This window comes from Orientia chuto str. Dubai, from assembly GCF_000964595.1.
Lineage (GTDB): Bacteria > Pseudomonadota > Alphaproteobacteria > Rickettsiales > Rickettsiaceae > Orientia > Orientia mediorientalis.
The window spans coordinates 1-57671 of record NZ_LANP01000002.1; the positions used below are offsets into that span (position 1 = coordinate 1).

Consider the following 57671-nt stretch of genomic DNA (forward strand, 5'->3'; position numbering starts at 1 on the left):
TAATAATACTGCTAGATGATCATACTTACACGGAACAAAGTACCAACCACTACGTCTTAACATTGAACAAAAAGCAGATGCAGACTGTTTAGCCTTTTTATTCCACATAATGACATTGAGATGACACCATTCTATTACCACCATGTAAAGCAGCTACAGCACTTGATAGATCTTCTGCTTCCTGTAGTAAATCAGGAAAAAACTTACCCATTCCAGCACTAATATTTCTTTCTAATGCCTCTCTTTTCGTGACAGCAGCAGTTCTAGCCTGATTTGGTAAAATCTGCGAGCTAAAAAAGGTATTTTGTGTTTTTTTCCGGCAGAGTATTTTCATTTATGTAATGAATACATTTATTTTTGCTACAGTCATAAATATTTTTCAACGACACTTAATTAAAAGTTGATCAAGAATAAAGTTGGAATATATATTACTCATTCAATGTGTAAATATTGTTCTAGAAAGTGTATTTAATGTTTCAAAACTAAAACTGTATAGAAAGTTTAAAATATGTATCATAGACCTAACCCGCAATATAATATTCAGGCAATGGGCAGTATTAAACTATGTCAACTGCTTAGTAGAGAAGGACATAGCTTATCAAAAGCTGTCATAGATGAGATTCACAATAGAGCTCTGTTTTTACTACAAACCGAAGACCTAAGATACAGGCATCTAAAGTTTGATGCTAGAGGTTTAGCAACAGTTTTGTATCAATTTGCAAAATTAAGATATGGTATAAGTACCGAATTTATTAATGCTTGGACAAATAAATCTATAGATCTAATTGATGAGTTTAACTCTCAAGAGTTATCTAATGCGCTATGGGCATTAGGACGGTTAGAGATACATCCATCAGATGATTTTATTCATGCTTGGATAAATCATGCTACTTCAACTATAGATCAATTTAACTCTCAAAGTTTATCTAATGCGCTATGGGCATTAGGACGGTTAGAGATACATCCATCAGATGATTTTATTCATGCTTGGATAAATCATGCTACTGCAACTATAAATCACTTTAACCCTTAAGGTTTAGCTAATTCGCTATGGGCATTAGGAAGGTTAGAGATACATCCACCAGATGATTTTGTAAAAGCTTGGATAAATCATGCTACTGCAAGTATAGGTTACTTTAACCCTCAAGAGTTATCTAATTCGCTATTGGCATTAGGAAGGTTAGAGATACATCCACCAGATGATTTTATTAATGCTTGGATAAAGCATGCTACTGCAAGTATAGGTTACTTTAACTCTCAAAATTTAGCTAATTCGATATTGGCATTAGGACGGTTAGAGATACATCCACCAGATGATTTTGTAAAAGCTTGGGTAAAGCATGCTACTGCAAGTATAGGTTACTTTAACTCTCAAAATTTAGCTAATTCGCTATCTGCATTAGGACGGTTAGAGATACATCCACCAGATGATTTTATTAATGCTTGGATAAAGCATGCTACTGCAACTATAAAGCAATTTAACCATCAAGATTTATCTAATTCTATTTATGGTATATTTATACTAAATGTTCTATGTAATTCTAAAATTAAAGTACTACAGCAATTTATCAATTCTGTTAATAGCAATACTACACTGTTTGATAATAAGGATATTAGTCAAATTTTAAAAGCACATTATTATTTTAGTAAAACAGGCACAGGTATATTGACTTCACAAAACCGTCAATTACTTGAAAGAAAGTATAAATCTACTTTAGAACCTTGTCGTACTTCAAATTTACAACTGGATGTGCTTAAGATAGTAAAAAAAGTATTAGCCCCGCAAGATATCAAAAGCGAGTTTTATATTAAACAAACTACTTCCAATGTTGATATCTTTATTAAAGGACAAAATATAGTAATACAAGTAGATGGGCCATCTCATTTTGACGATAACAATGCTCCTAATTTCTCAACAAGGCTTAATAGTACATTATTATCTTTGTATCAATATAAAGTACTTAGAATTTCATACTGGAATTGGGATAAGTGCAAAACAATGGCTAGCAAAGAAAGCTATATAAGTGAATTGCTATCTAAGATGAACCTGTTTCTGAAGAAGCACAAGCATATGAGGAGATATTTTATGATGCACCAGAAGAAATATTTTATGATGCAATTGATGATCTATCAGTTATAGCAACGCATGAAGTTTCATCTGATTCAGAAATGCAAGCATTAGGAGATTATGATGCACGTGGGCTTTAATTTCTAATATATTTTTCTATATTGCTTCCAAAAATCAACTAAGAAATTGAAGTTCTCTTTTTGGGGTTGCTTCATGCTGATTTAATGTTGGTAGTAATACTCTTCTAAAGGTAACAAATATTATTATGCCTGAACCGTTGCTCCTACTAGCTGCCAAGCAAGTAAGCCTATTGAACGACAATTAAAGAACAATTGAGTCTTTTCATCATACGATTCATAGACATTTTGATAATCTTTCTCGATCAAAATCCCTATGTATACTCACTTTATTTTGATTTCCTTGATTCTATGTTATCAGAATCAAAAAATCCTTGAGCAACCATTTCCTTTATTTCTGATAAAGACTTACATTTTACACCTTTAGGAATTTTACAATCAAAATCATCACTTCTAAAGAAGCTGATTAGGCTCACACAGATCAATAACAAAATTAGAGTAACTAATATTGTTGCACCTGCTAGACAAATTACTAGCTTATTTTGAATAATTACTTTATAAATGAATTGCTTTAAATCTTTCACTTCTAAAATTAATAAAAGCCTTAATATTCTCATATCTCATTCTCTTTAACACCAGTTAGCAACAAAAGGTAACTTCTCTTATAAGTTAAAAGATAAGTCTTATTCACGACAATATGCTTATTATCACTAAACCAATAACGAAATGTACCACTCACTAATACTATTTCTACCTCAATCTTCTTTGGAAAAAAGACTGAAGACACATTTGAACCTTTAACAAATTGTACATGATTCTGAAAAAACTTGTTTAGCACTTCAGTATCACTAGATACAACTTTCATATCTGCTATCTGCCTTTCTACCTCACCTGGAGAAATAATCCCTTCATTACAGCCCCATTCCTTTAAATAAGCCTCGTGATAGCTATTTGATGATACTACCATTTTACGATTAGGCTCTATCAATCAATAACCATTTTTCTTCTTTTATAATTGCAGTCATTATTGCAATTATATTAGATATTGAATATAGTAACTACCAGCAAGACCTTATTATATCTTACTAACTCTTGTACAGCATTTTGCTTAAAGAAATGATTCACTATTTACCAACTTTTTTATTTAGCAAGCCTAAATAACTTATTGGCAATAGACCTTTGGCTACTAAAAAACTCTTTAACAAAATCTGAAACCTTTTTAAATTTCTTAAAGCTATAACATAATATAACACCTGTAACTATAGACAATAAGCCTAGTTTAGCATGACTGCTATTTAATAATACTATTGATTACTCCAGCTAGCACTACACTCCATTCATCAATGCTTAAACCCATATATTTCAATGGCCTCGACAATGACCAGTATAACTTCTGCATAATCACCTATAGCTATAATTGTAGCATGAGAAAACTCATACTACTAATATAATGTTTAAATTAGCTGAATATCTTCAAACGCAGATAGCACCTGTGATAATTAAGTTACATTAACGTGCATTACTCGTACACTATTAGTTAATCTATGATACAGAACTTCCAGTACATTCATTCATCATTTGTGTAACTTTAGCCATAATCCGCCGCACTAATCCTAAATTAGCTCTAGCATAAATACTCGTTGAATGTATACTACCATGATTCAATACTACACGCATTGCATAAGGACTTACATCCTCATCTACTATCCAAGTTGCAAATGTCCTTCTTAGGTCGTGTATTCTTTCTATGCCTGCCTTTGCACAAATCTTACGCCATGTTTTATCTGGAGACTCTAAGTGTCCGCTTTTGCTAGTATCACTTGGTAGTACCCATTTTGATGTTACTTTCATCCCCTGTAATATCTCCATTGCATCGTCTGTTAATGGTACATCTTGTGGCTTTCCATTCTTAGTTTTTTGTATATGCCATATTTTTTTAGCAAAATCTCCTCCATTTCATGGTTAACACATTCCTTTTTCTAGCTTCAGTATATAACGCTAGCAGTATGAAACATTTGACTATCTCGCTCTTTTCTTGCTTTACTACTTGTAAAAATTTCGGCATTTCATCGTAAGTTAGACGACGTTCTCTTGCTTGCATTCTATGTTTCTCTTTTCTAGTGCAGGATTTTGTTCTACTAATCCCCATTTTATTGCCTTATTAAATATACTTTTTATACCTTTCAGAACTTGATTTGCTCCTGCATATTGCTTCTTTTTAGTTATGTTGTTAAATACTTTTTCAATATCTCAATCTTGTTAATCTTTTTAGAATATAATGATTGATTTGCATGATTATATATTCTTGCAGCGTATTGTTTCCAGTGTTCAGTATATATTTTGCTATACTCTTAATAATTCTAAAATTCTTAATTCAAAACTGAATGTTTAGAGAAAGATGTTTTACTATACAGACACTAGTAAAATAATACTATTGAATCCTCTAATAAAGTATATGTTGCAGTTGCTGAGGTATTTTTTCAAAAAGATTTTTTTAGAATAATGCAAAAAAAATAATAGTAGTAGAGTACTTCTTCTCTTAATGACTTTAAGTAAATCTACCTGAGAAACAAGAGATAAAAATATTCCAAAACAAATATCTGAACAATATCACAGATTTATTAAAAACGAATTAAAATAATATTTGGTTTTAAGAGTTTTCATATTAAATATTACCAGTATAGAAAATATTTGCATGATAAAAACAGGATAAATAGTTGAAGCTAATGACTATATCTACTTTTAAGAATTTTTAAACGTTAATAGCAACATAATATCTAAAATCTCAAATTTATATAAATTAATAAATATGCCACACAGATGTGAAATAACTATATTTTCAGTTATTATTTAAAATAAGAATTTTATAAAAATTTTAACTATTACAAAAAATTTTGTAATAACTACTAAACAGCACCTAACCTTGCCGTGCCTTGAATTTTTTATTTTTTTTATTAATAATAAAAATCTTACCACGCCGCTTTACCACCTGGCAGTTTTTATCTCTATTTTTTAAAGATTTTAGCGAACTAACTACTTTCATATTATTTTTCATATACTATCAAAAATATAGCATACAATATATGTTCTTTTATTAAATCAGTCAATGCAGTTATTAATTATATAGATTTGTACTTTTGGGCTAGCTCAATATAGTGTGAACTTGAATTTTGAATCATTTCAATTTCAGAAGTAGTAATATCTCTAATATATTTAGCAGGTATGCCTGCCCATAATTGGTAAGATCCAACTATCTTTCCTGGAGCAATTAAAGCTCCAGCAGCTACAAAACCAAATTCCCTAACTATAGCTTTATCCATAATAACTGAGTTCATGCCAATAAAAGCATAATCCTTAAGAATAACAGCATGTATAGTGGCATTGTGACCTACTGTAACATTACTACCAATAATAGTTGGTCCATTATAACGAGATGCATGTATTACTGTACCATCTTGAATATTTGTTGCCTGACCAATATTAACCTTAGACACATCTGCACGTATTACTACATTAAACCATATGCTACTGTTTTGCTCTATTATTGCATCACCTATTATTCGAGCACCTTGAGCAATATAAACAGACTTGTGAATGTTAGGTAAAATGTTGTTATATGGTATAATACTGTACTGCATGATGTTAAAGTCTACTTAATTATACTTTATATTCAACGCTTAAATTTAGATTAAAGCATATACTGCATACTAAAAAACGCAATACTGAAAGTCAAGATTTAAAATAGCATATTTCACAGAAAATATGTTCTGTCGCATCTGTTATGGTATATTTATTAATTATAAATTTGAGCTTTTAGAAGCTATGCTGCCATTGCACTATAAAAATTCTTAACCAAGAATTCGTTTTTTTTATATATAATCTTGTTCTATAATATTGTTTAGATATTTATTTTAGAATATTTTTATCTCTTGTTTCTCAGGTAATTTTATTTAAAGTTATTAAGAGCAGAAATATTACTACATCTGAGTTCAATGACAACTCAGCTTTGCCACTAAAGAACTTACCATGTTGTCCATCTTTAGTAAAAGGAAATATTGCCAAGCTCCTGAGCATATGATTCTTTTCTAGCTAGTAACCAGTCGGCAATATCAGTTATTTCAGCCTTAGAGCCCTTATTCTGCCACACTGATATCAGAGCTTTTTGTAACATAGGCTGCTGCAAATCACTTGTTCCATATTGAGGAGCGCCATGTTGCTAAAATAGAGGAAACTTGATAAAAAGTCTGATCTAGCTTCATAGCTTTTCAGTATCTTTTCTGGTACTTCTGAAAATGGATTAATGACATTGGTTTTTCATATCAAATTCTATGTAGCTTCCCCTAGAATCAAGCATGTACGCTTAAATGATCTTCCATAATCAAGGACAAAAACCTTACCCCCAATGCCTAGAACTGATAGCATCATTTCTTGCATAAAAACAGATTTTCCAGATCCAGGAACTCCGCTATACAGAGGTTGAAGTTCTCATTTGGAGCTGTTGCATGATTTAATGCTGGTAATAATGCTCCACCAAAAGGGACCAATACATTATCTGACCTCGTCTGCCAGTTAATAGCATCCTGGAGAGCTTAAATCTCCTTTCCATTCACCAATTATTGGTAATAATACTTTACTTTCGATGAAACGTTTTATACCTCTACCTAAGCTGAAAGGCTGTTCCAGTCCTATAACCTTTGCCAATATATTTGCCTTGTTCAACTAATTGCATTGGTAATGAAGCTAGTAGAACAGCTAAATGATCATACTTACAGGACAAAGTACCAACCACTACGTCTTAACATGAACAAAAGCGATGCAGACTGTTTAGCCTTTTTATCCCCATAATACATTGAGATGAACCATTCTATCACCACCCTGTAAAGCGCTACGCCTTGATAATCTCGCTTCTGAGAAATCAGGAAAAAACTTACCCATTCCAGCACTAATATTTCTTTCAATGCCTCTCTTTTGTACAGCAGCAGTTCTAGCCTGATTTGGTAAAATTGCAAGCCAAAATGAACAAAAAGTTAGACTTTATATCTCTCCACGACGCATTTCATTGCCTAAAAAAAGTCCATAGCTGACAATCTCCACTCTGTAGGCCTTTTACCAGCTTCTAAGCTAATATTACTTGCTCTTATTTAATTTTAATCTTCTCTTCTAATAGCGAAAAATCTCCTCGTAAATTTGTTCCGACAATATTTCATAGGGGTTAATGTCTGCATGTCTTCTTCAGGCCAATTAAATATTATTCTGATGAATTTAGCAATTGTTTGCATCAACATTTTCAGTATTTAATCCAAATACTGATTTTATCTGCCTTACAAGACCAGTTTTACCTATAGAGAATGACTCTAACTATACTAAATTAGTAGAAATATTGAAAACGAGAAAATTAGAATCTAAAAGTAAATTGGTACTACAAATGGATAGTAACAAAGGCTAACACTTAGAGCATCAACATAGAGTATTGTATAAAATTTGCCAAAAGGGAAGGCAAGTATCAAAAATTTAAGAATACACAATTTAAGAAAAAATTGAATTCTAAATTCCTAATCTAAAACTGAGATTAGCATCCTTAATAAACAATAATTTGCAGAGTTCATTTTTATTGATAATTTTTTTAACTTTTCAAATTAAAGAAGTATGGTTGTAATTAATAATCAATTTTAGATTGAATGATTACTTATTTAATGTATAATAGTTCTTAAAAATATAAGTACACCTTATAAGGTAAAACCAGGCATGATTATGGTTTTTATTAGCATACTATGAGGTTGTATAAATTTTTATAAACAAAGTTTAATATATGGGACTATAAAAATGGGCAACACTGTTTTACATGAAGCTTCTAAAGTGGGTGATATAGAAAAATTAATACAGCTTTTATCAGAACAAAGTAATATTGATATTAATGCTCAAGATGAATTAGGTAATGCTGCTTTACATTATGCTGCACAAGAAGGCCATATAGAAGTTATAAAGCTTCTGTTAAGTCATGGAGCTGATATAAATTTACAAGTGCAAGGGCAGTATACTAATGCTGCTTTGCATTTTGCTGTTAAAAAAGGGCATACAGAAGTTGTAGAACTACTACTAAATTGTGGGGCTGATATAAATTTACAAGGCAATGTAAAGCAAACACCTTTAATGATGGCTGTGAGAGCAGGATATATAGATGTTATAAAACATTTATATATCTATAAAGCTGATCTAGGCATACCAGATGCTTTTGGTATTCCTCCTTTAAATGCAGCTGTTCAAAAAAATAATGTGGAAGTTGTAAAAGTACTATTAAGTTACATAACTGATCCTATGTTGCTTGATTCTGCTCTGCATACCGCTGTGCAAAGATCTAATACAATATTGGCAGATATTTTGTTAGCTAATGGAGCTAATGTTAATTCTCAAGATTTTTTTGGTAATACTCCTTTATCCCGGGCTATTACAAATCAAGCAAAAGAATGTGTAAAGCTTCTACTATCTTATAAAGCCGACATCAATTTACAAAACAATAATGGTGAAACTCCTTTAGTTTGCAATAGGTTTAATATTGGTATAAATCATGCAGCAATGGATACATTATTAATTGCTCATATTGTTAAGCTAGAATATTGCGGAGTAGGTGTTAATACAGCAGGATTTCGACAAAATAAAGCTTTAATAAGTCAATCTCCACTTTTAACAGAATTAGAACAGAAATGCCAGCAAGAAGTACAGAAAATGAATAGTATGAAGATTGGCAAAAGTACTTTTTTTGACATATTTGTGTTGACAAAGGATATGAATATATTAGCAAGATGTGCTAATAGTTCTGATATTGTTCAATGTTCCAAGGTAAATTTTCCTATATATGATCCTTTCATTAATGAGTCTATTGAAAAAGGTAAGCAAAGAAATGCTGCATTAAATAATGCAGTTACATCAATGAATAAAATATTGGCTCCACAGTCGGATGAGATGCTACTAAGTGAAACATCTTGGTCCAGCTTGCCTAATGAAATACAATACATGATATTAGAGCACTTAAGTGATGAAGAGTTAATAAAAATTCAATCTCCTGGTGAGGAAGATAGTAATGTTCAAGTTACAGGAGCGCATGCTATATATGATGATTAATCTTTTTTAAGTGCATGAGTATATTAAAAAATAGAATAAATACTTCAGTTTTGCATCAGGAATAATTAGATACAGGAGTTAGAGTATAAATTGCAAGTTTAAGAAAATGGTTTGCAAAGGATGAGAGAAATTTCATATAAGAATTAAAAAAATATCAAAAGAATATCGCATGAAAAAAGATATAACAGCACTATATTGCTTTGTCGATTATTTTGTTAAAAGAGTAATCAATGGATGAATAAAATTCATACTTATCTGTCAACACTAAGAAGCTAGCTAAAACCTCTGCATTTAAAACTTATGTTAATCGTAAATTGAGGTTACATGGTTTTTATTTTGATATTGAACATGCAATACACCGCTTAGCATAGAATGCTTTTGCCTATATCTTTCTTAGTTGTTTATTGTTTTTTTTAATTAAGATTACTAAACCTTATATTTAATTTCTAATCTAAAACCGATATATATAATATTTGCATATACTAGAGTATAGATATTGTGTTTGAAGGTGTGTTTATATTATTCTCTTGGCATAAAACTTAGAAAATATAGTACAAATATAACTTAATATTCTATATTAAGTTATATCTATTAATCTCTTCTTAAGAGTAGAATATCTCAAATCTGCAGCATTCTTTTTAATAGCAATATTTAGTGCCTTTTTTTGTCCAATAATAATAACTAACTTTTTAGCTCTAGTAATAGCAGTATAGATTAACTTACGTTGGAGCATAGGATAATGCTGCATCATGAGAGGAATAATTACAGTATGATATTCCCCACCTTGGGATTTATGAATAGTGATAGCATAAGCAAGTACTATTTCATCAAGTTCATCGAAGTCATAGCTTGTTTTCTTACCATCAAAATCTATTACTAAATTTTGGTTATCATGGTCAATTGTACTAATAATTCCTATATCACCATTATATACATCTTTATCGTAGTTATTAACTATTTGCATAACTTTATCACCAATTTTAAAAATATTTCCCCAAACAAGTATTTCATTATTTGCTGAATTATTTGGTAATAGTGTTTTTTGCAGTACTGTATTGAGATTTTTAGTTCCTAAGGTTCCTCTAGTTATTGGAGACAATATCTGTATATCAGTAAATGGAGAGATAGAAAATTTTTTTGGAAGACGTACCTGAACTAATTCAATTATTTTAGCAATTGCATCTTCTGGTGTATTACTATTAATAAAATAAAAATCATTGTTTTGGTTAGATTGAAAAATTGGAAACAGTCCATTATTAATTCTATGAGCATTGCTAACAATATTACTTTGATTAGTTTGCCGAAAGATTTCTGTTAGTGTTACTATAGGCAATTTTTGAGATTTAATTAAATCATTAAAAATTTGGCCTGGTCCTACTGATGGTAGTTGATCAATATCTCCAACTAAAAAAAGAGCAGCAGTACTAGGCAGAGCACTAACTGCTGCATACATTGTTGTTACATCAACCATTGACATTTCATCTAATATTAGTAATTGGCATTTAAGTTTTGTAATTGTTCTGGCATTTTGTCCAGGAGTGCTATGTACTAAACGGTGAATAGTATAAGCAGAGTGTTGTGTTGCTTCACTTAGTCTTTTTGCTGCTCTGCCAGTTGGAGCTGCAAGTAATATGGTAACTCCTATATTTTCTAGAATATTAATTATAGAATTAATTAAAGTAGTTTTTCCAACTCCAGGTCCTCCAGTGATAATAATTACTTTAGACTTTAAAGCCTTGGTAAGTGCTTTTTGCTGACTAGAAGATAATTTAATGTTTGCTTTATTTATATATTCTGTTATCTGATTGCTGCTGATTGAAGGCCATGCCAGTTTACCTTTACTAAGATGAACTATTAATTCAGCTATTTTAAGCTCAGCATAAGCTAATCCCTTAAGAAATATACATTCTTCGCCATTAATATTTTCAACTGCAACATTGCGTTCATTTATTTCAAAAGATAATGCATCAATTATAAGATTAACATCAATATTAAGTAGTTCATGACAAAGGCTAATTAGCTTATCAGTTGGCATTCCGCAGCTACCATTACCCATAGCTGTTACCAAAGCATAATTTATTCCAGCTTTTGCTCTTATTATTGAGTTTTCTGGAATACCTATAGCTTTTGCGATGTTATCTGCACTTTTAAAACCTATGCCTTTAATATCTGATACTAATTTATATGGGTTAGATTTGATAATATTTATTGCTTCTGCTCCATAAGCCTTATATATTTTAACAGCTTTACTAGCGCCAATATTATAGTTGTGAATGAACAGCATTATATCTCTTATAACTTTTTGACTATTCCAACTTTCCCAGATTTTTTGAGCACGTACAGGACCTATTCCTGGTACTTTTTTTAGTGCAGCATCTTGGTTTTCAATAACTGTAAGAATATCTATGCCAAATGTTTGAACTAATTTTTTAGCATATATTGGACCAATACCTTTAATAATTCCAGATGCTAAATATTTTTCTATGCCCTCTATATTTGTTGGTAGCGAAACCTTTAATGTATTAGCTTTAAACTGCAGACCATATTCTTTATCATTAACCCATATGCCGCTAGCTTCAATATGCTGACCTACTGTAATAGCAGAACTGTAACCAATTACTGTTATTAAGTCTTTTTTATGACTAACCTTAGCTTTAATGATACAAAACCCATTTTCTGGGTTATGAAAAGTTATTCTTTCTACCAAGCCTAGAATCTGATTATTACTAGGTAGAGATTTAACATTCATGTTAGCATTATTAAGTATAATAATATTTATTTGTTATCTTTTGATTTTGAAAAAATTTTTTCTCTAATTTTAGCCTTTCTACCTTGCAAGTTTCTTAAATAATACAGCTTAGCTCGTCTTACTACTCCTTGCTTAACTAGCTCTATACTACTAATTAATGGAGAGTAAAGCATAAATTTTCTTTCTACTCCCTGGCCATGACTAATTTTTCTAACTGTAAATGATGATGATATTGAACGATTAGTACGAGCAATAACAACTCCCTGATAAACTTGAATTCTTTCATTATCTCCTTCAATAATTCTTAAGTTAACTTTTACAGTATCTCCAGATCTAAAATTAGGAATTTTTTTTCCTTGAGTTAGCTTCTCAATTTGCTCTTGTTCAAATTGCTTAATTAAATTCATTTTGTACTCCTTAGATTTTTAGTTTCATTTGTTAATAAAATGAGGGCGTCTTTGTTTTGTAATTTTGATAGATTGATTTAATCTCCATTCCTTTATCTGCTTATGATTGCCAGAAAGCAAAACATCAGGTACCTTAAGATTACACCATTCCGATGGTCTAGTATATAGTGGATATTCAAGCAAGGTCATATTATCTTCAATTGTATTAAATGACTCTTCTAATAATGTACTTTGATTTGCTATAACACCAGGAAGTAATCTTATGCAACTATCTAGCAAGGCAAGGGCAGCTATTTCTCCTCCAGATAAAATAAAATTTCCTAAACTAGCTTCCAATATATTATACTTTTCTATTACCCTTTCGTCAATTCCTTCAAATCTTCCACAGATAATAATTATATTTTTTTGCTTAATAATTTTCTTAATAAAATTTTGATTTATGATTTCCCCTCTAGGAGACATATAATAAAGATATGGCTGAATATTTAAGTCAGTATAAGTATTTAATACATAATCAATCGCTTTGGCAAGAACATCAGCTCTCATAACTAGACCGCAACCTCCTCCATAAGGTTCATCATCAACTTTTTTATGCTTTGTAATACCAAAATCTTTAATGTTGATAACTTTGTATGACCATATATTTTTCTTTAACGCTTTTCCAGCTAATGAATATTGTAATGGTCCAGGAAACATTTCTGGAAATAAAGAAAGTATGTTAATATGAAACAAGCTATTATTAGGCATGAATATTAAATAATAATTAACTTTATTTGCAATCTATCTTTAAAATAATAAGATATATCATTATTTGTTATTAACGCATTTAGATATATATGATTCTTGTACTTTTTTTTCTTTTGTACGATGATACTGAATTATATTATTAACTGCTTGTCGCTTACTTGCTTCTTTTCTATAATTTATCTCTTTTTCAATTAACTTAATATATTTCCAATCCTCAAGTAGCTTTAGCTTGGCTTTATCAGTAAGTTCTCCTAACTCAATATCATCATTTTCTGCAGTTAATATTATTAATTCGCGATCAATAAACATGCTTAACTCAACATTATCTCTAGTTTTGTTATTAATTTTATCTTTAATAGCTAGATTTATTGGATCAGTTTGTATATCGATAGAGTCATTTGTACTATCATTAGTATATACTTGCTCTAAATTGCTGGTATTAGCTTGGCTTGATACTAAGGTTTGGGCTGGTGCTGGTTCGATAATTTCATTTTTAGTATTACTGCTATCTTGCTGCTCGATTGTAGGCAATGCATTACTACTATGATTATCTTTAGTATGTTCATCTACTTTACTCTCCAAATTGTTATCTTCATTAATATCTAAAATATTTAAGTTAATGGCATTAGTATCATCTTTTGATATTGTAGAAGAGAAATAATCGTTATTAGTAGTACTAAATTTGTTGTTATTTAGTAGTCGTTGAATAATATTATTGTTAATGCTAGAATAAGCTGTAATAGCATTATCAGTATAATTACTGTTGTCACTTTGTGATTGAACATAATTATCAATAAGCGGAATGAAACTTTTATTAAGAGTTAAACTATTATCACCTGAATTAATCTTGGTATCTTTAGAGTTGTCATTCACATGTACTTGAGCTAATAATGAAGCATTATTTTCATTTATCGCTAGTAGTGGTTGAGTTTCTAAAGTTTGACTATTGTTAGCTTTTTGTTGATTACTTGTAGGTGCTAAAGAAATATTTTTTTCTTGAAGTTTTTTTGAATTGCTATCTTGCGTTTGAGCTACTAACTTATTATTAGTATTATCTGGTTGATTAGAATTGTTAATAACTTCAGAATTTTTGAAAAAATTTTGAGTATATGTATTATGCTGTTCACTTAATAATGTAATAGGTTCAGGTAGTGTTATGTATGGATCATTAATATTGTTATGTTCTTTAATAGTTTGATTAATTTGGGTTGAGTTATAATCTGCCTTACTGTTATCTTGAGAGTATGGATTTTGATTGGGAGTTGAATACAACTTGCCATTGTTAGTGTTATGTATTTCCATGGCTTTAAGTATATCTGGTAATTCTATATCATTATCCTCTAGTGTATCATGCGATACTGCATTTAAAGTCTTATTTTTTAATTTCTTTTGACTTGGAGAATCATTATTAGAGCTATTTTGTATTTGAGTAGCTTCGAGTTTATCCTGTATATTTTCAACATGAAAACCAAAAAAAGATTTTATCTTACTCAACCAGCTGTTATTGGTATCACTTAAATTTTGATTATTTATTCCATCAGGCAATGGAAGAGAAGAAAGGGCAGGAGAGTTATTAATAATTACATTAGTAGTAGTGCTACTTGTAACCATTAAACTTATAGTAATTAAACATATTAATTTACTTTTAGCGAACATTTTATAAATTTTTACTTTTTGATTGATCAATTTTAGATAATTGCTGCTTTATTTCCTGCACAATAATAGGATTAATAACAGACTTTACTAAATTAGATAAATTATTATCAAGCCATTCAGATAGTTTTGGCTTAAGTAATTCTATCACTATATCTTCTATAGTTTTATTTTTACTAATTGAAATATCTTGAGTTTGACTGCTAATATTTTTTTTAACTTTTGATTCAATTTTAGTAGATTCTGAATTATGTCTGTCTGTGGTAATATTAAACAAATTATTTTTAATTGTATTTGTATTGATATTGTTAATTTGATTAGGACTACTAATTACTTCAGTTAATATTAAAATATCATTACTATCTTCAGTATCATATGTTGCATTATTTAAAGAATTAACTGTATTGCAGTTAATTACATTTTTAATAGAGTTTAAAATTTCTTCAATTGGTTGGTTAGCAGGCTCATTATAATCTTCCTTTTCTTTTTGGAGTTTAGTCATACATACTATCCTAATTTTTAGAATTTTATTATGTTATAGTTTAATTTTTAAATTTTATCTTTTGTTCTGGAATGAAATAATCTACCTGCAAATTTAATGCTTTAGCAGTTAATTGATTAGTTAACTGTTTTATTTTATACATATGCTTTAAAAGTTCAACATTAACTTTAATATCTTCAATTTGAGCATCATAAAAGCTGTTTTGAACTTTTAATAAATCTGTAATACGTATATTACCTAATTCATACTCATGTTGAGTTGCTGTTAGAGCAATAGAAATAAACTTGACATAGTCTTTGGAGTATTCGACCTGCTGTTTTATAGAGTTGTATTGTTTTAATTCCGATACTATAGACACCTTAATTTCTTCTAATATATCTTTATACTGACTTATTAGCATATTAAGAGCTCTTGTTTCAGATCTAGCTTCTAAAAATGCCGTATTATAATTAAATATAGGTATTGTTATTGCAACAACAAAATCAGCAGTAGTAAGATATTCTTGTGGTTTTAGCAGAGGTAATGGGCTGCGTATTGAAAAACGTGCATTTATTTTAGGTAAAACAGCTGCTCTTTGAAATTTGACTTTTAATTGCTGTTCTAATATCTGGTTTTTATAACTATTAAGCACAAAACTATTATTTAGTCCTAAGTTAACTAATTCAGCTTCATTGCTGGCAAAATCATTAGATATTGTTGGCAATTCTATATTGCTAGGTAATATAGAAAAAAAATTATAGAATTTTTTTTCTATATTTTGTTGTGCAGTAATACTCGCCATGTGCTCAAACATAGCTTTTGTTAAACCAACTTGTGCATTAGCAACATTTACACTGTTACTTTCTCCTAGGCTTTGTTTTTGATTTTCTATCTCAAGCATTTTTTGAAAATAATATACTTTTGCTTTATAAAGTTTAGATGTTTCAATAGAAGAATAATAGTCCAAGTAGATTTCAATACCTTTATATATTAATCCTTGTTCTTCATGATAAAATTTTTCTTTAGCTGTTAAGCTTCTTGCTTATTAATTTTTAGCCTTATTAAATCTTGACCACCATTAAATAAGTTTTGCGAAATTGATAACTCAACATTTGATAAATTATTTGTAGCATGCTTATTGGGAAGCCAATTACCACTTGAAGACCAATTATTGTTGCCATTATGGTGATATCTTTTGCCTGATGATATTGATGTGTGTGCTTCAGGTAAGAAATTTGCATAAATTTTTAAGTGCTGATTTGCTTGTTGGAAAAACTTATCTTGCAATAATTTAAATTTAATGGAACTTTGATAAGCATTACTTAGTGCTGTATTAATATCTATAGCACAACATGAAAAACTATAAGTTAGTAATATTAGATAATATATTGCTAGAATAGTTTTTTTAAATGAAATTAACATTTGTTATTAGAAGTTTTTTTATAATAGATTAATTTTTATTAATGGAATTTTATGATAAATACAATAACTACTAAACTTATTTATAAAATTTTATAGATAATAAGATATATTATATCGTTTTTTTATCATAAAATCTATTGAGAAAAATATTGTTTTTATTGCTAATATTCGTTATAAATGTTTTTAAAGAATTTATGGCTAGGTAGCAAAGTGGTTAATGCCGTGGACTGCAAATCCTCTATCGCCGGTTCAATTCCGGCCCTGGCCTCATCCATCAGTTGCTTGCAGCAAAAGCTATTTTGAACAATATTATATGCTAAGTTAAGTACAGTAATTATGGACTTCTTGGAACAGTTTTTTGAAACTATGGTAGCTGAAAAAAATGTTTCAGCTAATTCGTTATTGGCATACAAGCGCGATTTGCAAGATTTTAATGATTTTCTTAAGTATAAGCAACTAAAGAATGCGCTAGTTGTTACTGCAAAGGATGTTGATTCATTTATTTATTATCTCCTTGATAAAGATCTTAGTTTTCGATCTATTGCACGTAAGATATCTACCTTAAAGCAGTACTATTTATTTTTACTAACAGAAAGTATAATTCAGACTGAATTTATAACTAGCATTGAAGTGCCACGTTATAAATCTGGATTGCCACAAATATTATCAATTAAGGAAATTAAAACTTTAATTGATAGTTGTTTAAAAGATACTACAGCTGAAGGTATAAGAATATTAGCGATGATTTGCTTGCTGTATTCTACTGGTCTTAGAGTATCAGAATTAGTTAGTATAAAAATTACTGATTTAAAGTTTGATTATAGTTCTGGGAAAATAAAAAATCACTTTACCATTTTAGGAAAAGGGAATAAGGAGCGGCTAGTAGTTATGAATAATTTCACTAGTGAGATTGTATTTAGATATTTACCTTATCGAGATTTTTTTTCTCCATTTAAGAATGCTAAGAATAGTGTCTATCTTTTTCTATCTAAGGCTAAGCAAGGATATATGACTCGGCAAAATTTTGCTATATTACTAAAACAAGCAGCTGTTAATGCTGGACTTTCACCTGATAGCGTTTCTCCACATATATTACGACATAGCTTTGCAAGTCACTTGCTTGAAGGAGGGGCGGATTTAAAAGTTATTCAAGAACTGCTAGGGCATGTTGATATTAGCTCTACTCAAATTTATACTCATGTGCAACCAAAGAGGCTGAAACATGTAATAGAAAAATATCATCCAGCTGGTTTAAACAAACATTAGTACCATTAAATCTGAATTTTTAAAATTAATAGAATGTTTAATATATATTATACTATCTACAAACTTTCTTATGCATGTTCTTCCAATTGACATAACCTAGAAGCAGAATCATCGTGCTTTTTTTATTTCTAAAATATCTACATTACTGCGTATATTAATGCCTTATTATCTGCTAAATATTTTTAATTTATACCTTAATATAAATTAAAATAATTAGGTTTTTTTTAAACTTTTTACTAAGTCAATAATTTTTTTTCTAATTTGAAGATCTTTGACTTCATTGAAAGCCTTAATAAGATTTATTAATTCTTTTTCTGGAACAGTATCACCTAACTGAAAGATTTCTTGATCCTCAGCAAATATAGATGTATTAATATTATCCCTTGGCTCAGTATAGCTGCTTATTTTTTCAAAAAAATAGTTTACTGGCACCTGTAATAAATTAGCAAAACTGTATAACTTACCACTGGATATACGGTTTGTTGATTTTTCATATTTCTGAATCTGCTGTATACTTACATCCACTGCCTCAGCTAAATTTTTTTGACTAAGACCAAGCATTATGCGTCGCATTTTAAGGCGTTTGCTAACGTATAAATCAACTGAGTCAGCTTTGACTTTAATACTAGTAGCCATAATTATTTCACTTTATAGTTCACCTTCACTTATTTAATTTATAATTAGATTTAATAAAAATCAAGTAATAATTCTGTTTACAATTAATTTATTTTTAACTTGTGTTATAGATAAATAAAAACTATTAATCCATTTATAGCTTAACAAAATGGTTCATAAAATATAATAGAATACCCTATGGAAGAGAAAAAAAAGATATAACAACTATATATTTTAATGGTTTTGTTAAAAGTAGTAATCAATGAATTAATAGTACATATTTATCTAATAATATTATTAGATAACCTACTAGAACACTTGGAATAAGCTATTCAGAGATTAATAAGTATTATTTATACCATAAGTCTCGTTTGTAAAAACTTTAAATATTTTTATATGAGCTGTTATTAATATATAAATCTGATCTTAAATTTGCCTTCATACTAATAAAATATCTTCTAGAAATAAAGTATTTGGCGATATTACTACTCATTATAAGAAGAAGCTTAATAAAAAAGCGCATACAGCTGTGTGAGGAGTGATATAATCAATTAGAAATTATTATTACATAAGGTTTTAGAAACGCTTGTATAAAGCTTGTGAGTTAACTATTTAAAATTAAGATATTTAGGCACATTATTTAGTAAAAAGCCTAAAACAAATATCATAGTAGAATCTCTCAAAAAGTAAACATAATTTCTGCAATACCATCAAAAAAGGAACAGAAAAACTCAAAAAACATACACCTTTTTCCATTAAAACCATTTCTGGAACAGTATCACCTTTTAAAGAAAATTGAACCTAAAGAGGCAGCTTAAGCATTATAATATGGAAGAAAGTGGTAATAATACATCCTTCTATGCTTATAAGAGATTGATATAAAATAAAGCTATAACCCTTCCTCAGTTATTATTTCTCCAGCTTTTAGATAAGAAAAATCTATAATCCTAATTTCACTACCAAATTCTTTAGTAGCATTACTTAACACTTCAGAAATTTTACTTTTCCCATCGATAACAAAAGTTTGCTCTAAAAGTACAGTTTCTTCTAGAAACTTACTTACTCTACCTTCGATCATTTTTTCAATTACCTTTTCTGGCTTTCCAGTAGCACGAGCTTGAGCAGTAAAAATTTCCTTTTTCTGCATAATTATATCTTCTGGTACTTCATTGGAACTTAAAAACTTAGGATTAGTAGCAGCAATATGCATTGCTATATTTTTTCCGAAAGTTTTCAATTTATCTGATTCAATATTTCCCTCTAATGCTACTAATACAGCAATTTGGCCTAAATTAGGAGCTACACTATTATGCACATACGATGCTATAACACCACTATTACTTAGCTTAATCTGTCTAATTCGATTTAATTGTATATTTTCACCTATAATAGCAATATCATGACTTATTCGAGATTCAAGAGTTTCACCTGATTCTAATTTAGCTTTTTTTAAATCAAGTAAGTTACTATATGATAAAGCTAGTTGAGCAGCTTCAATAGCTAATTTTTGCAATCTTTCATTTCTTGCTACAAAATCTGTTTCAAATTTAATTTCTATAATTGCTCCTTTATTACCATTTATAGCTAATGCAACTATTCCTTCATTAGCGCTACGTTGTGATTTTATAGACATTTGGGCTAAGCTGGCCTTACGCAAAACCTTAATTGCCTCTTCAATATTACCTTTAGCCTCTTGCAAGGCTTGCTTACAGCTAGACATAGCAGACCCAGTAGCATCTCGTAATTCTTTAATTAAACTAGCACTTATAACTATATCTTTTGTGTTAGCTGTTAAATTTTTTTCTTTCATAAAGTTTTATTATCTTTTTTATTTTGTATAACATTTATTTTTGATATCTTTTGACTAGTATTCATTCTAGTAATTTTTTTAGCAGCTTTAAGCTTTTCACTAGCATCATCACCCTTAATTGCTCCCAAATCAACTCCAGAAGCAGCAAGCATATCTTCAATGGCAAGCAATACTGCATCAGAAAAAATTTTACAATATAAACGTATAGACCTTATAGCATCATCATTACCAGGTATTGGATAATCAACCAAATCTGGATCAGAATTAGTATCTACTATTGCAATAACAGGGATTTTTTCCCTTCGAGCTTCTTTAACTGCTATGTGATCTTTATTGATGTCCATTACTATTAATAAAGTAGGTTTTCCTCCCATGTTTCTAACACCACTAAATGAGCGCTCTAAATTATTACGAATGCGCTGCATAGACAATATCTCTCTCTTAGTATAGCATGCTAATTTTTCTTGATCTGCTAATTTCTTTTCTAATTTATCAAGTTTATTTATTGCTTTTGACACAGTGACCCAATTAGTTAGCATTCCTCCTAACCATCTATGAGTAACATAATATTGACCACAATTTTCAGCATATGGAGCTACAATATCACGATGTCGTTTAGTATCAACAAATAGTATCCTGCCTTTTTTTTCTTTTATTTCATTATAAATAACCTTTTTAACAACAGCAATTTGTGATACAGTATAATCAAGGTTAATAATATGAACATCATCTCTTTTTCCGAAAATATAAGGAGCCATTTTAGGATTCCAACGTGAAGCCTTGTGGCCATAGTGAACACCAGCATCTAATAATTCACTTATTGTTATAGAGGATATATTATCATTTGACATTTTTTTTTCCATAATTTTAGTTTATACCTCCACAATGCTTTTAAAACACTATTTAGTGACAACTAATTAAGCAATGTGTGCGAATATAGTTAAAAAATATAGCAACTGCTTATTATGGCTCTAAAATATTATGAATAAAAATTCAGCTATTAAAGTATTTGCTAGCAATTTTATTATTAGCTAATATATTTTTATAACTACTCAAATACATATAATTATTACATTTTAATTTTTTATCAACAAATTTCTTTATTATTAGGATTTCTGATTTAAAACACTTACTGTTTTATTTTTGCTGCAACAATGATTTTATTAATATCAATACTGTCAAGAAAATCCCTTAGTTCTTGTCTAGCAGCTACTTGAGCAATATTCAAATTTCTACTTAATTCAGCCTTGGTCAAATCAAGCAAAGTTAGACCTTCTAAAAACAACTCTTTAAAAATTACTCTTTCACTAAAACCAGAAGCGTTTTTAAAGCAAACACGTTTAGCTAATTGCTCCAAAACATAATTTATATTTCTTTTATTAACAGCATCCAGATTACTCAATCTATTTCGTACAACTACCCATTCAATTGATAAACCGCAGCGTTGAGTCTTGCGCATTTTTTGCTCCCAAACCATCTGACTATAAATAGATGGAGTAATGATTTTAAGGCTTTTAGCATCAATTTTAGCTAACACATCAATGTCTAAAAAGCTATCATTAACAGGGGTAATAATAGTATCAGCATAGGAATGAGCCAAACAAGAAATAGCAGAATAACTGCCAGGAGTATCAATAACTATAACATCAGATTTTTTCCGTAATTCATTAATAGCATTCTCAAATTGTTGACATTCACTTGCATTTGTAGAATCATTGTTATCTACAGTTATTAAAAAATGTAATGGAACAGGAATTTGAGCATTTACATGCTTTGCATTATAAGCATTACGATTTTGTATATAAGTAGTAAGAGAGTGCTGACGAGAATCAGTATCAATACTTCCAACTTTCAACTTTTTATCAAGTAAAGCAGCAATTAAATGCATAGCAAAAGTAGTCTTTCCTGCACCACCTTTTTCATTTCCAATAACAAAAATATAAGGTAATATTATCTCTTTGTTAGCTTTGTTCATAATTATCTTTTACAAACTGGTTAATTAATCTCACTCCAAATCCTGCTGCTCCTGGAGGGCAAATATTTCCTCCTTTTTTATTCCAAGCAACCGAAGCAATGTCTAAATGAATCCATGGAATAGGATTTTTGCTACCATTATTGTTATTTCTAAATTGAATGAATTTTTGCAAAAAACTAGCAGCAGTAGAACTACCAGCAGCACCACGAGCATTACCAATATTAGCTATGTCAGCAATACTAGACTTGAGCATATCGTCATAATCTTTATGTAATGGCATTCGCCATAAATTCTCATTAACCTTTTCACCAGAATTAATCAATTTCTGAGCTAACTCGTCATTATTAGAAAAACATCCAGCATAACTATACCCCACTGCTATAATTATTGCTCCAGTTAAAGTTGCTAAATCTATAATAGCCTCAGGCTTAAATGCTTCTTGTGCATACCATAATGCATCAGCAAGTATTAATCGTCCTTCTGCGTCAGTATTAAGCACTTCTACTGTTTTGCCTGACATTGTTGTTACGACATCGCTAGGTCTTTGAGCATTACCACCAGGCATGTTTTCAACTAACGCTACTATTCCTACTACATTGATTTGTGCTTTTCTACAAGCTAAAGCTTTTATAGCTCCTATTACTGCTGCTGATCCAGCCATATCATATTTCATATCTTCCATACCTGCAGAAGGCTTTAAACTAATTCCCCCAGTATCAAAAGTTACTCCCTTACCCACTAAAGCTAAAGGTGGTTGATCTTTATTTATCGCACCTAGGTAAGATATTGATACTAACTTTGATTCTTTTCGTGAGCCTTGCCCAACTCCAAGCAATGCTCCCATACTTAACTCCTGCATCTCTTGCACACCTAGAATTTCAACCTTTAATTCGATTCCAAGCCTATCTCTTAAAGTTTTAAATTCCTCTTCAATCTTTTCAGCATAAATAGCAGGATATAATTTGTTTGGTGGCTCTGAAATTAAATCCCTTGCTAATATAACTCCCTCATTAATTGGTCGTAGAACATTATTAAAATAGGCTTGAGCTTGTTCAACATCTTTAACATCTTCAAGACCTATAAATAAATTTATTGGGCTAGTTTTCTGCGATTCGTTATCATCATTATTTTTTGTTAAATACTTTTTAAATTTATAACTAGCTAATTCGGCTCCTGATGCAATTAATGATGCAATTTTGAATCTGTCATAATTATTAATATCACAATCCGCTAAAACTAGCATGCTAATTATTGAGTTAGTAGAAATCGACTTTTGTATAACTCCACCTAGTTCCTGAACTTGAAATTCCTTTAATTGATTACTTTTACCAGTGCCTAATAAAACTATATTCTTAACTTCATCATCTTTAACAACAGTTAAGAGTTTAACTTCTCCAAACTTTCCACTAAACATGCATTTTTGTTCTGAATCTTTTTTATTCTGCTGTAAAAATTTTGATATAATTCCACCACACTGTTGATCAAGTTGTAGTATACTAGTTGTTAGCTCTAAATTTGAATCAATCAATAAACATATTGATTGACTACTAGATACAACTGTATGATCTGCTTTATTTATTCCTTCTAAGCAATTAAAAAAATTTTTACTATTAGTTTTTATAAAGTTAACAATCATTTTACCTACTAAATTTATAATAATTCACCATTTATACTAAAGTTTATAGGGTAGATTTGCAAGTTTTACATTAAATTGATACAGCTATTTGTACCATTAATAACTTAAATTCTATACAATAAATAAGCTAAATCATAACAAAATAAGCATTGTAAATTTTAAATTAATATTAAATAAACGACAATAAATTTTTATACTGCAAATGTTGTTTACTAAATTTACGAATAAAGGAACTTTTCTAATCCCAGTTTTGGATTAAGGATTCATAGAAGGTTTAGTATACTTAATACAATACAAAATTAAGGAGGATAATAATTGAACGTTTACATAGAAAAATTTTTCAACTAAAGGGTTTAATTTTTATTTCTTCAGTTATAAAATCCTTAATTGTAAAAAAAAAATCAGAAAAAAATTCTTATTTTAAATAGCCTTTATTTTCAAATAAAAAACCAGTAATATGTTTGGTTAATTCAGATAGGTGTGCTATCACTCGCATTTTATGCTATTATAAGGGTTTAAGATGTAAAATTGTACATAAAATTAGTATACTCAATCATATGTTCATAAAAAATATGAAATTTTTTTAATAAATTTTAAAATAGTTTTTTAAAAAACTTTTGCTATAGCTGGAATCTAGGAGATATTTTATGCAATCTATATAAGAATATTTGCAATAAATAGTTGCAGAATTAAAAAAAACTATGGTAATTATAGTGGAAATAATGCCATAATTTTGCTGGAATTTTTTCTCTAACAGAAAGAAGATGGATAACTGATGTAGATGAAAAAGCTTTAGAAAACTGAAAAGCAGTTGCTAGCATTTATAGTTCATTACTACAAGTATGTAATAATGGAAATATAGCAGAATTATAGGAAAAACTGCGCTTTTTTGCAGAATTATTAGTGTTAGTCAACCTAGAATTAAGTAGTGTTTAGAAAAAAGCAAGTTTAATTGAATACGAAAATAGAATTAAAAGTGGTTGTAAGTTTCATCACACTTCATTTATAAAACTTGTCAGAAATTTTCAATATATTAGTAACTTTACAAAAGAAAAAGATCTAAGATGGCTGCAACTCTTAGTACAACAGTAACGTTAGCATAGTAATTTGTAGAACTATTGAGGTTTAAAACTCTGATTCAGAAGATAATAATGATGAAATTATAGGGCCAGAAGATCGTATGCACTTTAGGGAAATATCACACGGTGATAATGATATAAAATATTCAAAAGAAACAGGATTTAGGTAATATAATATTTTAAAGGAAGGCATATTGATAAAATCTGGTTTCAGCTTTTAAGTTTTCATTGTTGAAATAATTAATATAGAAAAACTAAAAGTAGAATAGATTCAGTTGCAAAGAATTAATTTATAGCTGTTTTTTTTGAAATAAACTACTATGACATATCCTCTATAAATTTTATTCAAAAATCTTGTAAAATTCTTGCCTTAATATTGCCTTATAGTAATCTAAATCTACCTTTTGATTAAGTAATTCTCTTATTGAAGTTATGCTAGCATTGTAATCTCCACATGGAATTATTCCTTTAAATTTCTTTAAATCTGAACATACATTAATAGCCACTCCGTGGTAAGTAACCCACCTATGTATTCGTACTCCTATTGAGGCTATTTTTTGTATGCCAAACTTACCATTTACCCAAACCCCAATAGCATCTTTAACAGTTATACCTGTAATATTAAAGAACTTTAGAGAATTAATAACAAGCAACGAAAGATTATTGACATAATTTCTAATATCTTTTAATCTTCCATTAGCAGATAGATTAATAATAGGATATATTATAACTTGCCCAGGGCCGTGGTAAGTAAATTTTCCCCCCCGATCAGTATAATATACTGGAATATCCGAATTATTTAATAATTCATCTGGCTTAAAACTAATACCAGCAGTATAAACATCCTGATGCTCAAGAACAAACACAGCCTCTGAAGCAGAACCATTTAATATTGCTGTTAATCTTGCTTTCATCATTTTATATGCTTCGCTATATTCGATAGGGTGTTCAATTTCTATCCATTCTATCATTAAGAAAACCTTTCTTCAGCAATAAAAGCATTGTAAGATATGCAGAATAAAAAAGCAATTAATTTTGTTTAGAAAGAACATGATTAGACTGTATTCTCAAAGGAATAAAAAAATAGGAGTGTTTGGATTATCACGTACAGGTTTAGCAGTTTGCAAATCATTAGCCGGACTTGCTGATTTAATTATTTATGATGATTCACATAGTATTCGTGATTCTTTTTATCAACAGAATATTAATTTACAAGATTATAAGATGATTAGTGTTGATCAACTAGAATGGAGAACATGTGACTTTATTGTATTAAGTCCTGGTATACCATATTATACTGCTTCACACTATATTGTGAAGCATGCACAAAAGTATAAGATACCAATCAAGTCAGATATAGATCTTTTATATAATGAATATCCTAATCGTAAATATATTGGAGTTACTGGAACTAATGGTAAAAGTACAACTTCTGCCCTCATTCATCATATCTTAACATTAACTAATGGTCAATTTGATCTTGGAGGCAATATAGGTAAGGCTGTATTATCTTTAAGAGATGATGTAGAAGGTTATATTTTAGAGCTGTCATCGTTTCAACTCGATTTAATAACAGATCTAAAGCTAGATATTGCTGTATTATTAAATATTACTACTGATCATATGGATCGCTATCATTCATTTAATCAATATGTATTATCAAAAAAAAAAATAATTTCTCTTGTTACTAAAAATGGTTATGCATTAATTAATAACGAATGCTCTATTATTTTTAGTGCTAATTATAATACTTTTAATAAGAACGGCTTCAGAAATTATAGTCCAAAATTAGAAAAGCAAGTTATACATACTAATATGGATTTGCAATATCATCCTAAAACTGGTTTGCAGAAAGAAAAAATATTAGTTAAATTTCCATCATGTTTACCTCAGAAATTTACTTCTTTATTATTAGGTAAACATAATAATCAAAATATCGCTGCTGCTTTTTATACATGTAATATTTTAGGTAGAAATGAGTATGATATAATTAATGCTATAAAATCATTTCAGCCTTTACCGCATCGTATGCAGTATATAGGAAAAAAAAATAACATATATATTTACAATGATAGTAAAGCAACTAATATAGATGCTGCTAGTAAATCATTATCAAGTTTATCCAATATTTATTGGATAGCAGGTGGGGTAGCAAAAAAGGGAGGAAATATTTTTTTAAATGAGGCAATTTTGCATGCAGTTAAAAAAGCATATTTGTATGGACAATCTAGATATTATCTTGCTGAAATATTAAAAGGACAAATTATTTTTTCAATTAGTAACACAATGGAAGAAGCCTTTAACCAAGCGATAATAGATGCTGAATCAGATAAAAGTGGTCCAAATCGAAAAAATATATTACTTGCTCCTGCATGTGCTTCATTTGATCAGTTTAAAAACTATGAAGATAGAGGTAATCAATTTATAAAAATATCTCAAGCATTTTTAACAAATTAAAAATATATGAACTTAACTACATTATTTAGAGTATTATGGTGTTGGTGGAAAAGTATAGATCGATGTATAGTGTTTCTATTATGTATTTTATCTGCTTTAAGCTTAATGTTAGTAACAACATCTGGTTCTGCTGTGGCAAATAGAATAGGAGTACCGCAGTCTTATTTTGCCAGTAAACATATATTCTATGTTATACTCGCAGTAGCTACAACATTTGTTGTGTCGTTTTTTAGTAAAACTACAATAAGGCGCTTAGCTATCTTAGGGTTTGTTTTAAATATTATACTATTAATATTTATTAAGTTTTATGGTAATCCTATTAAAGGAGCAAAAAGATGGATTAATATTGGAGGAATATCACTGCAGCCATCTGAATTTATAAAGCCATTTTTTTTAGTAATTACTGGCTGGCTTCTTGCAGATATTCAGGGCGATAAAATTCGTTTTATAGTTACTATTATCTTATATTTAACAGTGGCAATATTATTAATTGCTCAACCTGATTTTGGTATGTTAATAACAATTTCAGTTGCATTTGGAACACAGCTATTTATAGCTGGAATACCATTGCTATTACTTTTTATTTTAGTAGGTATATCAATACTTGGAACAGTAGGGGCATATTTTTTATTACCACATGTTGCAAAAAGAATTAATATTTTTTTAGATTCAACTAATCGTGAAAATTATCAGGTAATGAAATCTTTACAAGCATTTAAGAGTGGAGGTCTATATGGTAAAGGGCCAGGGGAAGGAATAGTTAAGCATATGCTACCAGATTCTCACACTGACTTTATTTTTGCTGTCGCAGGTGAAGAGTTAGGAGCTATAGTTTGCTTAATAATTTTACTAATTTTTTCTTTTATTGTTATATATGGATTTATTAAATTACTATTTGAGGAAGACAATTGTACAATCTTTATATCAGCAGGTATACTTGCCCAGTTTGGGTTTCAAGCTATAGTAAATATAGGAGTTAGTACTAACTTGCTTCCAACTAAAGGTATGACATTGCCATTTATTAGCTATGGTGGTTCTTCTAGTGTAGCAATGGCAATAGGAATAGGGATATTGCTTGCTCTTACAAAGCATAAAACTGATCTTAGTAAATACAAACTTAAGATATGAAAACAATATTTTTAGTTGGTGGTGGAACAGGTGGGCACTTATTTCCAGCAATTGCCTTAGGAGAAGAATTGCAGGAGCGTGGTTATAATGTACACTTAATTACAGATACTAGGTGCGCAAAATACCTCTTAAATTCCAATTACAATTTTAAAATTCATATTATGAATATAATGTCTATTTCTAATATTGGAATTAAAAAATTTTTTTTCTATATAAAAATATTAGCTGCTTGCATAAGTGGGTTAAAATTAGTTTGGTTAAATTCTCCAAGCTTAATAGTAGCTTTTGGAGGATATACTATTATTCCGATTATTATAAATGGAATCTTATTTAACATTCCATTTATTTTGCATGAGCAAAATAGTGTTCTAGGTAGAGCTAATAGTTTTTTTTTAAGATATGCTAAGGCTTTAGCCATTACATTTGCTAATACACTTAATTTAAATAACAGATATAAAGATAAGGTAATATTTACAGGTACTCCCGTAAGAAAAGCTTTAAGATTGGTGCTAAAACGTAATTTTAACTCACAAACGTTTCAGCTATTGGTAATTGGAGGTAGCCAAGGTGCAGAAATATTTTCTACTCTTATACCTAATGCAATTAGGTTATTAGTGAACTATAACCATGATTATAAAATTACTATTGTTCATCAAGCTCCTGCAAAGGATATTAGTTCTGTTAAAGCAATTTATACTGAACTAAATATAGTGCATGAAGTTAGTGATTTTTTTTATAATATTGCTGATAAGTACAAAAATTCTCATTTAGCAATTTCTAGAGCTGGGGCATCTTCTATATCAGAAATAATATCTTTATATCAGCCTGCTATATTAGTTCCATATCCTTTTGCTTCACAAAATCATCAGCTTTTTAATGCTAAAGCTCTTGCAAACAATAATGCTGGTTGGTGTATAGAACAAAGCTCTATTACACCTCAGATTTTATTTGAGAAAATATTAACATTCATGCAATCACCAACATTATTAGCTTCTACTGAATTAAAACTTCAAGAAATGAAAATTGAATCTGAAAAACTATTAGCTAATGCAGTAGAAAAATTTATATCTATATAATATGCATGCAGCAAAGTAACATATTAAAAATACTATTATTGCTTTTAATAATTAAGTATTAAATGCAAGAGTTTATTCTTCATATTTTTTTATACCAAATCAAGTATAAAGCCATTTAAATATAATGTTATTATATTTAGGTAGAGATATCTATAAGGAAATATAAATGCTATCTTAAAGTTGCTGTTAATAAGGTTGTAGTTACTACCTTATAGTAGTAACTTGTTTTGATGTTTTTTAGAAGCATTTTTTTTGCCTGTAGAATGGTGGCTTATTTTAATATATTCATCTACTGTATTAGATAGATCATTTAACTTGCCTCGAAAAAAATGATCAGCACCACTTAATAATTTATATTCAATATTAATATTCTTTTGCCTAGATAACCTGTTAACTAACTCTAATACCGATTCTTCTGGTACTATACTATCTTGTTCTCCTTGAATTATTAGACCTGGTATTGGGCAAGGAGATAAAAATGAAAAATCAAATTTGTTAGTAGGAGGTGATATTGCAATGAAATTATTTATTTCTGGTCTTCGCATAATCAATTGCATACATATCCAAGCTCCAAATGAGAAGCCAACAGCTAAGTATTCTAGACTTGAAGGGTTATGTAACTGCAACCAATCTAAAGCAGTAGCTGCGTCCATTAACTCTCCAACTCCATTATCGAAAGTACCTTGAGATTTTCCTATGCCTCTAAAGTTAATCTTTAATGCTGAAAACCCATTTTTTATTAAAATGGAGTATAGACAGTTTATAACTTCATGATTCATATTACCTTCAAAAAAGTCTGATGGTAAATGTGGATGCAATATTAGTGCTACTGGAGCTCTTGGATTATCTGATTGAATATATTTTCCTTCAATTCGACCTGCTGGACCATTAAAAAATACTTCAGACATAATTATTTACATAAAATATAATTAGTTGACTAAAATAGTAATGTATTAGATAATACAATAAACTAACCTAAAGCTACACTAAAGCATATGGAATAATATTTCAATAGTTTAATTATAATTATATTTTATATATGTTTTCATTAAAGTGATTTTATAAACCAAATTTTAGGAATCTTATATTGATATTAACAACAAAAAGCAAATATGCTGTTATGGGAGTACTAGATATTGCAAGCAGAGAATCAAATAAACCAATCAAATTATTTGAAATTGCTAAACGGCAGAATATAGCTCTTAACTACCTAGAGCAACTATTCAATAAGCTTAAGAATAAAGGAATAGTGAAATCTATTAAGGGGCCAAATGGTGGTTATTTATTAAACTGCGATATAAAAACAACTACTATTAATGATATTGTTTTTGCTGTCGAAGAAAAAATCAAGGTTACTAGATGCAATAACAACAATGGGTGTTTAGCGCTAAATGCTAGATGTACTGCTCACTATTTGTGGGAAGGATTAGAGCAAAAAATTAAAAACTATTTTAGTGAAATATCTTTGGATGATATAATTTCTGGAAAAATAACGGCACAAATAAAGTCATTTAGAGCAAATAAATAGAATAGAAGTAAGTAAAATGTATAACTTTGATGCTATAGCAGCTATAAAAAAAACAGTTAAGCTTAGCAATATTATTACTAATCGTAATAATTTAGTACATAGTTCTAACCAAGTTAATACAATGCAAAAAAATAAAAAGATATATTTTGATTACAATGCAACAACTCCCATACATTCAGAATCATTGGAAGTTATGCTAGAAGTGTTAAATATACCTGCTAATCCATCATCTATACATTATTTTGGGCAAGTAGCTAGAGGATTTATAGAAAAAGCTAGGTTGCAAATTGCTAACAAATTGGACATATCGTTAAATAACAATAAATTTAATTGCATATTTGTTTCTTCAGGTACCGAAGCAAATAATTTGCTGCTTACTAGCTTTAAAAAAGTTTATAAAAATGGAGTAATTGTTACTTGCACAACAGAGCATCCATCAATATTAAATTGTGCTCAAAGTTATAATGATACACAAATTATAGATGTAGATGAAAGAGGTATCGTTGATCTTATAAAATTGCAAAACACACTATTTTGTTATCAAAATTTACCTTTACTAGTTACAATTATGCTAGTTAATAACGAAACAGGTGTTATTCAACCACTTGAAGAAATAATTAATCTTGCTAAAAAATATCAAGCTTGGGTTCATAGTGATTGTAGTCAAGCATTTGGGAAAATTTCAGTGAATTTTACTCAATTATGCCTTGATTTTGCTACAATTTCTAGTCATAAAATTGGTGGGCCAGTAGGAGCAGCATCTCTCATAGCCAGGGTTCCAAATTTTATTACCCCGCAAATAATTGGCGGAGGACAAGAAGATGGAATTAGATCTGGAACTGAAAATGTTGCTGCAATTGCTGGGTTTGGTAAAGCTGTTGAACTATTACCAAGAATTTTGGAAAAAAGCAATTTTACAAAAGAGTTAAAACAATATCTTGAGGCTAAAATTAGCAGTATAGATAACAGAATAAAAATTTTTGGTCAAAATACTCTTAGAGTAGGCAATACAAGCATGATAATGATGCCAGGAGTGACATCTCAGCAACAAATCCTCTATTTTGACATAAATGGTTTTGCTATTAGTGCCGGTTCAGCATGCTCTTCAGGGCAGTTAAAAGAATCTTATGTTTTGAAAGCTATGAAGATTCCAATTTATGAGGCTGAATGCGCAATTAGAATATCCCTTGGATGGTGTAATACTGAAGAAGAAATAAAGAAGTTTTGTGAGCTATGGCAAAAACAATATTTATACCATATTGAAGTTAACAATATAAAGAAACAGGCTTAAATTAAATTTAATATTATAATGGTAGTAAAAACAGCTGAATTAAAAGCAAAATTAAAAAACAAAAATGTTAAGTTTCCCATTTATATGGATTATCAAGCAACTACTCCTGTCGATAGGCGAGTAGTTGATGTAATGTTACCTTACTTAACTGATAAATTTGGTAACCCACATTCACGTAGTCATAATTTTGGATGGGAATCTGAAAAAGCAGTAGAAGTTGCTCGTCAACATATTGCAGCTTTAATTAAAGCTGCCCCAGGAGAAATTATTTTTACTTCTGGAGCAACAGAAGCTAATAATTTAGCTATTAAGGGAATAGTAGATTTTTATAGTAACGATAAGAAAAATCATATAATTACTGTTACAACTGAGCATAAATGTGTTATTAATACTTGTAGATATCTAGAGCAAAATGGTATTAAGGTTACTTATTTACCAGTGAATAGTAATGGGCTAATTGAATTAAATAGTCTCAATGATGCGATCAATGATAGCACCATTATGGTATCAATTTCAGCAGTTAACAATGAAATTGGAGTTATTCAGCCAATTGAAGCTATAGGAGAAATTTGTCGCGAGAAAAAAATCTTTTTTCATACTGATATTGCTCAAGCTTTTGGTAAAATATCCATTGATGTTAATAAATATAATATTGATCTTGCTAGTATTTCTGCTCATAAAATTTATGGTCCAAAAGGTATAGGTGCTTTATATATTAGAAAAAGACCAAGAATACGTATTACTCCAATTATTCATGGTGGAGGGCAGGAGAGGGGAATGCGATCAGGTACTGTGCCTACTCATTTAGTAGTAGGATTTGGAGAAGCAGCAAGAATAGCTAATATTGAGATGTTTGAAGAATATAATCGTATTCAAAAAATGTTTAATAAATTTGTTCACTATATATTGAATCATATACCACAAACTTATTTAAATGGAGATGCCAAAAGTCGATATCCAGGCAATGTTAACATTAGCTTTGCATGTGTTGAGGGGGAATCTTTAATATTAGCATTAAAGGATCTTGCAATTTCTTCCGGATCTGCTTGTACTTCAGCTTCACTAGAACCATCATACGTTTTGAAAGCAATGGGAGTTGATGAAGACCTAGCTCATACTTCCTTACGATTTGGATTTGGGCGATTTACTACAGAAGAAGAAGTAAATTATGCAATATCTTTAATTACTGAAAAAGTAGATCAACTTCGTGCTATTAGTCCGCTTTGGGAAATGATCCAAAAAGGAATAGATATAAAAAAAATTAATTGGTCAGTGCATTAAATAGTTAAATAAAATCAATAATGAGGAAAAATATTATGAGTAATGAAAAAACAATAGTTACTGGTACTCGTACAGCTGGTTATAGTTCAGAGGTTATAAAATATTATGAAGATAGATCTAATGTTGGGTCATTTGATGAAACAGATAAATCAGTTGGTACTGGATTAGTTGGGGCTCCTGCTTGTGGAGATGTTATGAAGCTTCAAATTAAAGTTAATGAACAAGGAGTAATTGAAGATGCAAAATTCAAAACTTTTGGTTGTGGGTCAGCAATAGCATCCAGTGCTTTAGTTACTGAATGGATAAAGTCTCAATCTTTAAATACTGCAGAACAAATTAAAAATAGCCAAATTGCTGAACATTTAGCATTATTACCTATTAAAATGCATTGTTCAATGTTAGCTGAAGATGCTATTAAAGCAGCCATAATTGATTATAAATCAAAGCAAAATAAAACATAGATTTATATTATGAGTAGTTCGTCACAACTTCAAGTTAATAAAGCATCTAAGAATGTTATTACCATTTCAGATTTGGCAGCTAAGAAGATAAAAGAATTGCTTATTACAAGAGGAAAACCATCCTTAGGTATTAAAGTAGGCATTAAACCAGGAGGTTGCTCTGGTCATTCTTATTATATAGAATATGCTGATTCTAAAGGAGTTTTTGATGAAGTTATTATGGATAAAGGAGTAACGATTTTGATCGACCAAAAAGCGGTACTTTATCTATTGGGTACTACAATGGATTATATTGAAGGTAAATTTAGCTCAGGTTTTGAGTTTAATAATCCCAATGAAAAAAGTCGCTGTGGTTGCGGTAAATCTGCACAGTTTTAAAGATTTATTTAATATTAATTATGATAAATTATTTTCAATTATTAAACTTGCCAGAAAGTTTTAGCTTAGAGCTAAAAGATATTGAAGATAATTATTTTCAGTTACAAAGAAAATATCATCCTGATCAAGCTAAGAATGAAGATAAAAGTAAATATTTACAGATATCAACTAATTTAAATAAAGCATATAAAACATTAAGATGTCTTTGTACTCGAGCTGAGCATATACTTAATTTACAAGGAATAGATGTTACTGCTTCAAATTTTAGATCCATAATAAGTACAGATTTTTTAAAAAATATTTTTTTATTACAAAATAAACTGCATAATATTAGCACAGCTGCTGAATTAAGAAAACTAAAAGAGGTTTTAAATACCTCCTTTAATAATTCTATTAAAGATTTAGAATTTGCGTTCAATAGTAAAGACTATGAAACAGCAATAATAAAAACTATTGAGTTAAAATACTGGGATAATTTAATCAATTTTTCTAGGTTATACAATGCATCTAATTAATATTGAAGAGCCACAAAATGACCAATTACATAAAGATGTTGTTATTGGCATTGATTTTGGTACTACTAATTCTTTAGTTGCGCATTCTATCAATAGCAAGCCATATATTATTGCTAATTCTCAAGGTTCAAAAATTCTTCCTTCGATTGTTAGCTTTGATCATGAAGGTAATATTATTTTAGTAGGAAATAAAGAAAAAAATTCTATTACAATTGCATCAGTAAAAAGATTGCTTGGTAAAAGTACTATAGAGTTATTAAATTCTAATGCTATAGGGCAGGAAATAAAAGAATTATTAGTTAAAGATAGCAATATTGCAAATGTTAAAATAGCTAATAAAACTATTAGCCCAATAGAAATATCTGCTAAGATTATTAATCAGCTAAAGCTACAAGCAGAGCAGTATTTTAATCAAAAAATAAAAAAGGCAGTTATTTCAGTGCCAGCTCACTTTGATGAGGCTGCTCGTAATAGTATAAAGCAAGCAGCTAGAATTGCTGATCTTGAAGTATTGAGGCTAATTAGTGAGCCTACAGCTGCAGCATATTCATATGGTCTTGATAAAAGTTCAAATGGTGTTTATCTAGTTTATGATTTTGGAGGCGGAACTTTTGACGTTTCAATTCTAAAAATTAAGAATGAAATTTTTCAAGTTATTGCTACTGGAGGTGATAATCAACTTGGAGGAAATGATATCGATTATTTAATTTTAGATTATCTGTGTAATAAGCTTTCTCTTAATCCAAATCATCTTTCAACTGAATTTTTAGTATTAATTACTGAGTGTTGCAAAACAGCTAAAGAGCATTTAACTACCAATGATATTTTTAATCAAATAATAAAATATAATGGTAAAAATCTCGAGTTTTGCATCACTAGAGTAGAATTTGAACAAGTTATAAAAAATTTTATTAATAAAACAATTGATATTACTAATCAAGTTATTGAAGATAGTGGAGTAAGAGAGCAGTTAAAAGGTATAATATTAGTTGGAGGTATTAGTAATATTCCATTGATAAAAAAACTATTGAAGCATACTTTTAAAGTACAGGTATTGTCTGATTTAAATCCTGAAACAATAGTAGCAACTGGAGCAGCTCTGCAAGCTGAAAATTTAACTTCATCAAATAAACACTTACTAATAGATGTGGTACCACTATCATTAGGATTAGAAGTTATGGGAGGTATGGTAGAAATTCTAATTCCGAGAAATTCTCCAATACCAATTTCTATTACTAAACAATTTACTACTTATGCAAATAATCAAACAGCAATAAATTTTCATATAGTGCAAGGAGAAAGAGAAATGGCTATTGATTGCAGGTCTTTGGCAAAGTTTGTATTAAATAATTTACCATTAGGTCCTGCTGGTAGTGTTAGTGTTGAAGTTACATTTGCTATTGATGCAGATGGTTTATTATTTATTAGCACTAATGAGCAAAAAATGGGAGCATCTGAATTTATTGCTATAAAATCTGCTTTAGATATAAGTGCAGAAGAAGTAAATAATATTTTAGAAAATGCTTATCAGAATAATATTTTAGATTATAATAAGAAACAGCTTAATGAAGCAATTACTAAAGCTAATTTTATAATTAGTAATGTTAATCAATTAATAGCTAAAAACTTAATACCTCAAGAAAATATGAATTTAGTTGAAAATATTATTCAGAATTTACAGAAATTTATCAAATTAAGTGATATAACTTTAATCCAAGAAGGAATCAAGCAAATTGAGGAGCTTCAATGCTCTTTGTTACAAAGAACTTTAAAGTTTGTATTGCAAGGTAAGAATATTAAAAAATTACTTAATGATAAATAAAAATTATTTATTAACTATTATGGCTCAACAAACAGTAAAAGTAATTTTTATAATTAATGATACAGAAGAAAAAATTATTGATGCTCCAATTGGACTATCATTGTTGGAAGTTGCGCATCAAAATAAGATAGATTTAGAAGGAGCTTGTGAGGGCTCTTTAGCATGTTCTACTTGTCATGTGATAGTTGATTCGAATTGGTATCAAAAACTTCCTCTACCTGTTGAAGAAGAAGAAGATATGTTGGATTTAGCTTTTGGGTTAACTAGCACATCTAGGCTGGGATGTCAAGTTATTATTACTAAAGATCTTCATGGATTAAGAGTTAGGCTACCAGCAGCAACTAGAAATGTTAGTTTGTTATAAATAATTGCAAATGCGATACTGAAAATTAATTTCAATAATTTTATTAAGATAAATTTATAATTATTTAGATTATTATAGCGCCTTGTTAATATATTTTATAATTTTATAGCAATTTTTATGATTTAAAATGTAATTCTTTATTTTTTTATAAAAAATATCTTGCTTTTGTGATAAGTTCATGAGATCATACGACAATTAATTGTTATAATTGTGTTATAATAGCACTTATGAGGCAAAATAAATGCGTGTACTATTAATTGAAGATGATCCAGCGCAGGCATCATCCATTGAGTTATCTTTAGCAAATGAAGGTATAATTGCTGATAAAGCTCATTTAGGTAAAGATGGGATTGAGATCTCAAAACTATATGAATACTCTCTTATTATATTAGATTTAATGCTACCAGATATAAATGGGTATGAAGTTTTGTTAAGCTTAAGATCACAAAAAATACAAACTCCTGTTTTGATTCTATCTGGTCTATCAGCTATTGATAATAAAATTAAAGGTTTATCATTTGGAGCTGATGATTATATAACAAAGCCTTTTGATTCTGATGAATTAGCTGCTAGGGTGAAAGCTATTATACGTAGATCAAAAGGGCACTCAGAAGCAGTAATTAGAGTAGGGCCATTATCAATAAATTTAGATACAAGATCTGTGTCTGTTTTTAATAAAGAGAAACAAAAAAATATTCCTATACATTTAACTAATAAAGAATACAAGATACTTGAGCTTTTAGCAATTAAAAGGGGTACTGTTTTAACTAAAGAGGTATTTTTGAGCCATCTTTATAGTGGTATAGATGAACCGGAAATTAAAATTATTGATGTTTTCATATGTAAGTTGCGTCGTAAGCTTGAAAAAGCATCTAATGGTATTAATTTCATTGAGACAGTATGGGGAAGGGGATATATATTTGCAGAGTTAAAAACTGATGATAATTATGCTTTAAATTAGCATCAATATAATTATAATAAATTCTATTTAGTTTATTGTATAGCACACTTCTTAAGTATTGCTATATAATATAAGTATTTATTCTCAATTTAAAATTAATAATAAATTTTATTAATTAATTTTAAAAAGCTATATACTGTCTAATTGTTCGTTTAATAAACTTAAATTCTATAATGTCAAATAATTTAGATCAAAGCAAACATGAATCGATGAATTCATTAATTCCGGTAGATAAATTAGTATTTATTCCAGTTGGTGGATGTAATGAAATAGGAATGAATGTGAACATTTATCATTATCAAGGAGAATTTATAATGATAGATTGCGGAGCAGGATTTCCAAGTGATTTTACCCCTGGTGCTAACATGCTAATAACAGATCTTAGCTTCATTAAAGCTAGTGGTAAAAAATTATCTGGATTGATACTAACCCATGCTCATGAAGACCATTTAGGGGGAGTTCAATATCTTCTTCAGGACTTAGATTGTCCTATTTATGCTACTAATTTTACAGCTAATTTTTTAACTCTTAGATTGAAAGAATATGATCCAAACTGTAAGTTTGTTATTAATACAATTACCCCTGGTCATAAGTTTAATATTGGACCATTTTCAATTGAGATGTTAACTCTAACTCATTCAGCTCCAGAAATGCAAGCATTAATGATTAGAACTGATGCTGGTACTATTTTGCATACCGGAGATTGGAAATTTGATGATGATCCTATTATAGGAAAAAAAACTGATAAAACTTTGTTGCAGAAATATGGAGATGAAGGAATAACTGCTCTAGTATGTGACTCCACTAATGTGTTTTATAGTGGGTTTTCAGGTTCTGAAGGTGATTTGCAAAAAAGCTTAATTGACATTATTTATAATGCTTCTGGATTAATAATTACTACAACATTTGCTTCTAATTTAGCTAGATTGCAGTCATTGATTGTAGCTGCCAAACATTCTGGCCGTAAAGTTATTCTTGCTGGAAAAAGTTTAGTACGCATGATGCATGCTGCACGAGATAGTGGCTATTTAAATGATGTTAATGAACAATTGTTAGACATCAAAGAATTTAATAAATATCCACGTGAAAAGTTAATGATTATTTCAACAGGTTGCCAGGGGGAGCCTTTAGCAGCAGTTAATAAGATAGTGACAGGAAATCATCAATATATTAAGTTACAACCTAAAGATACTGTTATTTTTTCGTCTAAGATTATTCCAGGTAATGAAAAAAGAATATATAAGCTATTTAATCATCTTACTAGAGCACAAGTTACAGTTATTACTGAAAAAGATAATTTTGTACATGTATCTGGGCATCCAGCAATTGAAGAGCTAAAGACTATGTATAAACTATCTCAGCCAAAGATGTGTATACCAGTGCATGGTGAGCCAATGCATATACATGCACATGCTAATCTAGCCAAAAGTTGTGGAATTAAGCATGTTGTTGAATTAGAAAATGGTTCTGTTCTACAAATTGGCTTAGATGCACCTAAAATTTTAGGTACAATAAAAGTGCAATATTTGGCAATAGATGGCAATTATATACTTCCAACAACTTCAGATATTTTTTATAAGCGTAGAAGAATGCAAGAAAATGGCATTGTTATTGCTACTTTAATTTTCAATCATAGAAATGTCTTAGCTATGGAGCCAATATTGTCATTTCCTGGTCTTTTAGATCCTAATCCTAAAGATGAGCATGATTCTGACTACTCTATTGTAATATTAATTAAGCAAGAACTTCACCAAATATTATCTATTAATAATAGTTCTAAAAAAAGATCAATTAAACTAGATAAAATTCAAGAAGTTACAAAAAACTGTATAAGGCGCATTATAAAACAAGAAGTTAATAAGAATCCAATAATCATTGTTAATATTAAAAAATTACAAAGAAGTTAATGCAATTAATTTATAATTGCTAAGCTCTAACATTGACTTAGCAATATTATTCAGTTATATTTACCGCTATTCTATATTAATTAGTATAATTCAATGATGATTTCAACAAATGAAGTGCAGTTAATTGCTAGCTATTGTAAGTTAAGATTTAATGAGCAAGAACTAAGTCATATGGTTAAGCAACTGTCTAATATAGTAGATATGATGGGGGAATTAGAAAAAATTGACTGTACAGCAGTTGCCCCTATGTGGTGCTTTGAGAAAAGTAATAGAATGCGTCCGGATCAAGTTAAGCAATATATTACAACAGATCAGTTATTGTCTAATGTACCGCAGTCATCAGCGAATATAGCTAAAGATACAAAATATTTTGTTGTACCTAAAATAATAGAATAATGACTAATCTAGTAAAGTTAACAATTTCTCAAGCAATTAATGGACTGAAAACTAAGGAATTTTCTGCTACTGAATTAGTACTAGCACATATCAATCAAATGGATAAATATAGGTATATTAACGCTTATATTACTGAAACTCCAGAGCTTGCTCTACAATCAGCCAAAAAAGCTGATACTTTAATTCAAAGTAATCAGGCCCGTCCAATTGAAGGTATTCCACTTTCTATTAAAGATCTCTTTTGCACTAATGGAATATTAACTACTGCTGCATCAAGAATGCTACATAATTTTATACCTTTTTATGATTCTACAGTGTACAGCAAAATCATAAATGCTGGAGGTATTATGTTAGGAAAAGGTAATATGGATGAGTTTGCTATGGGTTCAGCAAATATTAGCAGCTATTTTGGTAAAGTAATTAATCCATGGAAGGCTGAAAATGATGATGCAGATTTAACCCCTGGTGGATCTTCAGGAGGCTCATCAGCTGCTGTTTCAGCATTTATGGCAATGGCAGCCTTAGGTAGTGATACTGGAGGATCAGTAAGGCAACCTGCATCTTATACTGGAACTGTTGGTATGAAACCAAGTTATGGGAGATGTTCAAGATGGGGGATGATTGCATTTTCATGCTCGTTGGATCAAGCTGGAATAATAACTCGTACAGTTGAAGATGCAGCAATTATGCTAGAGACTATGATGGGTTATGATGAAAAGGATTCAACAAGTTTAAACAGCGAAGTTCCTAACTTGCAATCAGCTATTAACCAGCATATTAAAGGCATGAAAATTGGTATACCTTATGTTTGATGGAAAATAGTAACTTAAATAGTGAAGTTACTGCAATGTGGCAGAACACTATAGATTTATTAAAGGATCATGGTGCTGAAATTACATCTATAAGCTTACCTCATATTAATTATGCATTACCAGTATATTATGTTCTTTCTTCTGCTGAAGCATCATCAAATTTAGCAAGATATGATGGGGTCAGATATGGTTTAAGAGTTGAAGAAAATAACTCAAATATTAATGAAATCTATGAACTTTCTAGATCAGAAGGGTTTGGAGCTGAGGTAAAAAGAAGAATTATGATGGGAACTTATGCTCTTGCATCAACAAATATAAATTCATATTATATTAAAGCTCAGCAAGTAAGACGGTTAATAGTTAATGATTTTACAAATAGTTTTAGTAAGGTAGACTGTATATTAATTCCATCTGTACCTACTGCAGCATTTCCACTAGACTATAACCAAGATGATCCAGTTACTATGTATTTAAATGATATATTAACAATACCAGCTAGTTTAGCTGGGCTACCATGTATTTCAATACCAGCTGGTTTTTCAGCTAATAAATTACCATTGGGGATGCAAGTTATTGGCTCTCGCTTAGATGAGTACAATGTTATTAAAGTATCATCAGCTATTGAAAAGGCATTAAATCTAAAATTTATTCCAAAAGGTTTTTAAACATGAGTTTTATAGAAGGCAAAACAACTGGAAAGTGGGAGTATGTTATAGGACTTGAAATTCATGCTCAAATAAAATCTAGTTCCAAGCTATTTTCTAGCGCTTCAACTGAGTTTGGCAATTTGCCGAATTCACAAGTAGAATTGCTAGATGCTGCTATGCCAGGAGCCTTACCAGTATTGAATAAATTCTGTGTACTTCAAGCTATAAAAACTGCTCTAGGAATTAATGCTAAAATAAATAAGTTATCTAGTTTTGACCGCAAAAACTATTTTTATGCTGATTTACCAGCAGGTTATCAAATTTCGCAATTTTTTCATCCAATTGCTCAAGGTGGTTGGGTAGAAATATTTGATGAAAACAATAATATTAAGCGTATCAAAATTAATAGGTTGCATCTTGAACAAGATACAGGAAAAAGCACTCATGATCAATCAGATACTTATAGCTATATAGATCTTAATCGCAGTGGTATAGGATTGATGGAAATAGTATCTGAACATGATATTTCTTCGCCTGCCCAAGCAGCAGAGTATATAAAAAAACTTAGAGCAATATTAAGATATCTGGATAGTTGTAGCGGGGATATGGAAAAAGGATCGTTAAGATGTGATGCTAATATATCAGTACGGAAGCCAAATGGAGAATTAGGAATTAAATGTGAAATAAAAAATCTTAATTCAATTAAGTCAATTGTTAGAGCTCTAGAATTTGAAGGCCAAAGGCAAGTTAAGATATTAGAATCTGGAGGAGTAATTAAGCAGGAAAGTCTTCTATTTGATGCTACTCTAGGCAAAACATGCCCAATGAGGTCTAAAGAGAATGCTACTGATTATAGGTATTTTCCTGATCCAGACCTGCCACCAATAATATTAGACCAATCTTTAGTTGATGAGATTGCTAGTAGTTTGCCTGAATTGCCAGATGCTAAAATTACAAGGTATATTAATGAAATTAAGCTTAATGATTACGCTGCTAGAGTTTTAGCAGCTGATAAGGATATTGCTTACTTTTTCGAAGAGGTTATTAAAACTGCCAATCCTATATTAACTGCAAACTGGATATTAAGTGAATTGTTTGGACTAATGAATAAGGATAGAATTACTATTTCCGAATGTAAAATTACTGCTCATCACTTTTCAGAGTTAATGCAATTAATTAGCTCTGAATCAATATCAAGCAAAATTGCAAAAACTATTTTAAAGGAAATGTTTGATACTGGACATAGTCCAAAAATAATTATACAAAAAAAAAATATACAGCAAATTTCAGATTATAATCAAATTGCAGATATTATTGATAATATACTGAAAGATAATTATCAATCAGTTATATCTTATAAAAGTGGTAAAGATAGGCTATTTGGCTTCTTTGTTGGACAGGTTATGAAAGCAACAGCTGGCAATGCTAATCCTATACTTGTAAACAAAATATTGCATAATAAATTAAATAATCAATAAAAAAGGAGATAAATGCATCATATAAAATGATCCTTTTCCTGTGGAATTTTTTTATATATTTCTTCCTTTATTATTACACCTGTTATTAATAGATCTATTATGAGATTTCATTGCCTGTAATTTATTATTATAATAATTAATATCTGTTTTATTACCTCCACCATATTTAAGTGCATATTTTGCACCACCGACTATTAAATTATGAATAAAATTACTTAGATTAGTTTCTCCAGCAATTCGCCGTGGGTTAAGCAATTTATAAACTTCATATATTGCAAATCTTTTTAAATTTTTCTTCAATTCTGCTCTAGATGAGTTAGTAATATATTCCAGATTGTCTTTTTCTTGCACTAAATCTTGATTTTCTTCTGCTAAGTTTCTTGTGCGTTTATATATTAATTCTTTACTTATTTTAGCAATTTGCTTAGTGATTTGCTGTTCTATTTCTTGAGTTACTTCTATAGAAGAAGAGCCTGAAGAATTACTAAGCAATAGTTTTTTAATTAATAATATAATTTTTGTTTGCAGCTTAGATACATCTTGATCAGTTTCAAAACTGCTAATTAATGCATCAAGTTCAGCTTCAAACTCAGCATTATTTTTTAATTTCTGATAAAATTCATTGACTAATATATCAGAACTAGAAACTGCTTTTTTTTCTGAATTCTTAGTATCTTCATTCTTAGTATCTTCATCATCATTTGTTTTAGCATTTTCATCAGTTGTAGTATTTTCATCAGTTGTAGTATTTTCATCAGTAATGTCTCTGTTGATCATATTATATAATTAAATAAAATTGGTATTTTATTATATCATAATTATTTAATTAAGTTTGTGTATTTAATTAGTTTTCTAGCAAAAATAACGTAAAAAGGGCATTAATATTAAAGTTCTATAATTAATATTATGGAAAATGAGCTAAAGAAAGAAGGAAGTTAGATTTTTGTAATTCTGTATAATAAGAAAGAAAATGTACAAATACATACTACTGTTATATAAATTGCTGGAGCAATAAGATTATTATCAAAGTATTTCCATAGTGCTAAGCATATTGGAACACAGCTACGACCCCAGAATTCACAGCCAATAGTATATCCAGTTCCTATAAATAAATATTTATTATCTTTAACTTGCTGTACTAGCAATACATTTAATAATGTGGAAAAAATTACTCCCCAAAATATTATCCAACATTTTATTAAAAAAATTACTGGTAAAGCTAAATCAGGCAAATAAATAAAGCATGGTATCATTGTTACTGATAATATTATTACAGATAATAGCATCCATATTTTATAATTATGAATTTTAATTATATAACCTATAACTACTATCATAGCAGTATCAAAATACATAAGTATATTGCTATATGTAAGCATTTTTACACGAGAAATATTACTTATTAAAGGTATAATATTATCTAACAGGACAAATGGAACAGCATAAGTAATATAACTTAAACCATGTAAACAAGAAACTTGCAGTAACAAGAAAAATTTATTAAATCTAGTGAAGGAAATCATTTCTTTAGTATCAGAAATATATAAATTATTTAAAGATATTATTCTTAGCCTAAAATATAATCCAATAATTCCTATCAGTGATCCTAAAGCAAAAGCGTACCGCCAATTATTAAATATAGTAGCAACAGTAGAAGCTAGTATTATACCTATCATAGTTGAACACTGGTAATAACTATTTGCTTTAATAAATTCTTTCTCTTTAACTGTATTAAATATAAGTACTGATGATATACTGACTTCTCCAGCAGCGCAAAACCCTTGTAATATCTTAGCTAGAGTTAGAAGAATTGTAGCTACTATTCCAATAGATTCATAACTTGGAATAGTAGCTACAATACAGGTTGAAAACCCAACTCCTCCCAACGTAATTAGTAGCACTTGTCTGGAATCGATAATATTAGCTAACCATCCAAAAAAATACGCACCTGCCGGCCTAGTAATAATATTACAGAATGAGAATAAGCTATAAATTACAATTAAAGCAATAACTTCATTCTTAAAGTCAAAAAAATTACTCACTAAATATGGAGCAAAGAAAATATATAAAGCTGTACTATAATGATCTAAAGCATTACCAAATAAGATCAATAATTTCACGCAATAACCTTATAAAACTTTATATTTTTATAATTTTGAATATAATATCTTTTTTAACTAGTATAAATAATGATTAAGAGCATAAGTTTTTATTGTACTTTAACTGAATTGTTGAACCAAACTATTTGTAAGTTACTGGAAAAGTGTTATTCAAATTCTTTGAAAACTATAGCATTATTAGATGATAAAAATATGGAAGAAGTAATAAATAATGCTTTATGGTCTTTTAGTTCTATATCATTTATTCCTCACGGTTGTAGCACAGACCCTGAACCAGATAGCCAACCGATATATATTACAACTAGTTATGAAAATCCTAATCAAGCTAAGATACTAGCACTGGTAATATCATGTAACACCAATCATGAAAATAATATGAATTATTTTCAACAATTTGAAAGAATACTAATAATTTTTAAAGATGACTATGCATTAATAAACTATATGAATAATTATTATCATAAACTTAAGCAAGATGGATATTCACCAAATTATTTTAAACAAAGAAAACAGTATAAAAACCTGCATTGGCAACTATTAACTGCTAATGAAATTAATATTTTAGATACCTAATATGCTTTTTAAAAACACTATTTGTTCGTTATTCTTCCATCATTCTACGCTTCATTGCCCTCTCCTTTCTGTGTCTACGTTCTGATTCCTGTTGTTTTCTGACTTTTTTTACTGAAGGAGGCTCATAAAAGCGAGACATTTTCATTGCACGAAAAACAAGCTCCCTCTGCATTTTTTTTTTAAGACTTCTAATAGCTAATTCACTATTATTGGCATTAACTGGCACATAAATCACAATTGCTGCTCCTTACAAGAATAATAATTTAAATTGTATTATTTAAATTTTAAATATATATTAAAATCTGTCAAAGTCAATAATTGCAAATAAATTAGCTACTAAAATGGATAGGGAAAAAACATCAATTTTAGAACAATTAATTAATATAATTCCAGGGCAAGGCTTTAATATAGAAACATTATCTCTAGCATCCCAAAATGCTGGTTTACCTAGTAATTATTGGGAAATAATATTTCCTAATGGAATAAAGGAAGCATCGTATGACTTAGAACGATTTTTTGACCAGCTAATGATAAATCAACTAAGTTTAATTCAACCCCCAATTAAAACTCATCATAAAGTTATTACAGCTTTACAATATCGAATAAAATTAGTACCACAAGCAGTTGCATTAAAATTATGTTTTTTTTATGCTATGCCAAATAATTATTCTACGGCAATAACAAATAGTTGGGCTAGTTGTAATAAAATATGGTGCTATGCTAATGATCGCTCAACAGATTTTAACTATTATACTAAACGTGCTTTACTAATGGCAGCATACCTACCTAGCATTGCATACTATATTAAAGATAGTTCAGATAATTATCATAAAACAGATTATTTTATTACTAAAATTATTGAAAAAATTCTAAACGCCGCTAAACTAAAGCAGAAAATTAAGTCTAAAAAATTAGATGACATACCTATAGTAAGATTTTTTCTTTAATTTTAAAGTCTAAAAAATGGCCAATCTGCATAAAAAATATTATCCTGAAGTAGATGCATCACTCTCTTTACCAACTATAGAAAAAGAAATTTTATATTATTGGCAAAAGTATAATATTTTCACTAAATCTGTTGATTGGCATGTAGCTAAATTAGGCAAAAAAAGTAACGAATTTGTTTTCTATGATGGACCTCCATTTGCTAATGGATTACCTCATTATGGGCACTTGCTTACTGGATTTATTAAAGATACCTACGCTAGGTATCAAACTGCTAAAGGAAAAAGAGTTGAAAGAAGATTTGGTTGGGATTGTCACGGATTACCAGCAGAAATGGCTGCAGAGAAAGAACTTGGCATTTCTGGCCGTATAGCAGTTACTAATTTTGGTATTGATAAGTTTAATGAGTATTGCCGCTCATCAGTAATGAAGCATACCAACGATTGGCAACAATATGTGCAACGTCAAGCAAGATGGGTAGATTTTGATAATTCCTATAAGACAATGGATTTGAGTTTTATGGAGTCAGTCTTATGGGCCTTTAAGCAATTATATAATAAAGGACTAATTTATCAATCTATGCGAGTTATACCCTACTCTTGGGCTTGCGAAACAGCTTTATCAAACTTTGAGACTAAGCTAGATAATTCATACCGCAAACGAAATGATAAAGCTGTAACAGTCAGTTTTATTTTACATCAAAAGCCAAAATCTGCACCTTCAGGATTTCAAGAATACAGATTATTAGCTTGGACAACAACTCCATGGACTTTGCCCGCAAATCTTGCAATTGCAGTAGGAAAAGAAATTGATTATATAGCAGTACCATCACAAAATATATGCTATATATTAGGAAAATTCGCTTTAAAAAACTATGTAAAGCACCTGAATTTAACTTCAGAGAAACAAAATGCATATTTATCTTTTAAAGGCAAAGAACTTGAAGGCATTTATTATCAGCCTTTATTCAACTATTTTGCAAACAAGCCCAACGCATTTAAGATTTTATGCGGAGATTTTGTCATAGAAGAAGGTGGTACTGGAATAGTACATATGGCTCCCGGATTTGGAGAAGATGATCAAATATTATGTCAACAACACAATATTGAGTTAGTCTGTCCAGTAGATAATGCAGGTAGATTTACCAAAGAAATTAGTGACTTCTTTGGTATGCAAGTATTTGAAGCAAATGAGAATATTATTAACTATCTCAAGGCTCAAGGTAATTGGATTAAAACTGAACAATATGCACATAACTATCCTCATTGTTGGCGTACAGATACACCACTAATATATAAAGCTGTATCTTCTTGGTATGTAAAAGTTAGTGCATTTAAGGAAAGAATGTGGCAATTAAATCAACAAATTAATTGGATTCCTGAGCATGTCAAGGATGGGTTATTTGGCAAATGGATAAAAAATGCTCGAGATTGGGCAATAAGTCGCAATAGATTTTGGGGAACTCCTATTCCAATCTGGATTTCTAGCAATCCTGATTATCCTAGAATTGATGTTTATGGGTCAATTGCTGAATTAGAAAAGGATTTTGGAATTAAAATTGATAATTTGCATCGTCCATTCATAGATCAACTTACTAGATTAAATCCAGATGATCCAACAGGACAATCAATTATGAAACGAGTTGAAGATGTTTTTGATTGTTGGTTTGAAAGTGGTTCAATGCCTTATGCTCAGGTGCATTATCCATTTGAAAATAAAGAATGGTTTGAATGTCACTTTCCTTCTGATTTTATTGTAGAATATGCTGCTCAAACTCGTGGATGGTTTTATACTCTTTTGGTTTTATCAACAGCATTGTTTGATCGCGTACCATTTTTAAATTGTATATGCCATGGAGTTATTTTAGATGAAAACAGACAAAAATTATCAAAACGACTTAACAATTATGTTGATCCTCTGGAATTATTTAATAAATATGGAGCTGATGCATTAAGGTTTGCCATGCTGTCATCTGCAGTAACTCGAGGACAAGAGTTACTAATTGATAATGAAATAGTATTTGATAGTGTCAGATTGCACTTAAAGCCTTTATGGAATGCTTATCATTTCTTTTCTATATACGCTAATGCAGATAATATACAAGGAGAATATATTACCTACTCAGAAAATGTGCTTGATAAGTTTATTCTATCAAAACTAAAGATTGCTGTACAAGAAATAGATCAAGCTTTAGCAACATTTAACAGCTCAACTGCTTGTTCTGTTTTTAGTAATTTTATTGAAGTTATGAATAATTGGTATATTCGTCGCAGTAGACAAAGATTTTGGAAAAATGAGAAAGACGATGATAAAAAGTTAGCTTATAATGTTTTATATACTTGTTTGAGCTATATAGTTAGGGCTGCTGCTTCTTTTTTACCTATGCTTTGTGAGGAAATATATTTAGGCCTATGTGGTAATAAAAGGGATGGTTCATCAAGTGTACACTTAGTAGAATTTCCAAATGTTGATAATATAGAGGTTAATAATGATTTGGTAAGTATAATGGATCAAATTATTATCATATGCAGTTCTGCTCTTTATATTAGAAATACAGAGAATATTAGAACACGCCAACCTTTACAATCTTTATCAATAGTGCATTCAATGGCTAATCAGTTTCAACAATTTGATTATTTAATTAAAGAAGAAGTTAATGTTAAAAATGTTTTATATTATGAGAATACTAGTGATTATATTAATTTTAAGTTAGTATTAAACTTCCATCTTTTAGGTAAAAGAATACCTGAACAAATCAAATCAGTAATACAAGCTAATAAAACTGGTAAGTGGTGTAAGCAAAGCAATGGAACAATTAGATTAGGTAATGTAGATCTACTACCGGGAGAATATTCACTAGTAGCTGAACCAAAAATAAGTAACGGAGCTAAATCTATTGGCAATGATGGAATAATTATTTTAAATCTCAATATTACTAATGAATTATACCTTGAAGGTATTGCTCGTGATTTAATTAGGTTAATTCAGCAAGCTAGAAAAGCTGCTCAATTTCATATCTCTGATAATATTTATTTAGAAATTAATAGTACTGGCACAAAAATTGATAGTGCTATATCTCAGTGCAAATCAATTATTACTCAACAAACTTTATCTAGTATTTGTACTGTCAGTATTCCAAGTTATGTTTATTCTGATCAAATAGGTAGTGATACTGTAACTATTAAAATAGCTAAAGCAAGTTAAAATAATTGACATTCATTAGGAAAAAATGTACCATCACTAGGAATATTCCTTATGCCTGAATTGGAAATGCAAACGGTTTAAGTTATAAATTTTTATGGATCAAAATAAAAAAAAACCTATAATGCCAATCGCTACTGCAATTTGGCTAATTGATAATACAACTTTAACATTTAAGCAAATTGCAGATTTTTGTGGCATGCATGAATTGGAAATTAAGAGCATTGCCAATGATGAAATAGCACAAGGAATAAAACCAATAAATCCTATTTTCACTAATCAGTTAACTCAGGAAGAGATTGATAGATGTAGCAATAATCCAAATACTGTATTACAGCTTAATAAGGATGATACAAATTATTTCGTTAATAAAAAAAGGAAGGCAGCAAAGGGAGCTAGGTATACTCCAATTGCTAGAAGGCATGATAAACCAGATGCAATATACTGGTTATTAAAAACCTATCCTGATATTCTAGATTCTCAAATTATTAAGCTAGTTGGTACTACTAAGTCTACTATTAAAGCAATACGAGAAAAAACGCATTGGAATATGAAAGAACTTCATCCTCGTGATCCTGTATTATTAGGTTTATGCAATCAAGTTGACTTAGATAATATTTTAAAAAACTTTTCAGAGCACAAAGTGAAGTTAGATCCTGTAATAAATAAAGATGAGATTTGAGATTTAATCAATAAAAATATATCATTCAGTATTAATTTATGGTATTTTACTTTACAATAAATTGGGACGTAGCCAAGCGGTAAGGCAACGGTTTTTGGTATCGTCATGCGGTGGTTCGATCCCACCCGTCCCAGCCAATAAAAATATAATTAAATTCTAGTCTAATCTAGACTAAAAGCATGTCAATCATTTCAACCATATATAGTGTTAAAAAATTTTGCAAGTAGGCAACTAAAATGCAGAAAGAGGAAATAATAATATTAGGCTGCGGTTTAAACGGTATGATAACTGCCTTAGGTCTAGCTAGTTGCAATATTAAATCTACAATAATTGAAAAAAAAGATTTTGCAAACATATGCTATTTAGATACTAGAACAACAGCTTTAACTCAAAACTCAAAATCAGTATTTAAGAAATTCAATATTTGGAGTATCATTAAACCATATATCTCTGACATTAATGAAGTTTATGTTGTTGATAATAAATCAACAATGATGGTACATTTAAATGCTAATGAATCTCAATTCGAGAGTATTGGCTATATGATTGAAAATAGTGTCTTATATGCTAAATTAATGGAATTAGTTCAAAATCATCCTTTAATTAATATAGTTGATAATACTTCTTATATATCAATAGATTCAGATAGTGATAGCACTACAATTTATTTAACTGATAAAAAAACATCTAATAATTCTAATACTAATGCTACTAGCATTGTTTGTAAAATACTAATTGTTTGTGATAGCTATAATTCATTAGCTAGAAAAAAATATTTTAAATACTTTGTTGATAAAGAATATCAACAATCAGCAATAATATTTAACGTAAGACATCAAAAACCTCATTTTGGAACAGCTGTTGAACATTTTATGCCTAATGGTCCATTTGCAACTTTGCCTTTAGCTGATCAGCATATATCCTCGGTAGTATGGGTTGAAAAGAATAGTACAGCAACATTATATTATGAAATGAACAAAAAATCTCTAACTGAGTATGCTCAAGATAAATTTGGTTGGTCTCTTGGAAGAATTGAAATTATTACTACACCAGTCTTATATCCATTAAAAGCAAAAATAGCAAAACAATATTATTACAATAATATTGTTTTAGTTGGAGATACTGCTCATGTTATTCATCCTTTGGCTGGTCAAGGGTTAAATCAAAGCATTAAGGATATTGCTAGTTTTACCAATATATTATATTCTAGAAGATCATTAGGACTAGAAATGACAAGCCATGAATTTAAATTTTATCAAAGAGACAGGTTTTGGGATAATTATATAATGTATTTGGTAACTGATAATCTTAATAGATTATTCTCTAATAATTTACCTTTATTTGCCACGGCCCGTAAAATTAGCTTAGGACTATTAGATAAATCTGATATATTAAAAAAGCTAATTATGAACTATGGTATGGGTAGCTACTCAATTAGTTCTAAAATAATAAATATTGCAAATTATATTTTTTAAGTTACATTCACTTAGTAAGTTATATTATAAAGTGCATAGGATTAAGTAATGAATATACATGAATATCAAGCCAAAGAGATTCTTAGTAAGTACAATGTTCCAGTTCAGCCTGGAATTGCAATACTAAGATATGAAGACATTGATCAAGCAATTGATTCATTAGTTACTGACACATTTGTTATAAAAGCTCAAATACATGCTGGTGGAAGAAAAATAGGCGGTGGCATCAAAATATCAAATAATAGAAGTGAAGCAAAAATTTTAGCAAAGAATATGTGGGGAATGAATTTAGTAACTCCACAAACTGGTTCTCAAGGGCAAAAAGTTCAAAGAATTTATATTGAATCTGGGGCTAAAATTAAGCTAGAACTATACTTAGGAGCAGTAGTAGATCGATCAAATCACTGCATTACTTTTATGGCTTCTGCTGCTGGCGGAATTAATATTGAAGAAGTAGCTCATACTAATCCAGAAAAAATCATTAAAGTTAAGGTAAATATTTTGACTGGTATACAACCATTTCACAGTCGTAAAATTATTTTTCAGCTTGGACTTACTGGGGATTTAGCTAAGCAAATGACTAAAATAATTAGCGCGGTTTATAGTACACTAATTCATACTGATGCTACTCAAGTTGAAATTAATCCTTTGATAATTACTGTAGATGATACACTAATAGCTCTTGATGCTAAAATGAACTTTGATGACAATGCATTATTTAGACAACCATTAATTCAAGCAATGCGTGATGAAGCTGAAGAAGATCCGCTAGAATTAAGAGCTACTAAAGCTGATTTAAGTTATGTTAGAATGAGTGGCAATATTGGATGTATGGTTAATGGTGCTGGTTTAGCAATGGCTACTATGGACATCATTAAACTTTATGGAGCAGAACCAGCTAATTTTCTTGATGTTGGAGGGAGTGCTGATAAAGAAAGAGTAGCAGAAGCTTTAAGAATCATATCATCTGACTGCAATGTTAAAGGAATCTTAATTAACATTTTTGGAGGAATTATGCGTTGTGATATTATTGCTGAAGGAGTATTAGCAGCAGCAGAAGAAATAAATTTATCTATTCCATTAGTTGTTAGGTTAGCTGGTACTAACTTTGAACTTGGTAAAAAAATATTAAGTAATTCAAAATTAAAAATAACAGCAGCTAATGATCTAGATGATGCTGCTAAAAAGATAGTTGAAGCAGTTAAGTAAGGAAAATATATGGCAGTATTAGTTAACAAAAATACTAAAGTTATATGTCAAGGTATAACAGGGGCTCAGGGAGCCTTTCATACTGAGCAAGCATTAAAATACGGAACTAAAATGGTTGGTGGAGTTACTCCTGGTAAAGGAGGACAAACTGTTTTAAATTTACCAGTATATAACTCTGTTGAGGAAGCTATTCAGAAAACTGGTGCAACAGCTAGTGTAATCTATGTTCCTCCTGCTTTTGCAGCTGATTCTATATTTGAAGCTATTAATGCTGGTATAGAATTATTAGTTTGCATTACAGAAGGTATTCCAGTACTTGATATGCTAAGAATTAAGGAAACTTTAAAAAGAAGTAGGACTAGGCTAATTGGTCCAAATTGTCCAGGAATAATTACTCCAGATCAATGTAAAATTGGTATTATGCCAGGCCATATTCATAAAGCTGGTTCAATAGGAATTATTTCTCGCTCTGGGACTTTAACTTATGAAGCAGTAGCTCAAACTACAGCAGTTGGATTAGGTCAGTCAACTTGTATTGGTATTGGTGGAGATCCAATTAATGGCACTAATTTTGTAGATTGCCTTGAACTATTACTAACAGATGAAGATACAAAAGCTATAATTATGATTGGTGAAATAGGAGGAAGTGCGGAAGAGGAAGCAGCTGATTTTTTAAGATTATCTAAAATCAAAAAGCCAGTAGTAGGCTTTATAGCTGGAGTCACTGCTCCTCCTGGTAAAAGAATGGGGCATGCTGGAGCCATCATAGATGGAGCAAAAGGAGCTGCTGATAATAAATTAGAAGCATTAAAAAATTCTGGAGTTCATATTGCAGAATCTCCTGCAAAAATTGGGCAAACAATGTATAATTTATTATATGGTCTCTAAAATATTATAGAGAGTTTTTTAATAACTAATTTTTATAGGCTTTTTTAAACTATTTCTATAGTCCGTTGAAAGAAAAAGAAAGATGGAAAAAGCTAGCTTACATGAAATATTGCTACATCCAGGCATTTTTATAATATTATCAACTATAATATTATATGTCTTGCGAAATTCTAAAACTTTTAGCATATTAGCTGTTGTTTTTCCTATTATAGCAGCTATTATATGTAGTAAGCAGCCTGATCTTATATGCTATAATTTTTATGATCTATGGCAGTTTTCTTTTCAATATAATCATTATAATAGAATAGCATGTTTATGCATTTTACTATGTTTCAGTTGTATTAACTTATCAGCCTATAAACAACGACATTGTAACTATAGTATAATTTTAGCCACGCTATATGCTGGCATCAACATTGTTTCAATGTTATCAGTAGATTTTTCAACTATGGTTTATAGCTTGGAATTTTCATCATTAGCTGCAGCTTTAATGATATATAAAAAAAATAACGAATGCCAAATTGAAACAGCGTATTATTACTTAATAGTGCATTCATTAAGTGCTATGCTAATATTAGCTGGTAGTAGTATTATAGTTAATTCATATGGTCTACCTATTATTAATTTAGCTAAGGTAATACAAGATTTTGAATATAATTATATTGCTGCAGTAGTTATACTGCTAGGCTTATTGATAAATATTGCTTGTCCAATGTTTTCATATTGGTTGGTAAATAGCTATTCTGTAAGTGGAACAATAGAAAGTGCTTATTTATCCATAACTACTACAATAAATTTAATATGGATATTAAAGCTATTCTTAGGATTAAAAATATTGATAATAATTGGTATACTTATTACAGTATTTGGTATTATTTATGCTATTTTAGAAAATGAAATAAAACGATCATTCTCATACTCTTTCATTTCTAAAAGCGGTATTATGCTTATAATGATTGGAGCATATCAAAATAATCCTGTTGATTTTTATAATGATATAATACTGTTATGTATAAGTTATATTCTTTGCCAATCGTTTTTTATGCTAATGTGTAGTTGGTTAAAGGATAAATATCAATTAATTTTCTTTACAGATTTTAGTAGTAAAGTAGTTGCTATAGATTCAATATTACTAATCTCTATTAGTTGTGTTTTAGTAATATTTTTTGCTGTTCCTTTTACTACTATTTGTTATGCTAATATATTAGCATTAAATAATAATAATATTACTCATTTTATAAATATCACTATAGCAGCGCAACTATTATATATTCCTTGGATATTAATCTACAAAAATATTAAAATAAAATTTATTCAAGCTGAATATATTAATATAGCTGAATATATTACAGTTATATACTTTACTATTATTAATCTAATATTATATTCCTATACCATAGATTTTACATACCTATTGCAACAATTAGCAATTATTACTGCTGGATTTATTGCTAGTTATATTAGTTGTCCTTCAAAAATATCAGGGAAAATATTATTACCTGAGAGTATCTTATACAATAACATTCAACATCTTATAACCTTATACAGTAATAAAATTTGGCAATTAAAATTGCAACTTCCTCAAATTTTAAGATCAAGTAATAACTTGAATCTAAGTCATAGCTTAACTATAGGAATTACTATTGTAATTTTATTGACTTTGATCATTATTGATATTATGTAACGGCCGTCATAAAAAACAAAAATAATGAAATTTTATATTCCTTTATTAAAAGGAAAATTTTTCAATTATTTGTTAACAGCTTAAAACACATTATGTTATTGAAAAATCCAATCTTACCATATACTATATTTAATTGAAAATTTATATATGTTAGATCAAACTATATGTTTAATAAAATTTATATTTTCGCCTAAAGTTTACACAGTAAATTGGCTGATGTTAAGTAAAAATTATGTCTTTTATAAATAAATTTATTAATCAAGGTTACTTTTATCAATCTACAAATCTTATAACGTTAAAACAAATTAGTAATCGTGGTCAGTTAACAGCCTATATTGGTTTTGACTGTACAGCTAAGTCCTTGCATGTTGGAAATCTTATGCAGATAATGGTATTAAGATTATTACAACAGTATAGCCATAGAGCCATAATTGTTATTGGGGGAGCTACTACTAAGATTGGTGATCCATCTGGAAAAGATAAACTGCGCAGAATTATAACTAATGAAGAGATACAACAAAATATCGTTGGTATTAAAAAATCACTAAGTAAATTTATTAAATTTGATAAAAATGACATATTATTTTTAAATAATCAAGAATGGTTAGATTCTCTAAACTATGTTAATTTTCTGCGAGATTATGGTAGTTTATTTTCAATAAATAAGATGCTAACTATGAATTCAGTTAAATCAAGATTAGAACGACATACTACCTTAAGCTTCTTAGAATTTAACTACATGCTATTGCAAGCGTATGATTTTTACTATTTGAATAAACATTACAACTGTAATCTTCAAATTGGAGGTAGTGATCAATGGGGAAATATTACTATGGGTGTAGATCTAGTAAAAAAATTAAGCGGTACAGAAGTATTTGGCTTAACAACACCATTGATTACAAACTCATCTGGAAAAAAAATGGGGAAAACAGTTGATGGAGCTATTTGGCTAAATGAAGATATGTGTTCCCCATACAATTATTTTCAGTACTGGCGAAATATTGAAGACGATTATGTAATACGATTTGCTAAACTATATGGTGAATTTTCTGCATTAGAAATAGCTAAGCTTAAAGAATTATCTCTCAATAATATTAATGAAGCAAAAAAACAAGTTGCTTATAAAATTACTTTACTATGTCATGGAGAAGAAGAAGCAAATAAAGCACTTAATACTGCAATTCAAATATTTGAACATAAAACATTAGATGAAAACTTACCAACATTTACATTAACTGATATCAATGCTGGTATACCAATTACTACATTACTGTTGTTAATTGGATTT

The 57671-nt window shown here is 29.4% G+C and carries 49 protein-coding genes, 2 tRNA genes and 6 pseudogenes (1 of these 57 running past the window's edge); 31 read left to right on the top strand and 26 right to left on the bottom strand.

All coding sequences use genetic code 11. The features are described 5' to 3' along the window. Positions 1-295 (bottom strand): annotated as a pseudogene (locus OCHUTO_RS00385) (conjugal transfer protein TraC); the annotation flags it as partial. A 213-nt stretch (positions 296-508) separates the two neighbouring features. Here OCHUTO_RS00385 and OCHUTO_RS06150 point away from each other — a divergent pair. Both OCHUTO_RS06150 and OCHUTO_RS06155 read left to right on the top strand, forming a co-directional pair. Continuing rightward, complete coding sequence (locus OCHUTO_RS06150) at positions 509-1033, top strand: hypothetical protein (protein WP_232296887.1); 525 nt, start codon at positions 509-511, stop codon at positions 1031-1033. Between the two features lie 132 nt (positions 1034-1165). Next, positions 1166-2140 carry an RAP domain-containing protein gene (locus tag OCHUTO_RS06155; RefSeq protein WP_232296888.1) on the top strand — a complete coding sequence of 325 codons (975 nt, stop codon included), beginning with the start codon at positions 1166-1168 and terminating at the stop codon, positions 2138-2140. Between the two features lie 334 nt (positions 2141-2474). Here the strand turns inward: OCHUTO_RS06155 and OCHUTO_RS06160 are convergent, their stop codons facing one another. The 8 genes and pseudogenes from OCHUTO_RS06160 to OCHUTO_RS06995 form a co-directional block, all read right to left on the bottom strand. After that, positions 2475-2762 (bottom strand): hypothetical protein, encoded by a 288-nt coding sequence (locus tag OCHUTO_RS06160; RefSeq protein ID WP_232296889.1) that lies wholly within the window; start codon positions 2760-2762, stop codon positions 2475-2477. Next, positions 2759-3270: pseudogene (locus OCHUTO_RS00400) on the bottom strand (TraE/TraK family type IV conjugative transfer system protein). The gene OCHUTO_RS06160 and the pseudogene OCHUTO_RS00400 overlap by 4 nt, the downstream one beginning before the upstream one ends. Then, positions 3270-3544, bottom strand: a pseudogene (locus OCHUTO_RS05015) (hypothetical protein). Before OCHUTO_RS05015 ends, OCHUTO_RS00400 begins: the two co-directional pseudogenes overlap by 1 nt. Positions 3545-3687: 143 nt before the next feature. Beyond that, complete coding sequence (locus OCHUTO_RS05020; RefSeq protein ID WP_306305433.1) at positions 3688-4077, bottom strand: tyrosine-type recombinase/integrase; 390 nt, start codon at positions 4075-4077, stop codon at positions 3688-3690. Positions 4078-4081: 4 nt separating this feature from the next. Then, complete coding sequence (locus tag OCHUTO_RS06165) at positions 4082-4294, bottom strand: site-specific integrase (RefSeq protein ID WP_052694598.1); 213 nt, start codon at positions 4292-4294, stop codon at positions 4082-4084. A gap of 768 nt (positions 4295-5062) precedes the next feature. Beyond that, on the bottom strand, positions 5063-5188 hold the full coding sequence (ykgO, locus tag OCHUTO_RS00410) for a type B 50S ribosomal protein L36 (protein ID WP_045796950.1): 126 nt from the start codon (positions 5186-5188) through the stop codon (positions 5063-5065). Between the two features lie 76 nt (positions 5189-5264). Next, a complete protein-coding gene (locus OCHUTO_RS00415; RefSeq protein ID WP_045796915.1) occupies positions 5265-5783 on the bottom strand; it encodes a gamma carbonic anhydrase family protein in 519 nt (172 codons plus the stop codon). 298 nt (positions 5784-6081) lie between these two features. Then, positions 6082-7446, bottom strand: a pseudogene (locus OCHUTO_RS06995) (TraG/VirB4 family ATPase); the annotation flags it as partial. A gap of 522 nt (positions 7447-7968) precedes the next feature. Between OCHUTO_RS06995 and OCHUTO_RS00430 the strand changes: the two are divergent. Beyond that, positions 7969-9264, top strand: a complete 1296-nt coding sequence (locus OCHUTO_RS00430) for an ankyrin repeat domain-containing protein (protein WP_052694599.1) — start codon at positions 7969-7971, stop codon at positions 9262-9264. Between the two features lie 577 nt (positions 9265-9841). Here OCHUTO_RS00430 and recD2 read toward each other — a convergent pair. The 7 genes and pseudogenes from recD2 to OCHUTO_RS07000 all read right to left on the bottom strand — a co-directional run. Further along, entirely contained in the window at positions 9842-12013 is a 2172-nt protein-coding gene (recD2, locus tag OCHUTO_RS00435) for an SF1B family DNA helicase RecD2 (protein WP_045796916.1), read from the bottom strand. 26 nt (positions 12014-12039) lie between these two features. Then, on the bottom strand, positions 12040-12420 hold the full coding sequence (rplS, locus tag OCHUTO_RS00440; RefSeq protein ID WP_045796917.1) for a 50S ribosomal protein L19: 381 nt from the start codon (positions 12418-12420) through the stop codon (positions 12040-12042). A gap of 24 nt (positions 12421-12444) precedes the next feature. Next, positions 12445-13167: a tRNA (guanosine(37)-N1)-methyltransferase TrmD gene (gene trmD / locus OCHUTO_RS00445; RefSeq protein WP_045796918.1), complete on the bottom strand. Its 723-nt coding sequence runs from the start codon at positions 13165-13167 to the stop codon at positions 12445-12447. Positions 13168-13227: 60 nt separating this feature from the next. Continuing rightward, positions 13228-14823 carry a hypothetical protein gene (locus OCHUTO_RS00450; protein WP_045796952.1) on the bottom strand — a complete coding sequence of 532 codons (1596 nt, stop codon included), beginning with the start codon at positions 14821-14823 and terminating at the stop codon, positions 13228-13230. 1 nt (position 14824) lies between these two features. Next, on the bottom strand, positions 14825-15322 hold the full coding sequence (locus OCHUTO_RS00455) for a DUF2497 domain-containing protein (RefSeq protein WP_045796919.1): 498 nt from the start codon (positions 15320-15322) through the stop codon (positions 14825-14827). Between the two features lie 40 nt (positions 15323-15362). Continuing rightward, on the bottom strand, positions 15363-16115 hold the full coding sequence (locus tag OCHUTO_RS06740) for a TolC family protein (RefSeq protein WP_370664234.1): 753 nt from the start codon (positions 16113-16115) through the stop codon (positions 15363-15365). 6 nt (positions 16116-16121) lie between these two features. Further along, positions 16122-16723 (bottom strand): annotated as a pseudogene (locus OCHUTO_RS07000) (TolC family protein); the annotation flags it as partial. A 196-nt stretch (positions 16724-16919) separates the two neighbouring features. On the opposite strand from OCHUTO_RS07000, the gene OCHUTO_RS00465 reads away from it, so the two are divergent. Together OCHUTO_RS00465 and OCHUTO_RS00470 are read left to right on the top strand one after the other, a co-directional pair. Beyond that, a tRNA-Cys gene (locus tag OCHUTO_RS00465) sits at positions 16920-16991 on the top strand. A 68-nt stretch (positions 16992-17059) separates the two neighbouring features. Beyond that, entirely contained in the window at positions 17060-17989 is a 930-nt protein-coding gene (locus OCHUTO_RS00470) for a site-specific tyrosine recombinase XerD (protein WP_045796920.1), read from the top strand. Positions 17990-18202: 213 nt separating this feature from the next. On the opposite strand, the gene OCHUTO_RS00475 is transcribed toward OCHUTO_RS00470, so the two are convergent. From OCHUTO_RS00475 to lipB, 6 genes are all read right to left on the bottom strand, one after another. Next, a complete protein-coding gene (locus tag OCHUTO_RS00475; protein WP_045796921.1) occupies positions 18203-18625 on the bottom strand; it encodes a helix-turn-helix domain-containing protein in 423 nt (140 codons plus the stop codon). An 868-nt stretch (positions 18626-19493) separates the two neighbouring features. Then, positions 19494-20414 (bottom strand): translation elongation factor Ts, encoded by a 921-nt coding sequence (tsf, locus tag OCHUTO_RS00480; RefSeq protein WP_045796922.1) that lies wholly within the window; start codon positions 20412-20414, stop codon positions 19494-19496. Beyond that, positions 20411-21277: a 30S ribosomal protein S2 gene (rpsB, locus tag OCHUTO_RS00485; RefSeq protein ID WP_232296891.1), complete on the bottom strand. Its 867-nt coding sequence runs from the start codon at positions 21275-21277 to the stop codon at positions 20411-20413. The genes tsf and rpsB overlap by 4 nt, the downstream gene beginning before the upstream one ends. Positions 21278-21543: 266 nt before the next feature. Beyond that, a complete protein-coding gene (locus OCHUTO_RS00490; protein WP_045796923.1) occupies positions 21544-22389 on the bottom strand; it encodes a division plane positioning ATPase MipZ in 846 nt (281 codons plus the stop codon). After that, the gene (locus tag OCHUTO_RS00495; RefSeq protein WP_052694601.1) at positions 22376-24025 is read right to left on the bottom strand and encodes a leucyl aminopeptidase; all 1650 of its coding nucleotides are present in this window, start codon (positions 24023-24025) and stop codon (positions 22376-22378) included. The genes OCHUTO_RS00490 and OCHUTO_RS00495 overlap by 14 nt, the downstream gene beginning before the upstream one ends. A 1420-nt stretch (positions 24026-25445) precedes the next feature. Next, positions 25446-26075 carry a lipoyl(octanoyl) transferase LipB gene (gene lipB, locus OCHUTO_RS00500; RefSeq protein WP_045796924.1) on the bottom strand — a complete coding sequence of 210 codons (630 nt, stop codon included), beginning with the start codon at positions 26073-26075 and terminating at the stop codon, positions 25446-25448. 79 nt (positions 26076-26154) lie between these two features. Here lipB and murD point away from each other — a divergent pair, with 79 nt between their 5' ends. From murD to murG, 3 genes are read left to right on the top strand one after another with little or no spacing between them, the layout of a single operon-like run. After that, positions 26155-27561, top strand: a complete 1407-nt coding sequence (gene murD, locus OCHUTO_RS00505; RefSeq protein WP_045796925.1) for a UDP-N-acetylmuramoyl-L-alanine--D-glutamate ligase — start codon at positions 26155-26157, stop codon at positions 27559-27561. Positions 27562-27567: 6 nt separating this feature from the next. Next, positions 27568-28689, top strand: a complete 1122-nt coding sequence (locus OCHUTO_RS00510) for an FtsW/RodA/SpoVE family cell cycle protein (RefSeq protein ID WP_045796926.1) — start codon at positions 27568-27570, stop codon at positions 28687-28689. Next, positions 28686-29765, top strand: coding sequence for an undecaprenyldiphospho-muramoylpentapeptide beta-N-acetylglucosaminyltransferase (gene murG, locus OCHUTO_RS00515; RefSeq protein ID WP_045796927.1), 1080 nt, complete (start codon positions 28686-28688; stop codon positions 29763-29765). Before OCHUTO_RS00510 ends, murG begins: the two co-directional genes overlap by 4 nt. Positions 29766-29974: 209 nt before the next feature. Here the strand turns inward: murG and OCHUTO_RS00520 are convergent, their stop codons facing one another. Continuing rightward, positions 29975-30673 (bottom strand): alpha/beta hydrolase, encoded by a 699-nt coding sequence (locus OCHUTO_RS00520; RefSeq protein ID WP_045796928.1) that lies wholly within the window; start codon positions 30671-30673, stop codon positions 29975-29977. A 179-nt stretch (positions 30674-30852) separates the two neighbouring features. Here OCHUTO_RS00520 and OCHUTO_RS00525 point away from each other — a divergent pair, with 179 nt between their 5' ends. The 13 genes and pseudogenes from OCHUTO_RS00525 to gatB all read left to right on the top strand — a co-directional run bounded on the left by OCHUTO_RS00525 (position 30853) and on the right by gatB (position 43606). Continuing rightward, the gene (locus OCHUTO_RS00525) at positions 30853-31293 is read left to right on the top strand and encodes an Rrf2 family transcriptional regulator (protein ID WP_045796929.1); all 441 of its coding nucleotides are present in this window, start codon (positions 30853-30855) and stop codon (positions 31291-31293) included. Positions 31294-31309: 16 nt separating this feature from the next. Next, positions 31310-32584, top strand: a complete 1275-nt coding sequence (locus OCHUTO_RS00530; RefSeq protein WP_052694602.1) for a cysteine desulfurase family protein — start codon at positions 31310-31312, stop codon at positions 32582-32584. Between the two features lie 18 nt (positions 32585-32602). After that, positions 32603-33865, top strand: a complete 1263-nt coding sequence (locus tag OCHUTO_RS00535; protein ID WP_045796930.1) for an IscS subfamily cysteine desulfurase — start codon at positions 32603-32605, stop codon at positions 33863-33865. A 35-nt stretch (positions 33866-33900) separates the two neighbouring features. Further along, positions 33901-34326 (top strand): Fe-S cluster assembly scaffold IscU, encoded by a 426-nt coding sequence (gene iscU / locus OCHUTO_RS00540; RefSeq protein ID WP_045796931.1) that lies wholly within the window; start codon positions 33901-33903, stop codon positions 34324-34326. Positions 34327-34335: 9 nt separating this feature from the next. Then, positions 34336-34704: a HesB/IscA family protein gene (locus OCHUTO_RS00545; protein ID WP_045796932.1), complete on the top strand. Its 369-nt coding sequence runs from the start codon at positions 34336-34338 to the stop codon at positions 34702-34704. Between the two features lie 20 nt (positions 34705-34724). Next, positions 34725-35219, top strand: a complete 495-nt coding sequence (hscB, locus tag OCHUTO_RS00550; protein ID WP_045796933.1) for a Fe-S protein assembly co-chaperone HscB — start codon at positions 34725-34727, stop codon at positions 35217-35219. Continuing rightward, positions 35206-37041, top strand: a complete 1836-nt coding sequence (gene hscA / locus OCHUTO_RS00555; RefSeq protein ID WP_045796934.1) for a Fe-S protein assembly chaperone HscA — start codon at positions 35206-35208, stop codon at positions 37039-37041. Before hscB ends, hscA begins: the two co-directional genes overlap by 14 nt. 19 nt (positions 37042-37060) lie before the next feature. Beyond that, positions 37061-37405 (top strand): ferredoxin family 2Fe-2S iron-sulfur cluster binding protein, encoded by a 345-nt coding sequence (locus tag OCHUTO_RS00560; RefSeq protein ID WP_045796956.1) that lies wholly within the window; start codon positions 37061-37063, stop codon positions 37403-37405. A gap of 241 nt (positions 37406-37646) precedes the next feature. Continuing rightward, positions 37647-38366 (top strand): response regulator transcription factor CtrA, encoded by a 720-nt coding sequence (gene ctrA, locus OCHUTO_RS00565; protein ID WP_045796935.1) that lies wholly within the window; start codon positions 37647-37649, stop codon positions 38364-38366. A gap of 209 nt (positions 38367-38575) precedes the next feature. After that, complete coding sequence (locus OCHUTO_RS00570) at positions 38576-40273, top strand: ribonuclease J (RefSeq protein WP_045796957.1); 1698 nt, start codon at positions 38576-38578, stop codon at positions 40271-40273. A gap of 93 nt (positions 40274-40366) precedes the next feature. Next, positions 40367-40669: an Asp-tRNA(Asn)/Glu-tRNA(Gln) amidotransferase subunit GatC gene (gatC, locus tag OCHUTO_RS00575; RefSeq protein ID WP_232296892.1), complete on the top strand. Its 303-nt coding sequence runs from the start codon at positions 40367-40369 to the stop codon at positions 40667-40669. Further along, positions 40669-42146, top strand: a pseudogene (gene gatA, locus OCHUTO_RS00580) (Asp-tRNA(Asn)/Glu-tRNA(Gln) amidotransferase subunit GatA). Before gatC ends, gatA begins: the two are co-directional and overlap by 1 nt. A 2-nt stretch (positions 42147-42148) precedes the next feature. Then, positions 42149-43606, top strand: coding sequence for an Asp-tRNA(Asn)/Glu-tRNA(Gln) amidotransferase subunit GatB (gene gatB, locus OCHUTO_RS00585; RefSeq protein WP_045796936.1), 1458 nt, complete (start codon positions 42149-42151; stop codon positions 43604-43606). 51 nt (positions 43607-43657) lie between these two features. Here the strand turns inward: gatB and OCHUTO_RS00590 are convergent, their stop codons facing one another. Then, positions 43658-44383: a DUF5394 family protein gene (locus OCHUTO_RS00590; protein WP_084215301.1), complete on the bottom strand. Its 726-nt coding sequence runs from the start codon at positions 44381-44383 to the stop codon at positions 43658-43660. 158 nt (positions 44384-44541) lie between these two features. Beyond that, positions 44542-45726: an MFS transporter gene (locus OCHUTO_RS00595; RefSeq protein WP_045796937.1), complete on the bottom strand. Its 1185-nt coding sequence runs from the start codon at positions 45724-45726 to the stop codon at positions 44542-44544. A 69-nt stretch (positions 45727-45795) separates the two neighbouring features. Here OCHUTO_RS00595 and OCHUTO_RS00600 point away from each other — a divergent pair, with 69 nt between their 5' ends. Next, positions 45796-46299 (top strand): DNA polymerase III subunit chi, encoded by a 504-nt coding sequence (locus tag OCHUTO_RS00600; protein ID WP_052694603.1) that lies wholly within the window; start codon positions 45796-45798, stop codon positions 46297-46299. A 28-nt stretch (positions 46300-46327) separates the two neighbouring features. On the opposite strand, the gene rpsU is transcribed toward OCHUTO_RS00600, so the two are convergent. Next, positions 46328-46534, bottom strand: a complete 207-nt coding sequence (rpsU, locus tag OCHUTO_RS00605) for a 30S ribosomal protein S21 (protein ID WP_045796938.1) — start codon at positions 46532-46534, stop codon at positions 46328-46330. 106 nt (positions 46535-46640) lie between these two features. On the opposite strand from rpsU, the gene OCHUTO_RS00610 reads away from it, so the two are divergent. The 9 genes from OCHUTO_RS00610 to tyrS form a co-directional block, all read left to right on the top strand. Beyond that, entirely contained in the window at positions 46641-47246 is a 606-nt protein-coding gene (locus OCHUTO_RS00610; RefSeq protein WP_045796939.1) for a COQ9 family protein, read from the top strand. Between the two features lie 16 nt (positions 47247-47262). Beyond that, a complete protein-coding gene (gene ileS, locus OCHUTO_RS00615; RefSeq protein WP_045796940.1) occupies positions 47263-50448 on the top strand; it encodes an isoleucine--tRNA ligase in 3186 nt (1061 codons plus the stop codon). A gap of 94 nt (positions 50449-50542) precedes the next feature. Next, positions 50543-51127 carry a cell cycle transcriptional regulator TrcR gene (locus tag OCHUTO_RS00620; RefSeq protein ID WP_045796941.1) on the top strand — a complete coding sequence of 195 codons (585 nt, stop codon included), beginning with the start codon at positions 50543-50545 and terminating at the stop codon, positions 51125-51127. A gap of 62 nt (positions 51128-51189) precedes the next feature. Further along, positions 51190-51264: transfer RNA gene (locus OCHUTO_RS00625), tRNA-Gln, on the top strand. Between the two features lie 99 nt (positions 51265-51363). Beyond that, complete coding sequence (locus OCHUTO_RS00630) at positions 51364-52602, top strand: FAD-dependent monooxygenase (protein ID WP_045796942.1); 1239 nt, start codon at positions 51364-51366, stop codon at positions 52600-52602. 48 nt (positions 52603-52650) lie between these two features. Next, positions 52651-53811, top strand: a complete 1161-nt coding sequence (gene sucC, locus OCHUTO_RS00635; protein WP_045796943.1) for an ADP-forming succinate--CoA ligase subunit beta — start codon at positions 52651-52653, stop codon at positions 53809-53811. Positions 53812-53820: 9 nt separating this feature from the next. Continuing rightward, positions 53821-54699: a succinate--CoA ligase subunit alpha gene (gene sucD, locus OCHUTO_RS00640; RefSeq protein WP_045796944.1), complete on the top strand. Its 879-nt coding sequence runs from the start codon at positions 53821-53823 to the stop codon at positions 54697-54699. 82 nt (positions 54700-54781) lie between these two features. Continuing rightward, on the top strand, positions 54782-56383 hold the full coding sequence (locus OCHUTO_RS00645; RefSeq protein WP_045796945.1) for a proton-conducting transporter transmembrane domain-containing protein: 1602 nt from the start codon (positions 54782-54784) through the stop codon (positions 56381-56383). Positions 56384-56615: 232 nt separating this feature from the next. Next, positions 56616-57671, top strand: the 5' portion of a protein-coding gene (gene tyrS / locus OCHUTO_RS00650; protein WP_045796946.1) for a tyrosine--tRNA ligase. 168 nt of this gene lie beyond the right edge of the window; only the first 1056 of its 1224 coding nucleotides appear in the window; it begins with the start codon at positions 56616-56618; its stop codon lies off the right edge, out of view.

Coding starts and splice junctions, on each gene's coding strand:
- OCHUTO_RS06150 (WP_232296887.1), top strand. CDS start 509: ATGTATCATAGACCTAACCCGCAATATAATATTCAGGCAATGGGCAGT.
- OCHUTO_RS06160 (WP_232296889.1), bottom strand. CDS start 2,762: ATGAGAATATTAAGGCTTTTATTAATTTTAGAAGTGAAAGATTTAAAG.
- OCHUTO_RS06165 (WP_052694598.1), bottom strand. CDS start 4,294: ATGGGGATTAGTAGAACAAAATCCTGCACTAGAAAAGAGAAACATAGA.
- ykgO (WP_045796950.1), bottom strand. CDS start 5,188: ATGAAAGTAGTTAGTTCGCTAAAATCTTTAAAAAATAGAGATAAAAAC.
- OCHUTO_RS00415 (WP_045796915.1), bottom strand. CDS start 5,783: ATGCAGTACAGTATTATACCATATAACAACATTTTACCTAACATTCAC.
- OCHUTO_RS00430 (WP_052694599.1), top strand. CDS start 7,969: ATGGGCAACACTGTTTTACATGAAGCTTCTAAAGTGGGTGATATAGAA.
- recD2 (WP_045796916.1), bottom strand. CDS start 12,013: ATGAATGTTAAATCTCTACCTAGTAATAATCAGATTCTAGGCTTGGTA.
- rplS (WP_045796917.1), bottom strand. CDS start 12,420: ATGAATTTAATTAAGCAATTTGAACAAGAGCAAATTGAGAAGCTAACT.
- trmD (WP_045796918.1), bottom strand. CDS start 13,167: ATGCCTAATAATAGCTTGTTTCATATTAACATACTTTCTTTATTTCCA.
- OCHUTO_RS00450 (WP_045796952.1), bottom strand. CDS start 14,823: ATGTTCGCTAAAAGTAAATTAATATGTTTAATTACTATAAGTTTAATG.
- OCHUTO_RS00455 (WP_045796919.1), bottom strand. CDS start 15,322: ATGACTAAACTCCAAAAAGAAAAGGAAGATTATAATGAGCCTGCTAAC.
- OCHUTO_RS06740 (WP_370664234.1), bottom strand. CDS start 16,115: ATGTTTGAGCACATGGCGAGTATTACTGCACAACAAAATATAGAAAAA.
- OCHUTO_RS00470 (WP_045796920.1), top strand. CDS start 17,060: ATGGACTTCTTGGAACAGTTTTTTGAAACTATGGTAGCTGAAAAAAAT.
- OCHUTO_RS00475 (WP_045796921.1), bottom strand. CDS start 18,625: ATGGCTACTAGTATTAAAGTCAAAGCTGACTCAGTTGATTTATACGTT.
- tsf (WP_045796922.1), bottom strand. CDS start 20,414: ATGAAAGAAAAAAATTTAACAGCTAACACAAAAGATATAGTTATAAGT.
- rpsB (WP_232296891.1), bottom strand. CDS start 21,277: ATGGAAAAAAAAATGTCAAATGATAATATATCCTCTATAACAATAAGT.
- OCHUTO_RS00490 (WP_045796923.1), bottom strand. CDS start 22,389: ATGAACAAAGCTAACAAAGAGATAATATTACCTTATATTTTTGTTATT.
- OCHUTO_RS00495 (WP_052694601.1), bottom strand. CDS start 24,025: ATGATTGTTAACTTTATAAAAACTAATAGTAAAAATTTTTTTAATTGC.
- lipB (WP_045796924.1), bottom strand. CDS start 26,075: ATGATAGAATGGATAGAAATTGAACACCCTATCGAATATAGCGAAGCA.
- murD (WP_045796925.1), top strand. CDS start 26,155: ATGATTAGACTGTATTCTCAAAGGAATAAAAAAATAGGAGTGTTTGGA.
- OCHUTO_RS00510 (WP_045796926.1), top strand. CDS start 27,568: ATGAACTTAACTACATTATTTAGAGTATTATGGTGTTGGTGGAAAAGT.
- murG (WP_045796927.1), top strand. CDS start 28,686: ATGAAAACAATATTTTTAGTTGGTGGTGGAACAGGTGGGCACTTATTT.
- OCHUTO_RS00520 (WP_045796928.1), bottom strand. CDS start 30,673: ATGTCTGAAGTATTTTTTAATGGTCCAGCAGGTCGAATTGAAGGAAAA.
- OCHUTO_RS00530 (WP_052694602.1), top strand. CDS start 31,310: ATGTATAACTTTGATGCTATAGCAGCTATAAAAAAAACAGTTAAGCTT.
- OCHUTO_RS00535 (WP_045796930.1), top strand. CDS start 32,603: ATGGTAGTAAAAACAGCTGAATTAAAAGCAAAATTAAAAAACAAAAAT.
- iscU (WP_045796931.1), top strand. CDS start 33,901: ATGAGTAATGAAAAAACAATAGTTACTGGTACTCGTACAGCTGGTTAT.
- OCHUTO_RS00545 (WP_045796932.1), top strand. CDS start 34,336: ATGAGTAGTTCGTCACAACTTCAAGTTAATAAAGCATCTAAGAATGTT.
- hscB (WP_045796933.1), top strand. CDS start 34,725: ATGATAAATTATTTTCAATTATTAAACTTGCCAGAAAGTTTTAGCTTA.
- hscA (WP_045796934.1), top strand. CDS start 35,206: ATGCATCTAATTAATATTGAAGAGCCACAAAATGACCAATTACATAAA.
- OCHUTO_RS00560 (WP_045796956.1), top strand. CDS start 37,061: ATGGCTCAACAAACAGTAAAAGTAATTTTTATAATTAATGATACAGAA.
- ctrA (WP_045796935.1), top strand. CDS start 37,647: ATGCGTGTACTATTAATTGAAGATGATCCAGCGCAGGCATCATCCATT.
- OCHUTO_RS00570 (WP_045796957.1), top strand. CDS start 38,576: ATGAATTCATTAATTCCGGTAGATAAATTAGTATTTATTCCAGTTGGT.
- gatC (WP_232296892.1), top strand. CDS start 40,367: ATGATGATTTCAACAAATGAAGTGCAGTTAATTGCTAGCTATTGTAAG.
- gatB (WP_045796936.1), top strand. CDS start 42,149: ATGAGTTTTATAGAAGGCAAAACAACTGGAAAGTGGGAGTATGTTATA.
- OCHUTO_RS00590 (WP_084215301.1), bottom strand. CDS start 44,383: ATGATCAACAGAGACATTACTGATGAAAATACTACAACTGATGAAAAT.
- OCHUTO_RS00600 (WP_052694603.1), top strand. CDS start 45,796: ATGATTAAGAGCATAAGTTTTTATTGTACTTTAACTGAATTGTTGAAC.
- OCHUTO_RS00610 (WP_045796939.1), top strand. CDS start 46,641: ATGGATAGGGAAAAAACATCAATTTTAGAACAATTAATTAATATAATT.
- ileS (WP_045796940.1), top strand. CDS start 47,263: ATGGCCAATCTGCATAAAAAATATTATCCTGAAGTAGATGCATCACTC.
- OCHUTO_RS00620 (WP_045796941.1), top strand. CDS start 50,543: ATGGATCAAAATAAAAAAAAACCTATAATGCCAATCGCTACTGCAATT.
- OCHUTO_RS00630 (WP_045796942.1), top strand. CDS start 51,364: ATGCAGAAAGAGGAAATAATAATATTAGGCTGCGGTTTAAACGGTATG.
- sucC (WP_045796943.1), top strand. CDS start 52,651: ATGAATATACATGAATATCAAGCCAAAGAGATTCTTAGTAAGTACAAT.
- sucD (WP_045796944.1), top strand. CDS start 53,821: ATGGCAGTATTAGTTAACAAAAATACTAAAGTTATATGTCAAGGTATA.
- OCHUTO_RS00645 (WP_045796945.1), top strand. CDS start 54,782: ATGGAAAAAGCTAGCTTACATGAAATATTGCTACATCCAGGCATTTTT.